The sequence below is a fragment of the Flexivirga sp. genome (genome assembly GCF_035551235.1).
Taxonomy (GTDB): Bacteria; Actinomycetota; Actinomycetes; order Actinomycetales; family Dermatophilaceae; genus Flexivirga.
The window spans coordinates 1-54,498 of the sequence record NZ_DASZNO010000036.1 but is presented as its reverse complement, the minus strand read 5'-3'; the positions used below and the strand labels follow the sequence as shown (position 1 = coordinate 54,498).

Below are 54,498 nucleotides of genomic sequence, written 5' to 3'. Positions count from 1 at the left end.
TCGCTGGACAAGCGGCTGCTGGAGAAGTACGGGAAGGCGACGCCGGAGGCGCTGGTCGAGTCGGCCGTCTGGGAGGCGTCGCTGTTCGAGGAGCACGACTTCCACGACTTCAAGATCTCGGTCAAGCACAACGACCCGGTCGTGATGGTGCGCGCCTACGAGTTGCTGGCCGAGCGCGGCGACTGGCCGCTGCACCTCGGTGTGACCGAGGCGGGCCCGGCGTTCCAGGGCACGATCAAGTCGGCCACCGCGTTCGGCGCCTTGCTGTCCAAGGGGATCGGCGACACCATTCGCGTGTCGTTGTCCGCGCCGCCGGTCGAGGAGATCAAGGTCGGCAACCAGATCCTGCAGTCGCTGAACCTCAAGCCCCGCAAGCTCGAGATCGTCTCCTGCCCCTCCTGCGGTCGCGCCCAGGTCGACGTCTACACGCTCGCCGAGCAGGTCACCGCAGGACTCGAAGGTATGACGGTGCCGCTGCGCGTCGCCGTGATGGGCTGCGTCGTCAACGGACCCGGCGAAGCGCGAGAGGCCGACCTCGGTGTCGCGTCGGGCAACGGCAAGGGCCAGATCTTCGTCAAGGGCGAGGTCATCAAGACCGTCCCGGAGGCGCAGATCGTCGAGACGCTCATCGAGGAGGCCATGCGCATCGCCGAGGAGATGGGCGAGCCGATCGACGAGGACTCGGCGGGAAGCCCGAACGTCACCGTCGGCTGACGGGGACACCCGTGCGGGCGCCCGCGCGTGTGCGGAGCCGCAGCCACAGCAACCCGTGCAGCAGCCCGCCGAGGACGAAGTAGGCGTCCATGGCCACGCCCGACCAGAGGGTGTATGCCGTCGGGTGGGCGTCACCGGTGACCTGCCGATCGCTCAGGCCGGTGAGGCCGTGCGCCGCCAGGCCGGTCTCGCGCAGCGCGTCGTCGAACAACCCTGCCGTGCCGCGTAGCAGCAGCAGCACACTGCCGGCGCCGATGCACATGACGACTAGTGAGCTGGGCAGCCCCGGGTGCCGGCCGGTGACGATCGCGGCCGGTAGCCAGATGCCCACCAGGAACATCGCGGCGACGACGATCGCGAATGCCGCATCCCCCGCCGACTCGATCTTCGGCAGTGGTTGGGTCGCGTCCCCGAAGCCGAAGCGGCCGCCGCAGAACCAGTAGATATGGAACGCGGTGAAGACCAGTGTCCACGTCAATGCGTAGGCAGCTGCCCGAATACTGCTGTCACGACTCATGATTGCCGCTCGTGAACCGTGCTCATGCCGGGCCGCTCTCTTCGAGCGCCTGCCACGAGCGCTCGACCTTGCGCAGCAGCGCCGGGTAGATCAACGCGTAGCGGAACGGTTGGATGCCGGTCAGGTAGAGACGCCCCGTGGTCCCGTTGGGCTTCGCGAGAACCGTCAATTGCGCTGTGTAGCAACCGGACTCGATCTCGACCCACCCCAGGTGGAGCACTCCGTGGCAGGTCGAGTTCGCCAGTTCGGCGGCGAATTCGTCACGCAGCAGGTAGAGCGACGTGAAGGGCAGTCGCGCGAAGTCGGGACCGATCGGTGCGTCCAGCAGGTCTTCCGGAAGTCGGGCACTGAGTGACGGCACCCGGATGCCGACGCCGTTCTGCGGGTCGTCCCAGTTCAGCAGGCTGCCGAGTCCCCAGCGCACCGCCCACACGAGACGGACGATCGGGGAGTTGTCATCCTCCATCGCTCCCGCGGCGACGACTTCCGCCAGCCGCGCGAGATCGTCCGGTCCGCCCGGCGTCGGCAACTGCCAGACGTCGACGAGCTCGAAATCGGCTGCGATCTCATGGATTCGCCACGGGCGGTCGCGGAACTCGCTGTTCGGCAGCCGACGTCCCGTGAGTTTGGGTGCGCGAAGTGTGTTCATGCCGACCACGATTCAGCGGCAGCCGCGAGCACGATTCCCCTGTGCGGGTATTCGCCGTCCCTCGCGCGAGGGAGTCGCCGCGGCGTCGTCTCGTGACAGCATGGGCGGGTGCGGAGAGGGACACGTGGCGCGGCATACCTCGTGCTGGGCGCTGCCGGCGCAGCCCTGCTGGGGTGGCTCATCTACGCCTTCACCATCTCCGTTCAAGGGTCGTCCGGACGGGACCGGGTCTTCGTCATCGCGCTCGCCGGCGTCGCCGTCGTCGTCGCTGCGATCGTGCTGCTGAGTCCGCCGGTGCGTGATGCCGAGGTGGCGATGGCCCGCCCGCTCCTCGGTGTGAGCCTGCCTGCTGTCCGGGACCGGCATTCCTGGGCGAGCCGCTGGCGGGGCGCCGCATGGGCCGGTTGGGTGCTGGTCGTCGGCGCGGTGGCGGCGATCACCCTGCTCGCCGGTGTGCCGGGCGGTGTGGGCCTGATCGTCACGGGCGCGGGAAGTGCAGGACAGCTGCTCTGGCGCGTGCCGGCGGGAATTGCGCTGGTCCTCGGATCCTTCGCGATCCAAGCGGTTTTCGGCTGGTTGCTCGCCGTATCCGCGCCGAAGATCCTGGGCCCCACACTCGCCGACCGACTCGCGCTGGCCGCTGACCGGGAGCGTGAGCTCGCGCGCAGCAACGAACTCGCTCGGGAACTGCACGACACGATCGGACACTCGTTGACCGCGATCAGTGTCCAGGCCGAAGCCGGGCGCGCTGTGGGCCTGTCCGATCCCCAGGTGGCGCACCGCGCTTTCGAGCGCATCAGCGCGACGGCCGCGGCTGCACTGGAGGAGTTGGACACGGTGCTCGGCGCGTTGCGGGGTGGGCCACGGGGCAGGTCGGCAGCCGAGCTGGCGGGTCTCGTGCATGCCGCCGCCACCCCTGAACCTTCGGTCCTGGAGATGATCGGTGACTGGGACGCCATACCCGAGTCACTCAGCGGTGAGGTTTTCCGAATCGTCCAGGAGGGACTGACGAATGCCGTCAAGCACGGTGTGGGAGCAGCGCGCGTGCGGGTGGTGATCGGGTCGTCGGCAACCGTAACGATCACCAATCCGATTTCGGGCGAACCTGATTCGTCCACTCGCAAGGGCAGGGGACTGGTCGGTCTTCAGGAGCGCGCGACACTGGCAGGCGGCACGGTCGAAGCCGGCCCCACCTCCAACGGGAAGGAATGGAAACTGTGTGCCCGTCTACCGATCTGCTGATCCGGGTGCTCGTCGCGGATGACGACGAGATGGTCCGTGACGGATTCGCCGCGATCCTCGGTGCCCAACCGGACATCGAGATCGTCGGCTCGGCCGACGACGGCGTCACGGCGCTGCAGGCCGTCCGCGAACATCGTCCCGACGTCGTCGTCATGGATGTGCGTATGCCGCGGATGGACGGCATCGAGTCGACGCGACGGCTGCTGGCCGCACCCGACGCCCCGAAGATCCTGGTGGTCACGACGTTCGAGCACGACTCCTACGTCTATGACGCGCTCGTCGCCGGTGCGCACGGCTTCCTGCTCAAGCGTTCCGGTGCCGCGCAGCTGGTGTCGGCCGTGCGCGCGCTGGCGCGACTGGACGTCGTGCTCTTCCCGGAGTCGATCCGTGAACTCGTCGACTCCCGGCCGACGCGCGGGCGCACCCTGCCGCGACTCACCGAACGCGAGCAGGAGGTGCTGCGACTGCTCGCCCGCGGTATGACGAACGCCGAGATCGCCGCTGATCTCTTCGTCGGCGTGGAGACGGTCAAGTCGCATGTCGCGACGCTGCTCGCCAAACTGTCGGCACGGGACCGGACACAGGCCGTGATCGCGGCATACGAGAGCGGGTTCGTGGACTGACCGCAGCGCTCCCGCGTCATACCTGCTGGATACGCTGCGAGGGTGACGACCCGCGAAGAACCCCAGTCGGTCGCCATCGCTGACATCTCCGAGGACCGTGACGGTCCCGAACTCGAAACGGCCGACGAGCCAAGCGCGTTCGTGCGGTTCCTGATGCGACGGTCGGTCGCCGGACTGGTGGTCGGTTGGCTCGCTCTGCTCGTCAGTTTCGCACCCAGTCTGTTGCCGAGGCCGTGGGCTGTGCAGGCGGTGGCCTCCGCACTCTCGGCGGTCACCGGGTATGCCGCCGGGGCCCTCCTCGGCTCGGTCGCATCGGTGGTCTTCGGCTGGCTCGGCGTGCGGGTGCTTGTCGCCGACCACGCCCACCGGACCCGGCTGCACATCGTGCTCTGGACGCTCGCGATCGCCGTCACGATCACGGTCTGGTTCGCGGGCTACCGCGGTCGCCGGCACAGCGCGCGTCTCGTGGACCTGCCCGAGCCGTCGTTGTGGACCGACGCGCTGTCGCTGGTCGCGGCGGTCGCGCTGACCGCCATACTCATGGCGATCATCTGGACCGTGCGCGGTGCCTTCCGCGCCTCGCGTTTCGTCCTCGGCTTCGCACTGCCCAAGCCGCTGGCCGGCCTGCTCGCGGTGTGCCTGGTGGCGGGATCGGTGACCTGGCTGACGCGCAGCGTCATCGCCGTCAAAGGCTTGGAAGCACTCTCCGCATCGGCGTCGAAGGTCAACGACGATCCGCCCGAAGGATTGCACGCGCCGGCGTCACCGCTGGTCTCCGGGAGCAAGGGGTCGACCCAGCCGTGGTCGGCGCTGGGCCGCGAGGGCCAGATCTACACCGCGCACGCCCCGGACCCGGCAGCGATCTCGGCGATCACCGGGCGGGCGGCGAAGCAACCGATCCGGCTGTATGCCGCACCCGAGACCGGTGACGTCGATCCGCACGAACTGGTGCAGACCATCGTCAAGGAGATACAGCGCACGGGGGCGCTTGATCGCAAGTACGTCAACGTGGTCGGCACCACGGGCAGCGGCTGGGTCGACGAATACAACGTGCGCACCCTCGAGGTGCTGACCGGCGGCGACGTCGCGACCGTGGCCGTCCAGTACTCCTTCCTACCGAGCGTCGTCCAGTTCCTGACCAACCGGACCCTGCCCGCCGAGGTCGGGTCCGCGCTGGTCCGTGAGGTCACCAGGCTCATCGAGCAGCGACCGGCCGGCTCGCGACCGCGCCTGCTGCTGTCCGGTGAGTCGCTCGGCGCCCTCAGCACCGAAGCCGCATTCAGCCGGGGCGACCAGCTGCTCCGGGCGGTCGACGGCGCGCTCTGGAGCGGGACGCCGAACTCCACACCTCTCTGGCGCTCGCTCACCAAGAGCAGGCAGCGGGGGAGTCCGCAGGTGGCGCCGCTCATCGACAACGGGCGGCACATCCGCTTCGCCGGCAACCCGCGCCAGATCGACCACGACGCCTACGGGCGTCCGCTGCCGAGGGAATGGGACTCGCCCCGGGTGCTGTTCATGCAGCACCCGTCCGACCCGATCGTGTGGTGGGACCCGTCACTGATCTACCAACAGCCCGCGTGGACCCGCGAACGCGCCGGGCACGACGTCGACAAGGACCTCACCTGGTACCCCTTGATCACGTTCTGGCTGACGACGGTCGACCTGATCTCGGCGAACTCCTCGGTCGGCGGCCACGGCCATCGCTACCGTTCCGAACTCATCGACGGATGGGCGGGCGTGCTCGGTATGACGGTGAGTCCGCGCGAGAAGGCCGCGATCACGGCGTCGGTCGAAGCATTCGACAAGGAGTGACGGGGAACAAGGAACGCCACAACGCGGCTTCTACTTCCACACCGGGCCCGAGACGCTCTTCGCCGATTTCGGTTTCGAGCGCGACCGCAGGATCGCCAAGTGGCGGTGGGTCATGCGCCTTGTGCTCGACTGAGCGTTTCGGCCAGCCGGCGCATCCATCGCCACCCCGTGTCGTCGAACGGCGGACGGCCGTCGCGCAGCGCCCCGAAAACGGCGCGGGTGTCGTCCTCGGCTCGGCGTATGACGTCGGCCGGGTAGCCGAATTGCCGCTGATGCTCTGCGAATTCGTCCTCGTCGTCGACGTAGGCGAAGCCGTTCGCCCGGCGGACGACGTCCAGGTCGAGATCGATCATCGTCACTCGCCAGCCGCCGTCGTCCGTGCGTGACCAGACCGGCGGGGTGGTGGTGTCGACATACACGACGACCTGCTCGGCTCGTCCGGTCGACTCATTGAAAGCCGGCGTGTAACCCCCGCCGGGGAAGAGCGAGACCGAGTCGCACTCGATGTCGAACGCAGCGCCCGGTCGCTCGAAGTGGGTGCCCTCGGGGAAGCCGACCCAGCAGCCGTGCTCGTCGACACCCAGCAGCGTGCCCATGCTCTGCCAGTGCGGCGTCCCGTCCCATTTGCGGTAGTCGACATGAACGGCTGTGCCGGGAGGGTCGGAGGCGGTGGGAGTTGTCATCACCGGCACTGTAACGAGAGACACCAGGAATCGATCAGCGGTTTTCGATGTGCAGGGCATCTGTGGGTGCAAGGCTGGTGCCGTGTTACGGACGCTGAGCGGCGCCCGCGCCCTGGGGCCGGGCGATTTCCCGGCGGCGTTGGACCTGTGTGCTGTGGACCCGCTGGCCAACGTCTTCGTTGCCGCGCGCCTGATCGAGGGTGGGCCGTCGTATGCCGGAGCGCTGCTCGGCACCGATGACGGCAGGCGGTTGCGGTCGATGTGCTGGACTTCGGCGAACGTCGTCCCGATCGGTGCCGATGAGGCAGCCCTGGACGCGTTCGCCTCCCGGTTGCGCCGCAAGCGCCGCCGCTGCTCATCGATCTTCGGGGACGCCGATCAGGTGCTGGGGCTCTGGGCTCGGTTGGAGCGGCACTGGGGCGACGCGCGCTCGGTGCGTCCGGATCAGCCGATGATGGCGGTCTCGGCGGTGCCCGCGAAGGGATCCGGCCCGGTCGACGCACGGGTGCGCCGGGCGCGCCTCGATGAGGTCGACCAGGTGCTGCCGGCATCGGCGGCGATGTTCACCGAGGAGATCGGCTACCCGCCATACATCGGCTCGGACCGCGAATACCGGCGCATGGTCACGTCTCTGGTGAGCGCCGGTCACACCTTCGTGGTGACCGAGGGGCACGAGGTGATCTTCAAGGCGGATGTCGGCTCGTTGGCCGCCGGGGTGGCGCAGTTGCAAGGCGTCTGGGTCGCGCCGAAGCATCGCGGGAAGGGTATGGCGACACCGGCGATGCGGGCCGTGGTGCGGCAGGTCATCGAGACGATCGCACCGACCGTGACGCTCTACGTCAACGCCTACAACGAGCCGGCCCTGCGGACCTACCACTCCGCCGGCTTCCGGCAGGTCGGAAAGTTCGCGACCGTCATCCTCTGACAGGATCGGCGGATGGTTTCCTCCCTGACCCCGACGGCCAAGGTGCTCGTGGCGGCGTTCGCCACCTCCGGCGTCATCCATCTGGTCCGCCCCAAGACGTTCCTGCCGAGTATGCCGCGTCGGGTGCCGCGTCAGATCGACGTGATCCGCGCGTCAGGGGTCGCCGAACTTGCTTGTGCTGCAGGCCTTCTCGCGCCACCCACCCGGCGCCTCGCCGGCACCGCCTCCGCGGCGCTGCTGGTCGGTGTCTTCCCGGCCAACGTGCAGATGGCGGCCGACGCTGCCCGGGTCGTCACCGACCGGGGCTCGTCCCCGAAGCGCAGTGCCTACCTCGCCGGCACGCTCGCGCGGCTTCCGCTGCAGTGGCCGCTGATCCGCGCGGCCTGGGGCGCGGGGCGCTGACCGGCGGTCAGTCCTCCAGCCACCATTCGGGCGGGTCCTGCCCGTAGCGCCGTGGCGGTGACGGGAAATCCAGCGGGACATCGCCCACGAAGAGCGGCGGCCGCACGTATTCGATTGTCCCGTATGTCGATTCGCTCGTCGCCAGCCACAGCGGGCAGTCCGGACCATCGAAGGTCTCCTCGACCTGGGTGGCCGTTGCCGGATGATGCAGCAGCCACTCGGCGGTGCGCGCCAGGGCGAGCCGGGCGCTGCCGCCGCCTTCGTGCGGGCGCCGGGTGAGCAGCCGCAGCGCGGCGGCGGCCATCAGGTAACCGGTTGCGTGGTCCAGCGCCTGCACCGGCAGCGCACCGGGCGTGCCGTCCGCATCGGCATAGGTCGTCGCGATCCCGCTGACCGCCTGGACGATGCTGTCGAATCCGCGTTCGCCGCCCCACGGGCCGGAGTCGCCCCAGGCGGAGAGTTCGACGACGACCAGGTGCGGGTGGTCGGCCAGCAACGACTCCCGGTCGAGCCCGAAGCGGCGCAGTGCGCCCGGGCGGTAGCCCGTCAGCACGATGTCCGCGGTGCCGGCCAGCGACCGGGCGACCGTGTGCCCCTCTTCGTCGCCGAAATCGAGGGTGGTGGTCCGCTTGGCGAAACCGGTGTCCAGGTGTTGGTCGAGCAACTCCGGCGACGTCGGCCGGTCGATGTGCAGCACGTCGGCGCCGAGTGCCCCGAGGAAGCGGGCGGCGGTGGGGCCGGCGATCACGCGGGTGAGGTCCAGGACGCGAATGCCCTGTAACGGCAATGAGGTCGACGACGGCAGGCGTCGGGTTGCGCCGGTTGACGAGCCGATGCTCACCAGCTGGCGGTCCTCGATCGCTGCTGCGTGGTGAGGGTGTGCCCGCCATACCTCCGGGGCGCGAACTGCTCCCGCAATGCCTCCGGCCGCCCGCAGGGTCTCCTCGAGGCGGGCCGCCTCCCGCTCCTGTATGGCGCTCTGCGCGCCCGACCGGTCCGTCACGCCCAGCACCGACCGGATGACCGCGGCATGGTGGGGGTAGTTGCCGTGCAACCGGATCCAACCGTCCGCGGTGCGGAAGAAACCGGACAGCTCTCCCCACCCACTGACCGGCTCGCCCGCGACCCGTAGCCGGCCTATCGACCCGAAGGATGCGCCGACCAGGCCGCTGGGAACGAAGGCACGCCAGGGCGAATTCCGCGCAGCAGCAAGGGCATTCGCTGCCGATGCAGCCGCGGCAACACTGCCGACGGCGAGGCCCTCGACATCGAGTGGACCGTCCCACCAGCGCCTCGGTCCGCGTGCGAGCTCGTCGGTCGCCCAGGGGACGGGCAGCTTCGGCCAGGTCACGAGCACGGGTAGAGCGCTGCGGCGTAGCGGTCGTCGCGGTAATGCTCCTCGACGACGTCCGGGTCGTCCCCGGCGCGCCAGAGCGCCTTGGCGACGTCGGCATACCGCGCGACGGCCTCCGGCTGCCAGGTCTCGGGCCGCCATACCTTGGCCCGCATGAACGCCTTGGGGCAGTGGTAGAAGACCTCCTCGATGTGCACGATGAGCACCAGCGCCGGTCGGTGTCCCTGCACGACCAGGTCGTCGAAGAACGGCCCGTCGGTCACCAACTGCCCAACACCGTTGACCCGCAACGTGTCCGGGCGGCCGGGGATGACGAAGTTGAGCCCGACATGCGGGTTGGCGAGGAGATTGTGGAATCCGTCCATCCGCTTGTTGCCGTTGCGCTCGGGGATCACCAGGGTGTTGTCGTCCAGCACGTGGCCGATGCCCGCGGGGTCGCCCTTGGGCGAGACATCGCAGCGCCCGTCGGGCGTCGCGGTTCCGACGAACACCAGTGGTGAAACGGCCAGCCAGTCCCGGTCCAGCGGGTGCAGGTGGTCCCGCACCTTGTCGCGCGTGGGCGGATCGGGCCGGCCGAACGTCTCGAGCTCCTCGGGCGTGGTCACCGTGGGCAGGTCGCGATAGGGGTTGTTCTGCTCGTCATACATCAGGGTTCACCATTCGATACGGAGATGTTCGCGCCAGAAGGTGAGCACGTCGACTCCCTCCTGCTGGATCTCGTCGCCGCGGTTCCAGAGGCCGAGGTAGAGCTGTGTCGCCGTGCCGCGCAGGCGCGCGTCGGGCTCGTCCTCGGTCGCACCCTCATCGCACACCGCCGGCTCGCCGGACAACCGCAAGGTCCACGACCGCCCGATGTCGGTCGCCTCGATGACGACGCTCACGGTCTCGCCCGATGAGGTGCGCAGCTCCTCGCGTTCGCGAGTGGCGAAACCCCGCAGCACCTCGTCGATCCCGTCCGCGGCGAGATCGGCGTCGATATCGGTCCGGTCGGCGTCCGGGACGCGTCCCATCTGGGCGCTCAGGCCGTCGACGGCGTGGATCGTCGTCTCGTGGCACTGCCGGCGGGCCCAGGCGAGCCTGGCGGGCGGTGCGTCGTTGAGGAAGAAGAACCGCTCCAGGTCGATCGGTGCCTCCTCCAATGCGTCGGCGAGGTCCCCGGCGCCGGCCAGCAGCCACCCACCTGTGTCGTCGACGAGCATGCCGTCGACCTCGAAGCCGTCGGTCGCCTCGGCGGCGGTTCGCGCGTCGAGTTGTCCGCGCACGATGCCGGCGGCCCAGCGGTGGACCATGCCGGTGTGGGCCAGCAACTGCCGCACGTTCCACTCGGGACAGGTCGGAACGTCGTGGTCGTAGATGTCCAGGCTGTGCTCGCTGAGGCGTTCGGCCGCGGCGTAGAGCGCGTCGACGTAGTCCTCGAACTCAAGCGATGCGGGCATGGGTCGACCGTAACGTGACCGAGCCGCCCGATGCGTAACCTTTTGGGTATGGCGGACCCGACTGACCTCTTCGCACGAACTCCGAGCAACCAGCCACCTCTGCTGGCCGGGCACAACACCGTCACCGGCGACGCGGCGCTGCTCGATGCGGTCCGTGCCCAGGCCGGCGACGCGGCCCCGCAACTGATCGAGTCGCTCGTGCCGCTCGGTGCGGTGGCCGGTTCGGCGGAGGCCCGGGAGCACGGCCTGCTCGCCAATGCGCACGAGCCGGTCTTCCGGCCGGTCGATCGTTTCGGGACCCGGGTCGACGAGGTCGACTTCCACCCCAGCTGGCACTGGATGCTCGACAAGGGCATCGGTTTCGGGCTGACCGGCGCACCGTGGACGTCGCAGGAGCCGATGCCGCATGTGCGTCGCGCCGCGGCATACATCGCCTGGAGCGCGATCGAGCCGGGGCACGGCTGCCCGATGACGATGACGTATGCCGCGGTGCCCGCGCTGCGAGCCGACGCCGGCCTCGCTGCCGAGCTGATCCCTGGATTGTGCTCTGCCACCTACGATTCCGGGTTGCGTCCGATTGCTGACAAGCGCGGCCTGCTCGCCGGCATGGGTATGACGGAGAAGCAGGGCGGCTCCGATGTGCGCACCAACACCACGGTCGCGACACCGAGTGCCGACGGCAGCTATCGCCTGACCGGGCACAAGTGGTTCACCTCGGCACCGATGAACGACATCTTCCTGGTGCTCGCGCAGGCACCGGGCGGCCTGTCGTGCTTCGTGGTCTCGCGAGTGCTGCCCGACGGCTCGCGAAACCCACTGCAGATCGTGCGGTTGAAGGACAAGCTCGGCAACCGCTCCAACGCCTCCAGTGAGCTGGAGTTCACCGGCACCCATGCACGCCTGCTCGGCGACGAGGGCTCGGGCGTGCGCACCATCATCGAGATGGTCGCGGCCACCCGGCTGGACTGCGTGCTGGGCTCCTCGGCACTGATGCGGCGCAGTCTTGCGGAGGCGGTCTGGCACGCACAGCACCGCAGCGCGTTCGGTGGTCTGCTCGTGGACAAGCCCGCGATGCGAAACGTGCTGGCAGACCTCGCGATCGAGTCGGAGGCGGCGACCGCGATCGGGCTGCGATTGGCTCGCGCGGTGGAGTCGCCGGATGATCCGGCCCAGCGGGCACTGCGCCGGATCGGGTTGCCGCTGGCGAAGTTCTGGGTCTGCAAGCGCACCTCCTTCCACGTCGCGGAGGCGTTGGAGGTGCTCGGCGGCAACGGGTATGTCGAGGACTCCGGCCTGCCGATGCTCTTCCGGGAGTCGCCGCTGAACTCCATCTGGGAGGGCAGCGGCAACGTCAACGCGCTGGACGTGCTGCGTGTGCTGCAACGCCAGCCGGAGGGCGTCGACGCGTGGCGGGACGAGGTCGAGGCGGCCGGCGTCCCCGAGTTGCACGACGCCGTGACCGAGGTGCTGAAAACCATTGCGAATCTTGTCGATCCGTCGGATGCGGAATACGTCGCCCGCTGGCTCGCCTCGCGTATGGCGGTCCTGCTGCAGGCGAGTCTGCTGGTCCGACAGGCACCGACCGCGGTGTCCGAGGCGTTCCTGGTCTCACGGATCCTCGGCCGGCACGCGGGCGTCTTCGGCACCCTGCCACCCGGCCTCGACACAGCTTCGATCGTGAACCGCGCAGCCCCTCATCGCGAATGACGGCTTCCTCGCCGAGTGACGGCCGGAGCGGACCGTCACTCGGCGAGTGGACCGTCACTCGGTCAGGCCTTGTGCCCGCGACCCCTTGCCGGGGTGACGCTCGCGACCGAGCCGTCGTCCTTGAGCAGCACCGTCGGTGCCTTCGGTGTGCCGAAGTTCAGCAGTGACGAGAACGACTTCGCACGCGCGTCGAACGACGCGTTGCCCAACTGCGGCAGTTTCCAGTTGTGCTCGACGAACTTGATCACCGATGCCTGCTCCAGCGGCTGGTGATCCACCGAGTTCACCTTCGAGTACGGCGAGATCACCAGGAACGGCAGCCGCGGCCCGGGACCGCACCGGTCGTCCTGCGGACCCTCGCTCGTGACCGGCTCCTTGACGCTGGTGCACATCGGTTCGTTCAAGGACGCGTCCTTCGCGCCGGTCCGGATCTTGGCCACCTGGTGGTCGTACCAGCCGTCCGAATCGTCATACGTGACAACGATCGCGGTGCTCTTCCACTCCGGCGACTGCTGGATCGCGTTGATCTCCTTGACCAGGAAGTCCTGCTCATCGATCGGGTCGGAGTAGCCGGCGTGGCCGTCCTGGTAGGACGGCGCCTTCAGGAACGACACCGCAGGCATGTTGCCGTCCGTGAGCGACTTGTTGAACATGCTCAGGTCGTACTGGTGGTTGGCCTGGCCATCGTGGCCGACCTCGGCGAGCGACTTCGGCGGTAGGTGGTGCGGGTTCGACGTGGACTTGTAGTAGGCGAACGGGTTGTGGTGCGGGCTGTAGTCCACCGAGGTGCCGCCACCGATGTTGGCGTGCGAGGTCGTGCACTGCGCGTAGGTGCCGTCCCCGGCATACGGAGTGTTCGGGGTGAAGCCACCCTGGAACCAGCCCCACGAGACGCCCGCCGAGCTGAGCTCGTCGCCGATGTTCTTGCCCTCCATGGCGCCGAGGTTGTTGCTCGACGTGTGGTTCTTGCCGGAGCAGTCGTCGTATGCCGGATCCGGGTCATTGGTCATCGTCCCGACGCCATCGGCGTTCGGCGTCGACACGACATAGCTGTCCGAGGTGCGCTTGCCGGTCTTGGGATCCACCGCATGAATGCCCCAGGTGTTGCCGGAGATGAGGTTGACCGCACCCGGTGACGACGGTCCGTAGTTGGAGCCGTACATGTTGTCGCTCATGGCGTAGTGCTGGGCGTAGTTCCACATGCCCGTGACGGTGTTGCCGTCGAAGTAGCCCATCGCCAGTCCCGGCGCGCCGAACTCGCCGGTGCAGGTGTCGACGCTGGTGTTCTCGATCACCTTGTCGTTCTTGCCGCCGTTGGCCGCCTTCTGCTCCGGCAGGTAGGCGTGGTTCTGGTCGCAGGTGACCGCCTGGCTCGGGGACAGCCGGAACGGCTTGTAGAGATTGGGGTTCGAGCGGATCAGGCCGGCGTTCTGCTCCGTGTTGGCACGCGGTGTATGACGGGCCGCGGTGAACTTCGTGCCGTCGGTGTTCGCGGCGTTCGGGTACGTCCCGAAGTAGTGGTCGAACGAGACGTTCTCGTCGAAGAGCACGACGACGTGCTTGATCGGCGTCGTGGTGCTGGTGACCGATGAATGGGACTGTGGCTGCGGCGGGGTCGCGGCATGGGCGGTCGACTGCAGGGCGGCCGTGGTGCCCGCCGCAAGGATCACCGCACCCGCCGACGCAGCGGCGAGCAATGCAGGTTTCTTGTGCACGATCTCTTCCTTCCAGGGTTCTGTGGTGCGGGGCGCGACTACGTCAGCAGGGCGCTGCCGTAGAAGTCTGTGGAGTCGCGCACTCCGGGGAGTGCGAAGAAGTAGCCGCCGCCGACCGGCGTGATGTAGTCGACGAGCGGTTCGTCGGCGAGCCGCTTCTGCACCGCCACGAACTGGCGGTCGAGGTCGGCGTTGAATGCTCCGAACATCAGCCCCATGTCGAGATTGCCGACCGAGTCGACGCCCGCGTCATACGAGTAGGAGCGCCGCAGGAACTGCGACGCGGCGGTCGCCGGCGTGCGTGGGTTCGCCAGCCGGATGTGACTGTCCAGTGGCACGGCGCTGCCGTTCGGGTCGTTGCGGTAGTCCGGCAAGGAGTTCTCGGCGCCCCCGCTCAGCGGTGCACCGGAGTCCTTGCGCCGGCCGAAGATCCGCTCCTGCTCGGACGTGGCGACCCGGTCCCAGAACTCGACGAGCATCCGGATGCGGCGCATCACGTAGTAGCTGCCGCCGGCTGCCCACGCGGGCTCGCCGGCACCGGCCCAGACGTGTGCGCCCATCTGCTTGTCATCCGAGGCGTTGGGTCCGGCGATGCCGTCCTTGAAGCCGAGCAGATTGCGCGGGTGGCCGGTCGGCCGTGGTGCGGAGGTGAATCCGTCCTGTTTCCAACGGATCTGCATCGATCCGCGGGTGGCGCGACATACCTCGCGCAGCGCGTTGGTGACGACGTCACGGTCGTGACCCTGCAGGGTGAGCAGCAGGTCGCCGCCGCACCAGGCCGGATCGAGCTGGTCGTTCGCGAAGGTGTCCATCGCGCGCAGCCGCCGCGGTCGGGCCGCCGCCAGGCCGAACCGGTCCGTGAAGACGCCGGCGCCGAGGGCGACCACCGACTCCAGCGCACGGGCGGGCGCACTCGGGCCGAGGATCCCGGTGCCGGCGGTGTCGCTGATGCCGGGGGAGTGGGTGGGTCCGCCGGCTGTGAGCGACCGGATCGTGGCGGTGAGGGTCCGCAACAGGGTTCGCAACCCGGAGCGATCGGTGATCGTCAGGTCGAACGCGACGATCGTCGCGGCCGGCAGCGGGTCGCCGAGGATGCCGCTCTGGTGAGTTCCGTGGAAGGGCCGCAGGGCACGTCGCCCCGCATCGTCCGGCCGGCTCGCCTCGGCCAGTGCCGGTCCCGCAGTGGCTGCGACGACACCCGCACCACCGGTGAGGACTCCGGCGCGCAGCATGGTGCGGCGGTTGGGCTGCTTCATCGGGTGACTCTCGGCTCGAGCATGGTCGGGATCGGGGTGAGCAGTTCGGCGAGCTGCGCGATGTCCGCGTCGACCAGGCGGTGGCCGGCATCTGCGGTGCCACCGGGCGGGGTGACCCGCCAGTCGTGCTGGGCACGAATGTCCTTGCGGGCCTTGGCGATCCAGGAGTTGACCGTCGGCAGCTGCGGGTAGCGGGTCGACAGCAACGGGTGCAGCACCTTCAGCAACTCGCAGGTCCCGTCGAGTTGAGCGAGCGCATCGGACAACTCGACGTGCGCGCCGTAGTCGCTCCGCCCGGTCAGCGTCTGCTGCAACGTGTCCTCGGTGATCTCGTGCGTGCGGTTGACGACATCGAGCGGCTCGAACTGCGTGGATTCCAAGTCCTTGTCGAGCGATCCGAGGTCCTTCTGCAGCCGGTCGCCGAGCGTCGCGAGCGAGACCGGTGACTGCCCGTGCCACAGGCCGTACTCAATGCGCAGCAGCCCCGTCCAGTGCGGGTCGTGCACACCCTTGGCGAAGGGGTGGGCGTCGCCCGCGATGGCAGCGCCCCGGTCGCCGAACGCGCCATACGCCCCGCCCATGGTGTTCCAGGTGCGGTTCGCGGTCTTCCAGGCCGCTCGGGCTGTGCCGCGGTCACCGGACCGCAGTGCCGCCGACAGCGACTTCGCCTGACCCCGCAGCAGCTTCAGCCGGCCCTTGACCCAGCCCTGATAGGCGATCACGTGGGGCGCGAGATCCGCTGACGTGACCGGGCGCACCCCGCGCACGCCGGATGCGTCGCCGGTGACCGAGACCTTCGGGCCCTTGACCGGAGTGCCGTCATTCACCGAGCAGACCAAGTGGTAACTGCCGGCGGAGAGCTCCGTGCGTAGGACGGCCGTCGCTCCGGGTGCGAGGGGGTCGATCTCGCCATACAACCTCCCGGACGAGTCGGCGAGGTAGGCCTCGGCGGCGTTGACGTCGGTGTTGTGCACGCGCACCTGGACCGGGCCGGACGAGGCGTGGGTCCAGCCGGTGCCGCAATGGCTACGGGAAACCTGCGCCTCGGCCGCGGCGGGGGCGGCGGAGGTCGTGGATCCGGTCGGATCATCGGCCTGGCAGCCCGGCAGCGCGATCAGGGCGACGGTCATCGCGGCAAGCGGCCACATTCTCGGCGGCACTCTCTTCACATTAGCGCTCGTGATGTCACCGGATGAGCTTACGAACCGTTCGACTTCGAAGATGCTCTCGTTGAACGGAGTTCAGCTGCAGCGGGCCAATGTTCAAGCCCGCGTTGCCGAACACTCAGGGTGCTCCAAGGTTCCGTGGGCGGGGGAGGGCCAATGACGTTCGGCATCGCCGGGCGTGGCCGGATATCCTTCGGTGTCCACCGAAACCGTTACTCACGTCATCCCCTTGAAGGAGCCCTCGTGGCACTGCGTATGTCGACCCTGTTCCTGCGAACCCTGCGCGAGGACCCGGCCGATGCGGAGCTGCCGGGGCACAAGCTGCTGGTGCGTGCGGGCTACATCCGCCGCGTGGCGCCCGGCATCTACACCTGGCTGCCCCTCGGGATGCAGGTGCTCGGCAAGGTCGAGGCCATCATCCGCGAGGAGATGCAGCGCATCGGCAGCCAGGAAGTGAAGTTCCCTGCCCTCCTGCCGCGCGAGCCCTACGAGGCGACCAACCGCTGGACCGAGTATGGCGACAACCTCTTCCGGCTCAAGGACCGCAAGGACGCGGACATGCTCCTCGGCCCGACCCACGAGGAGATGTTCTGCCTCACCGTCAAGGACATGTACTCGTCCTACAAGGATTTGCCGCTCGCGCTGTTCCAGGTCCAGAACAAGTACCGCGACGAGGCTCGCCCGCGGGCCGGCATCCTGCGCGGTCGCGAGTTCATCATGAAGGACTCCTACTCCTTCGACGTCGACCAGGCCGGGCTGCAGAAGGCGTATGACGCACACCGCGAGGCCTACATCCGCATCTTCGAGCGGTTCGGTTTCGAATACGTCATCGTCAAGGCCGACTCCGGCGCGATGGGCGGCTCCGCCTCCGAGGAGTTCCTCGCGGTCAGCCCGTACGGCGAGGACACCTTCGTGCGCGATGACAGCGGGTATGCCGCCAACGTCGAGGCCGTCGAGGTGCCGCAGGCGCCCGAGGTCGAGGTGACCGCCGGTCCCGCGCACGTCGAGCCGACGCCCGATACACCCACCATCGCGACGCTGGTGACGGCGCTCAACAAGGACCACCCGCGCACCGACGGCCGCGAGTGGACCGCCGCCGACTCGCTGAAGAACGTCCTCGTCATGCTCGTGCACCCCGACGGCACCCGCGAGCCGCTCGCCATCGGTCTGCCCGGCGACCGCGAGGTCGACGCCAAGCGTCTCGAGGTCAAGGTCGCCCCCGCCGAGGTCGAGGCCTTCGAGGAGAAGGACTTCGCGGCATACCCGATGCTCGCCAAGGGCTACATCGGTCCGGGCGTTCTCGGCGAGGAGAAGGCCAGCAAGATTCGCTACCTCCTCGACCCCTCCGTGGCCATCGGCTCGGCGTGGGTGACCGGTGCGGATGAGCACGGCCACCACGTGATCGATCTGGTGCACGGCCGCGACTTCACCGCCGACGGCACCATCCAGGCCGCCGAGATCCGCGAGGGCGACGCCTCACCGACGGGCCACGGCACGCTGAAGCTGGCGCGTGGCATCGAGATGGGCCACATCTTCCAGCTCGGCACGAAGTATGCCGAGGCGCTCGGCCTGAAGGTGCTCGACGAGAACGGCAAGCTGGTGACCGTCACGATGGGCTCGTACGGCGTGGGCGTGACCCGCGCGGTCGGCGCCATCGCCGAGGACAACCTGGACGACATCGGCCTGATCTGGCCGCGCAACGTCGCTCCGGCGGACGTGCACGTCGTCGCCACCGGCAAGGACGAGGCGGTTTTCGTCAAGGCCGAGGAGATCGTTCGTGAGCTCGAGGCCGCCGGGGTCGAGGTGCTGTTCGACGACCGCCGCAAGGTCTCGCCCGGTGTGAAGTTCAAGGACTCCGAACTCATCGGCGTGCCAACGATTCTCGTCGTCGGCAAGGGCCTGGCTGACGGCAAGGTCGAGCTCAAGGACCGGCGTTCCGGGGACCGTCGAGAGATCGCCGTGGACGATGTGGTTTCCGAGGTCACCACCGAGATCGCCGAGCCCGCGCCCTCGCTGTGAGCTCCGTCGAAGCCGTCATCTTCGACTGGGGCGGCACGCTGACTCCGTGGCACGACATCGATTTCGAGGCGGAGGCGATGTCGTATGCCGCGGCGTACGGCGATCCCGACCTCTCGGCGCGACTGCGCGAGGCGACCGCGGTCGCGTGGGCGCGTGCGCGGTCCGAGCACAGCAGCGCGCGGATCGAGGAGATCCTTGTCGAGGCCGGTGCCGACGTGCACGGCGAGGCGCATCTGACGGCGCTCGCGGCGTACCGCACCTTCTGGGAGCCGCACACCGCGACCGATCCGCAGGTGCGACAGCTTTGGGAAGGCTTGCGCGACAGCGGTATTCGCGTCGGCGTGCTGTCCAACACGATCTGGGACCGCGACTATCACCGGGGGCTCTTCGAGCGCGACGGTGTGCTCGACCTGATCGACGGCGACGTCTACTCCAGCGAGATCCCGTGGGTGAAGCCGCATCACGAGGCGTTCCTCGCTGCTGCTGACGCCGTCCGGGCCGACCCGGCGAAGTGCGTCTACGTCGGAGACCGGCTCTTCGAGGACGTCCACGGCCCGCAGCAGGTCGGCATGCGGGCCATCTGGATCCCGCATTCGGTGCTCCCACAGGAGCAGATCGTGCAGACCGACGCCAGCCCGGATGCGGTCGCCCACGAGCTACTCGACGTGCTCCGCGTGGTCCGCGACTGGGTCGCCGCCTGAGCCGTCGGTCAGGACCGGCACCCGCAGGATCTGGCCGACGAGCAGGACGAAGAAGAGCACGAACGTGATGACGTGCACCCCGGTGCACCACAGGCAGATCGCGTGGATCTCCACCAGCTCCGCCCACAGCAGGTAGAACACCATCAGGAGGCCGACGCCGGCCGCGCCGACCCGGACGGTGTCCAGCGGTGCCGTCGTACGCCGCCATACAGCCGGCAGGCAGAGCACCGTCATGGCGACGAAGAAGAGCAGGCCGAGCAATGCGACCGGCACACCGGCGATCGAGGACCACTGGCTGGTGGTGACCTTGGCACAGTCGACCGCGCCGCTGTCCGAGCACGCGAGCGAGGTGGACCCGCTGTAGTGCTCGAAGGTCAGGTATGCCGAGTCCGCCAACCCGACGACGCTCAGCACCAGCGTGGCCGGCGCCAGCCAGCGCGGGTGACGCAACACCAGGCCTGTCATCCCGCCGGTCTTCGGGCCGGTCATCGCCTCAGGGCACCCGCCCGCGCAACTCCGATCGAGGTGCACACCGACGCCGGCTCGCCCTTCGTCAACTGACACAGTTGACTGGCGATGACGTTCGCCGCGCCCAGGATCCCTTGTGCCTCAGTGGATTTCGGGTCCTTCAGCTTGGCCGCGACGGAGTTGCCGGACTTGTTCGACATGAACTGCGCGCCCTGGAACGTCGCTCCGGAAGCGGTGGAGTAGTTGCCGTAGTCGACGAACGGGATCGAGCCCTGCTGGTCGTACTTGGCGATCAGGGCCTGCGCCTCCTTGCTCGGCGTCTGCAGGGCATTCCCGTCGCGGTCCTGGGTCTCGAACGACGTGAAGGTGAGGTACTTGCTCGTGTACTTCGACTTCAGGTACGACATGGTCGGGATGTTCGGTGGGTTGTCGTTCTGGGTCGACACGGCCGTCGTGAGTCCGCTGAACGTGCCGAAGCGCGACAGCGCCGCCGTCAGGGCCCAGCGCTCCATGCCGCAGAACGGGCAGAACTCCGCGCCGATGTAGAGCACCTCGGGCTTGCCGTTCTTCGTCAACGGCTTGCCGCCATTCACCGCGGTGGGTCCGGTGGTCGCCGAGCCGGCGCCGACCGCGTCATACGTCGAGGCAGGGATGTGCTGCACGGTCTTGAGGTATGCCGCGTCGGAGGCGGCCGAGACTGCCTTCTTGTTGTCCGAGTCGGCGTTGCTGCGTCCCACGAAGTAGAAGACCGCGACGATCGCGAGCACCACGACGACAGCGCCCGAGGTGAGTGCGAGCAGCTTCTTCTGGCGGGCGGCCCGTGCCTGCTGGGCTTGGAGGGCAGCGAGTTTCTCGCGGCCGGTGGATGTCGACATGGTGGTGTACGGACCTTTCCGAGGACTTGTGAGCATGCGTCGCCCCTGATGACGCAGCGCCGACAGATTAGTCGTTTACTCTGTCCCGCGTGGCAGACCAGACACAGTCGGTGTCCTCCGGCGCGACCCTGACGACCAAGTGGCACCAGCATCCCGCGATGGAGTGGATCGGTGTCGCCGCCCGGTTGATCCTCGGCGTGACCTATCTGGTCGCCGGCGTCCTCAAGGCGCGCGACCTGGAGTCGACCAGGATGGACACCCGCGCGTTCCGGATCCTGTCCTACGACCTGGCGAACATCTGGGGCACCTTCATGCCCTTCCTGGAGATCATCCTTGGCCTGCTGCTCATCGTCGGACTGATGACCCGCATGACTGCCATTCTCGGCGGGTTGCTGATGATCGCGTTCATCATCGGCATCAGCTCGGTGTGGGCGCGCGGCATCGTCATACAGTGCGGTTGCTTCGGCAGCAACGGCAAGCTGCCGACCATGGCGGCATACAAGTGGGACATCCTGCGCGACGTCGGACTGTTGCTCTGTGCCGCCTGGCTGGTGATCTGGCCGCGCACCAAGCTGAGCGTCGACCGGGCCCTGTGGGGCTGATCACTCGCCGAGATGCCTCCGGCCACATCGAACTCCTTCGCGGCGGTGCTCGTTGCCATGACGACGAAACGTCTGTCCGCGCAAATAGTTGCAATTTCAAATAAGTTAAGGTGACTCCATGCCCCGCCCTGATGCATCGCAAAAGCTTGCCGCCACCAAGCCGAAGGACGGCCCGTCCAAGGGCCTGATCGGCGGCATCATCGCGGCCATCCTCGTCGTGGCTGTGGTCGTGGCGGTGTTCGTGACCCAGGCGAACAAGAGCGATGGTTCGGTCGCCGGCGCGGCCGTTCCGACGGGCGGTACCAAGGGCGGTCATGGCCTGCGCGCCTATCCGGACGTGAAGCTGAAGGCGAATGCGCCGACGGTCGACCTCTACGAGGACTTCCAGTGCCCGATCTGCAACGACCTCGAGAAGGCCAATGGTGAGCAGATCCTGCAGGATGCGAAGTCGGGCAAGATCAAGCTCGTCTGGCACCTGATGACGTTCCTCGAGCAGAACATGCAGAACGCTCCGGCGTCGACGATCGCGGCGAACGGTCTCTACTGTGCCGCCGACGCCGGCAAGGCTGCCGAGTACCACAAGGCGAACTTCGCCGGCCAGCCCGCCAAGGAGGGCACCGGTTACACGGTCGCCAACATCAAGAAGTTCGGCAAGGAGGCCGGCATCACGGGCGCCGCGCTGACGAAGTTCAACTCGTGTGTCGACAAGGGCACCTACAAGAAGTACGTCAAGGCGACCGCCGACCAGGCGGGCAAGGACGGCGTCACCGGGACTCCCACCGTCAAGATCAACGGCAAGGAGATCAAGAACAGCTCCGCCGACTACAGCTCGCTGCTGCAGACCAAGGGCGCCTGGGACAAGGTCCTGGCCAAGATGACGAAGTAACACCGGACGCAGAACGGCGGCCGCACCCATGGGGGTGCGGCCGCCGTTCAGTCCGTCATCGTCTTCGCGGCGGCGATCCAGCGCGACAGCTCAGCCTGACCGGGTTGCGGATCCTCGGCCTCCCAGATCGCGTTGGTCACCAGGCGCACGAAGCTCCACGCCATCGCGCGCTCCTCGTCGAGGCCGGCGGCGTCGCAGACGAGTCCGAGTCGCAGCCGCAGGTGGGAGCGCAGGTTGTATGCCGCCGTCGCCTCGTCCCAGCGATTCCACAGGACCGGCGCGACCGCGAAGGCCCACTCGCCGGACAGCGGCTTCGGGTCGATGGCCAGCCATGGCTCACGGTCGGCGGCGAGGACGTTCTGGAAGTGCAGGTCCTGGTGGATCAGCCGACCGTCGCAGTCGTCCCGCAGGTCGGTCATCAGGCTTGCCGCCTGCTCGGTGAGGCGCCGTGGTACGAGTGGAGAACCGTTGCGGCACAACGGGATCCAGCGTTCGATCTCGGCACTCAGGCGGGTGAACTGCGGTGTCGCCGACCGGTCCAGGCGACGCATCAGGCCGCCGATGATCTCGCACGCTTCGAGGAGTCCGGGCTCGTCGAGGTTGCGGTCGTGCACCAGGGGCTCCAGCAGCATCGCCCACCGGGCCGGGTCGGCCGCGAGGAGACGCACCGCTCCCTGGCCGGCCCAGGCCTGCAGTGCGAGGTGTTCCAGCCGTGCCTCCTCGTGTGGCCACGTCACCTTGAGGACGACCGGTTCCTCGCCACGATGGCACGGTATGACGAGGGCGCACACGCCGTGCCAGACCGGGCCGTCGGCGACCAGCTCCCACTCGGCGGCGAGCTCGGCGATCAGCGCCGGCAGCCGGGCCAGCCAGTCGTCACCGCTGACCGACGGCTCGGCGCGGCGTCCGTGCACGATCTCCCGGAACGCGGCCGGAACAGCTGGTGCGAAGTGGGCGAGATCGGTCATGCCAGGCCGGGGAAGGGCGCCGGTGCCGCGCCCCACCGCCACAGCTGAGCGGTGCTGTCCGCCCAGAGCGTCGTCAGGCCGATGAACGCACCCTGGTCGCCGCGGGTCGCCGTGACCTGGCCCGCGCACGCGGTGATGAGATCGGTCAGCACGCGCTGAGCCAGCTTCTGCCGGGCGTCATCGGTCGTCGGGTTGACCGGCAGCGTGAAGCCGTCGGGGGAGGGCGGCACGTCCTTGCCGAGCGATGCCTCCCACGTCGCACGGGTGGCGTGCAGCATGGTGACCGTCGCCTCTGCGCGCTTGCGAGCATCCAACGGTGTCTTGGCGATGATCACCTCCAATGCGTAGGCGGCAGCGCGCAGCGACGGCAGGATCGCTTCCACGACAGCGGTTTTCGGCACCGAGCCGCCGGCGGGCTCGACATACTCACCCAGCACATGGGCCGCGGCGTTCTGCGTCACGGCGATGGCTGCCGCCATCGGGAGGTTGCGCTCGGTGACGTCGGTGAGGGAGCCGATCCGGCGGGCGTTGATGCGCTCGGCGCTCTTGTAATCGACGAGGTCGCCACTCGCGCCGGACGAGCTGTAGTGGTAGCTCGGCACTTTCATACCCTGGGTCGACATCACCGCGGTGAGTCGCTTCGCCTGGGCGAGGTGCATCGTCCCGAGCTTGCCGGCCCAGAGGTCGGCAGCGGGAGCACTTGCGGCTGCGGTGGCTGTCTTCCGCAGCGCGAAGAAGAGTTGTTCGAGCGGCTTCTGGTCCGGCGGTGGCCCCTGCTTCTTGATGCCGGGGATGTGAGGTGCATCACTTTCCAGCCGGATGCCGCAACCGCTGAGACCGGCGACCGAGCCGGCGAGAGCTGCGGCCAGGACCGCGCGGCGGCGCACCATGGCGCGCTGTTCGGCGATCGGCATGCTGGCATCCTCGCACGCACAAAGGGGCGTCGACGGCGCGCCTCGGATGTCAAGGGTTGTGCCACCCCTTGAACATCATTTGACGTTTGGTGTTCCCAAATGGAACGTTATACGACGTGGCGACCAAGACGAACGGACAGTGGGCGCTCGGTGAGCATGAACCGCTGAACCATAACGAGGAATTCAAGCGCGAGGACGACAGTCTCAACGTGCGGGCACGGATCGAGGAGACGTACTCCAAGGAGGGCTTCGCGTCGATCCCTGCTGACGACCTGCGTGGGCGCATGCGCTGGTGGGGCCTCTACACCCAGCGACGGGACGGCATCCCCGGTGGCCAGACCGCGACGCTGTCGCCGGAGGAGCTCGAGGCGCCGTACTTCATGATGCGGGTCCGCATCGACGGCGGACAGCTCACCACCGAGCAGCTGCGCGTCATCGCCGGCATCTCCCAGGAGTTCGCGCGCAACACGGCCGACATCACCGACCGCGCCAACGTGCAGTTCCACTGGATCGAGGTCGAGAACGTCCCCGAGATCTGGCGCCGCCTCGAGGCCGTCGGACTGGAGACGACCGAGGCATGCGGCGACTGCACCCGGGTGGTCATGGGTTCGCCGGTCGCCGGACTCAGCGTCGACGAGGTGCTGGACGTCTCGCCCGCCATCGCCGAGATCAACCGGCAGTATGTCGGTGACCCCGACCTGTCGAACCTGCCGCGCAAGTTCAAGACGTCGATCGCCTGGCTGCCCGACGCGGCACCGGAGATCAACGACGTGTCGTTCGTCGGTGTCGAGCACCCGGAGCTCGGGCCGGGCTTCGACCTGCACGTCGGGGGAGGGTTGTCGACCAACCCCTTCCTGGCCGAGCGCCTCGGTGTCTTCGTCACGCTCGACCAGCTGCCGGACGTCTGGGTCGCGGTCGTGAAGGTGTTCCGCGACTACGGCTACCGGCGCTCGCGGAACCGGGCGCGGATGAAGTTCCTGGTCGCCGACTGGGGCACGGCGAAGTTCCGTGAGGTTCTGGAGACCGAGTACCTCAAGTCGGCGCTGCCCGACGGCCCCGCGGCCCCGGTGCCGACGCGCACCATGGACCACGTCGGCATCCACGAGCAGCGCGGTGGCGGCAAGTATGTCGGCTTCACCGCTGTTGCCGGACGGGTCAGCGGCACGACGCTGGAGTCGGTCGCGGATGCGGCCGAAACGGCCGGTTCCCGGCGGGTGCGGCTGACGCCGTACCAGAAGCTGATCGTCGCCGACGTCCGCGACGAGTCGGTCGACGAGCTCGTCAAGACGCTGGAACCGCTTGGCCTCAATGCCAATCCGACGCCGTGGCGGCGCACGATCATGTCGTGCACCGGCGTCGAGTACTGCAAGCTCGCGATCGTCGAGACCAAGGAACGTGCGCACTCGCTGCTCCCGGAGCTCGAGAAGCGGCTGGCCGACATCGATCCCGAGCACCCGATCTCGGTGCACCTCAACGGTTGCGCCAACTCCTGCGCTCGGGTCCAGGTCGCGGACATCGGTCTCAAGGGGCAGATCGTCACCGACGCGGATGGCAACCGGGTCGAGGGCTTCCAGGTGCATCTCGGTGGTCGTCTCGGCCAGAAGGCCGACTTCGGCCGGAAGCTGCGCGGTCACAAGGTGACCTCGGCGGAGCTCGGCGACTACATCGAGCGCGTCGCCCGCAACTTCGTCGCGGGCCGTGCCGACGGTGAGAGCTTCTCGGACTGGGCGGTACGCGCCGATGAAGAGGTACTCCGATGACCTTGACCGACACGCAGTTGCGCGAGCTGGCCGCCGAAGGAGCTGCGAAGCTTGCCGATGCATCGGCAGCCGACGTGCTCCGGTGGGCGGTGGATTCGGGGCTGCGCCTGGCGGTCGCCGGGTCGATGCAGGACACCGTGCTGGTGCATCTGGCGAGCACGGTGCTGCCCGGTGTCGACGTGCTCTTCCTGGACACCGGTTACCACTTCGCGGAGACGCTGCAGACGCGCGACCGTGTCGCTGCGTCATACAGGGTGCACCTGCGGACGATCACGCCACGACAGACCGTCGCCGAGCAGGACGCCGATCACGGCGTTGCTCTGCACGAGCGCGACCCCGATCTGTGCTGCGCACTGCGCAAGACGCAGCCGCTGGACGAGGTTCTCGACGAATACGACGCGTGGGCAACGGGATTGCGTCGCGTGGAGTCCGAGTCGCGCAGCAACACAGCGGTCGTGTCGTTCGACGAGCGCCGGGACAAGATCAAGCTCGCCCCGCTGGCCGCATGGACCGACGAGGAAGTCGCCGCCTATATCGAGAAGCACGGCCTGATCAGCAATCCGCTGCTGGCACAGGGCTATCCGTCGATCGGCTGCGGACCCTGCACCCGTCGGGTGGCAGCGGGAGCCGATGCCCGGTCCGGGCGCTGGGCAGGAACCGACAAGACAGAATGCGGGATTCACCTGTGACGACACACCAACTGACCGGCCGGGGCGGCACCGTCTGGCTCACCGGACTGTCCGGCGCCGGCAAGAGCACCATCGCCGAGGCACTGGCTGCCGAGCTGACCGATCGCGGGCACCGGGTGCAGATCCTCGACGGCGACGAGTTGCGCACGAATCTGTCCGCCGGACTCGGTTTCTCCCGCGAGGATCGCAACACCCATGTGACGCGGGTGGGCTTCGTCGCGGAGTTGCTGGCCCGGCACGGCGTGGTCGCCCTCGTACCCGTGATCGCACCGTATGCCGATGCGCGTGACGCCGTGCGACGTCACCACGAGGAGCACGGAACCCCGTACCACGAGGTGTATGTCGCCACCCCGTTGCAGGAGTGCCAGCGCCGCGACGTGAAGGGGCTCTACGCGAAGGCCGCCGCGGGCGAGTTGGCCGGCATGACCGGAGTCGACGATCCCTACGAGCCGCCGCGGCAGCCCGACCTGACCATCGACACCGAGCACGTGGATCTTGCCGACGCGGTGACCGTCATCGGCACCCTGCTCACCGAGCTGAAGGAGACCGCATGAGCGAGCGAAGCGAGCGACAAGTGGGTAGCGGGTCAGATGCCGGTACCCGAGGAACGAGGGGGCCGGCATGACCACCACCACGTTGTCGGCGACCGACGTGTCGCTGCGTGAGCTGGAGGCCGAGTCGATCGAGATCATCCGTGAGGTGATCGCCGAATTCGACCGTCCCGCACTGCTGTTCAGCGGTGGCAAGGACTCCGCGGTGCTGCTGCACCTCGCTCGCAAGGCGATCCGCCCCGCGCCGCTGCCGATCACTTTGCTGCACGTCGACACCGGGCACAACCTGCCCGAGGTCCTGGAGTTCCGTGACCGGGTCGTCGCCGAAGGAGGTCACCGGCTGGTGGTCGCCGAGGTCGAGAAGTGGCTGGCCGACGGCCGACTCACCGAGCGCCCCGACGGCACCCGCAACCCACTGCAGACCGTCCCGCTGCTGGACACGATCGCCGAGCAGAAGTTCGACGCGCTGCTCGGCGGCGCGCGCCGCGACGAGGACCGTGCGCGTGCGAAGGAGCGGATCTTCTCCGTGCGCGACGCATTCGGCGGATGGGACCCGCGCAAGCAGCGTCCGGAGCTGTGGCGGATCTACAACGGCCGCCACGCGCCGGGGGAGAACACCCGCGTCTTCCCGATCTCCAACTGGACCGAGCTGGATGTCTGGCGCTACATCGAGGCCGAGAACGTCGAGTTGCCCAGCATCTACTACGCCCACCAGCGTGACGTGTTCAAGCGCGACGGCATGTGGCTCACACCCGGGCCGTGGGGTGGACCGCGAGGCGCGGAAACGTTGGAAAGCCTCAGTGTTCGTTACCGCACGGTGGGTGACGGTTCCTGCACCGGCGCAGTCGTCAGCACTGCGACGACGGTGGGTGAAGTGATCGAGGAGATCGCGGTCAGCACACTCACCGAACGGGGCGCTACCCGAGCCGACGACCGCTTGTCCGAGGCCGCCATGGAAGACCGCAAGCGGGAAGGCTACTTCTAAACATGACTCTCGAGACCACGACGACCGAGACCCCACTGACCGATCGCGACCAGCTGCGCCTGGTCATCGCCGGGTCCGTCGACGACGGGAAGTCGACCCTCGTCGGCCGGCTGCTGCACGACACCAAGTCGATCCTGGCCGACCAGTTCGAGGCGACCCTGCACGCGAGTCAGGGACGCGGGGCGACCGAGTTCGACCTGGCGCTGCTGACCGACGGCCTACGGGCCGAGCGCGAGCAGGGCATCACGATCGACGTCGCCTACCGCTACTTCGCGACGCCCCGACGGAACTTCGTGCTCGCGGACACCCCCGGGCACGTCCAGTACACGCGCAACACCGTGACCGGTGCCTCGACCGCCGAGGCGGCGGTGGTGCTGGTGGATGTCCGCAACGGCGTCTCACCCCAGACCCGGCGGCATGCCGCCGTCCTGTCGCTGCTGCGCGTCCCACAGGTCGTTTTCGCGATCAACAAGATGGACGCCGTCGACTGGTCCGAGGACCGCTTCGCGGCCGTCGCCGACGAGGTGCGTGCACTGGCCGAACGCGTCGGTCTGGAGGCCACGCACATCATCCCGGTGAGTGCGCTGACCGGCGAGAACGTCGCCGGGCCCGGACCGGACTGGTATGCCGGGCTGCCGCTGCTCGAGGTATTGGAACAGCTGCCGGCTCGCAGCACGTCCGCCAGCGAACCCTTCCGGTTGCCAGTGCAATTGGTGATCCGGCCGCGTACGCCCGAGCACCCGGACTACCGGGGCCTTGCGGGACGTGTCGCATCCGGCAGCGTGCGCGTCGGTGACACCGTCACGGCATACCCCAGCGGGCGCAGTTCGACGGTCCTCGCGATCGACGGCGCCACGGGGGAGGTGCCGCAGGCCGCTGCCGGCGATGCGGTCACGATCCGGCTCGCCGACGAACTCGATGTCGGCCGTGGCGAGGTACTGGCCACTGAACCGGTCCGGGTCACCCAGGAGCTCGACGCGGTCGTCACCTGGCTCGACGAACGCCCGGCGGCCCCGCGCCAACGGGTTCTGGTCAAGGTCGGCACCAAGACGACGCGCGCGCTGCTGGCGGCACCGCATGCCGTCTGGCACGTCGACGACCTGGAGTGGCAGGACAGCTCAGCACCACTGGAACTCAACGACATCGGTCGTCTCCGGTTCCAGCTCGCCGAACCGGTCGCGGTGGATGACTACGCACAACTGCGTGCCACGGGCGCCTTCGTGGTGATCGACCCGGACACCGGCGCGACTCTCGCAGCCGGACTCACCGGGTCCGATCTTGGCGCACTGGCAAGCTGAATCCCCTTCAATCACAAGGATTTCTGTCATGAAACCCACCCGCAAGGTGAGTGTGCTCACCGTGCCTGTCATCGCTGCGCTCGCGATCGCGTCGCTCAGCGGCTGCTCCCGAAGAGCGGACGCCGCGGACAACCCGGCTGCGAGCAGTGGCGGCGGCACTCCGGCCAGCCAGTTGCGTCTGGGCTACTTCCCGAACGTCACGCACGCGGTGCCCGTGCTGGGCGTGGCCGACGGTGAGTTCGCCAAGGAACTCGGTAAGACGAAGTTGTCGACGCAGACGTTCAACGCCGGGCCGGCAGCGACCGAAGCACTGCTCTCCGGCTCGATCGACGCGGTCTACCTCGGACCGAGTCCCGCGATCAATGCGTTCGCCAGGACGGGTGGGCAGGATGTGCGGCTCGTCGCCGGCGGCGCGTCGGGCGGCGCTGCGCTCGTGGTGAAGCCGTCGATCAAGTCGGTGTCACAGCTCGCCGGAAAGACCCTGGCGACACCGCAATTGGCCAATACTCAGGACGTTGCGCTGAAGTATTTCCTCAAGCAGGAGGGCTTCACCGCCAACGGCAAGGGCGCGAAGAACGTCAACGTCATCGCGCAGGACAACTCCCAGAGCCTGCAACTCTTCCGTGAGGGGCGCATCGATGGTGCGTGGCTGCCGGAGCCGTGGGCGACCAGGCTGGTGAAGCAGGGCGGCGGCAGGGTCCTCGTCGATGAGAAGAGCCGCTGGCCCCACGGGCAGTTCGTCACCACGAATCTCCTGGTCTCGACGAAGTTCCTCGCGGAGCACCCGCAGACCGTCCGTGCGCTGATCACCGGTCAGATCAAGACCGCACAGCGGATCACCAAGGATCCGGCCGGCTCGGCGAAGGAGATCGACGCCGCTCTCACCAAGCTCAACGGCAAGGCGTTGCCGGCCGGAGTGACCGCGGCCGCGCTGAAGAACCTCACACCCGGCTGGAACCCGTATGCCGCGTCGCTGAGCGGGTCCGCGCGCCACGCGGAGTCCATCGGACTGCTGAAGAAGACCGATCTCAAGGGCATCTACGACCTGTCGATCCTCAACAGCGTCCTGAAGTCGCAGGGTTTGAAGCAGGTTTCGGATGCGGGCCTGGGGCAGGAGTCGAAATGACCAGCACACTGATCGCCGACCGTCCGGACGTCGCCGAGTCCTCGCAGGCCCGGGTCGAGATCCGCGGGGTCCGCAAGGAGTTCCGGCAGCGGGAGACCGTGGTCACCGCGCTGGACGGTGTCGACCTGAGCGTCGCGCCCGGCGAGTTCGTGACGGTGATCGGTGCATCCGGTTGTGGCAAGTCCACCCTCCTCCAGCTCATCGCGGGCCTGGACAAGCCGACGTCCGGCACCATCCGGACCACCGAACGTCCGGCCCTGATGTTCCAGGAGTCGGCGCTGTTCCCGTGGCTGACCGCGCGCGGCAACATCGAACTCGCGCTCAAGCTGGGCAGGACCCCGGCCCGTGAGCGCGCCGACCGCACGCAGGAACTGCTCGATCTGGTGCGCCTCGGCAGTGCCGGCGACCGGCGGGTGCACGAACTGTCCGGTGGACAACGACAGCGGATCGCGTTGGCACGCAGTCTCGCTCAGGGTTCGCGCCTGCTGCTGATGGACGAGCCGTTCGCCGCGCTGGACGCGATCACCCGCGACGTGCTGCACGAAGAACTGAGTCAGCTCTGGCAGGAGACCGACTTGAGCGTCGTGTTCGTGACGCACAACGTCCGCGAGGCCGTGCGGCTCGGACAGCGGGTCGTGCTGCTGTCCTCACGACCGGGCCGGGTGCTGCGCACCTGGAACGTCGACCTGCCGAACACGCGCTCGCTCGAGGACCGCTCGGTGATGGAGCTTGCCGCCGAGATCACCTCCTCGCTTCGAACGGAGATCAGTCGACATGCCGGTGCGTGAGGACGAGCGGGCGACGGACGACTTCGCCCGGATCAGCGATGGGCTCGACGCGCTGGAGGAGAAGCGCCCGCAGCGTCGACGCGTCGACAAGGTCGCGATCATCGCCCCGATCGTCGTGGTCGTGGCATTCATCGCGATCTGGCAGGCGGTCTGGGCCTCGGCGATCAAGCCGGAGTACGTCATACCGTCGCCGTCCACGGTCGGTAGCGAACTCTGGCGGATGATCACCGACGGCAGCGCCTGGGATGCGACGTGGACGAGTCTGCGTCGTGGCGTCTTCGGGTTCGTGATCGCGTTGGTGATCGGCACCCTGCTGGGCCTCGTGGTCAGTCAGGTGTCGTTCCTGCGCAAGGGTTTCCGGCCCATCCTCGCCGCGCTGCAGTCGATGCCGTCGGTGGCGTGGGTGCCGTTCGCAGTGCTGCTGCTCGGGCTCAACCCGTCGGCGCTCTACATGGTGATCCTGCTCGGTGCCGTGCCGTCGATCGCGAACGGCCTGATCGGTGGTCTCGACCAGACGCCGCCGATCCTGCGCCGGGCGGGCACGGTCCTCGGCGCGCACGGACTCTCGCTCGTGCGTCACGTCCTGGTGCCGGCCGCCCTGCCGACCTACCTGACCGGCCTCAAGCAGGGCTGGGCCTTTTCGTGGCGCTCGCTGATGGCGGCGGAGCTGATCGTGAACAGCCCGAAGCTCGGCATCGGACTCGGTCAGGTGATGGAGAACGGGCGCGCCATCAGCGACATGCCCACCGTCATCGCCGCGATGATCCTGATCCTGATCGTCGGGATCGTGGTGGAGCTCGGTGTGTTCGCGCCCATCGAGCGGAAGGTCCTGCGCGACCGCGGGCTCGCACCCACCGGCATCTGATCACTCACCCCTTCAGCAGGGCGAGGCGGTCCAGCACGTCGCCCCAGCCCTGTCGCAGGCCGTCCCCGGAGTCACCGAGCTGGTTGACCTGGTGCGTGACGGTGACCGACGTGCCGTCCCCGTCGGGCCGCAACTCCACCTGCACCCGATCCGGGACCTCCTGCGTGTCGCCACCGATCCAGTACCAGGTCATCTCCAGGCGAAGCGGTGCGTTCACGACGGTGAACTCGCCGCGCACGCCGAAGCCCGCCGCCTTCGACTCGAAGAGATAGTGCCCGCCCACGTGCGGATCGATCTCGTATGTCGTGTCCGGCAACTGCGGCCACCACCACGTCGCGAGGCCCTCCCGGGTGGTCCAGGCACGCCATACGACATCGGGCGCGACGGCAACATGGCGGCGCAACGAGAACTCGGGCATCACTTCTCCAGACTGTTGGCCAACGAATCGAGCTGATCGGTCCAGAACGACTGCAAGCGCAGCAGATAATCCGCTGCGGCGTCCGTGGAGCCGGGGACGGCCGAACACCATACGGTGCGCCCGACCTTCGCCCGGCGCAGCAGGCCGGCATCCTCCAGCACCTGCAGGTGCTTGCGGATGCCGGTCAGTGTGATCGGACCACAGGCCGCCTGCAGCTGTGAGGTCGATCGGGGAGCCCGGCAGCACTCCGTCACCACGCGCATCCGCGTGGGGTGACCGAGCGCCGCGAAGACGGCTGCCGTTTGCTGAACCATATGGTTCACTGTTGCGGACGACTGCCGGGATGACAACCCCCTGGCGGAGACGGATTCCGGCCGGGCAAGCGCGTGTCGCACGCGGCCGGGACGCCGGTCGCCGCCCTGTAGGCTGGGCACTCCACTCGAGAACAGCAGGAGCGCGTCAGTGATGAGCGAGAACCAATCCGCCCGGACGGAACGCATCTCCGCAGACCTCGCCGAGGTGCTCGCCCCGCTGGATCTCGTTGTCGAGGACATCAGTGTCATGCCCGCCGGCAAGCGCCGGCTCGTGCGCGTGCTGGTCGATCGGGATGTCCCCGCGGACAGCGATCCGACTGCCGCCATACCTCCGCTGGATCTGGATCAGGTCGCCGCGGCAACGCGCGTGGTCAGTGACCGGCTCGATGAGACCGACGCCATGGGGGAGCAGCCCTACGTCCTCGAGGTGAGTTCGCCCGGCACCGACCGTCCGCTGGCGCTGCCGCGGCATTTCCGGCGCAACATCGGCCGGCTGATCGAGCTCAGCGTGCCCGGGCAGGAGCCCGTGACCGGCCGGATCACCCGCGCCGACGACACCGGATTCACCCTCGAAGTCACCGGCGCCAAGCAGACCAGTGAGCAGACCTATTCGTATGACGACGGCCTGCGCGGCTCCGTGCAGGTGGAGTTCAACCGCAGCAGCGACTCAGAAGGAGACGACCACTGATGGACATCGACATGGCCGCGTTGCGGGCGCTGGAGCGCGAGCGGGACATCCCGATGGACGTGATCGTCCCCGCCATCGAGCAGGCACTGCTGACGGCATACCACCGGGAGGACGGCACGTACCGCAACGCCCGCGTCGAGCTGGACCGCAAGTCCGGCCACGTCGTGGTGTGGGCACGTGAGGACGCTCCGGTCGACGACGAGGGCGTGCGCGGCGAACCGGGCCCGGAGTTCGACGACACGCCCACCGACTTCGGTCGAGTCGCAGCCGCCACCGCGCGCCAGGTCATCGTGCAACGCATGCGTGATGTCGAGGACGAGGCCATCCTCGGCGACTTCCGCGGCCGCGAGGGCGACGTCGTGGCCGGCGTCATCCAGCAGTCCAGCGACCCGCACGCAGTGCACGTCGACTTCGGCACCGTCGAGGGCCTGCTGCCGTCGGCGGAGCAGGTCCCCGGCGAGAGCTACGTCCACGGCGAGCGGTTGCGGGCGTATGTCGTGAGCGTCAAGCGCGGTCCGAAGGGCCCGCAGATCCTGCTCTCGCGCAAACACCCCAACCTGGTCCGCAAGCTGTTCGCGCTGGAGGTCCCGGAGATCGCCGACGGCACCGTCGAGATCTCCGCGCTGGCACGCGAGGCCGGCCACCGCAGCAAGATCGCGGTGCACGGCAAGCAGCCGGGGGTCAACGCCAAGGGTGCCTGCATCGGGCCGATGGGCTCGCGGGTGCGTGCGGTGATGACCGAGCTGCGCGGCGAGAAGATCGACATCGTCGACTTCTCGCAGGACCCGGCGGAGTTCATCGCGGCGGCGCTGTCGCCGTCACGTGTGGAGTCGGTCGACATCATCGACGACCGCGCACGATCGGCTCGGGTCGTGGTTCCGGACTTCCAGCTCAGCCTGGCGATCGGCAAGGAAGGGCAGAACGCCCGCCTCGCCGCCAAGCTCACCGGATGGCGGATCGACATCCGGCCGGACACCGACGTCGCCGGCGATGCCGGGACATCCGACTGACTGCGGTAGGCTGGTCATGAGCGGTCGGACGCGAGCCCGCCGCAACCCACCCATCATCCCCTCTCGGCACGCCGGGCTGCGGACTTGTGTGGGGTGCCGGACTCGCGACGAACGATCAGTATTGCTGCGGGTGGTCGCACTCGTCGGGAATGACGCGACGCAACACCGTGTTCAGCGTGATGTTGAACGTGACGTTGCGGTGCTCGTCCCTGATGAGCGGGGCCGGTTGCCGGGCCGAGGGGCCTGGCTGCACCCCCGGTTGGACTGTCTGGAGAAGGCGGTCCAACGGCGAGCTTTTCCCCGCGCGTTGCGGATCACCCAGGAGGTGGACCCGACGCAGGTCCGGGAGTGGATCGCTGGGCGATGATGCCCGTCATACAGACCGGTATGACGAGTGAACTGTGACACGCGGACGGTGACGTCCGTGCTGGCAACAACAACCGAAGGCGGGTTTTGACGCTGATGAGCACCCGATGAGTACTCAGCGATGAAGCACCCAAACTGGCGGTTCGTGCTGCCCGGCTGACTTGGCCGGCCAACCTGGACCGCCGCAATCCGACAAGGAGAAGTGTGGCTAAGGTTCGGGTTCACGAGCTCGCGAAAGAGCTCGGAATGCCAAGCAAGGATCTGCTGTCCTACCTGAAGGAGCAGGGAGAGTTCGTCAAGACGGCGAGTTCGACCATCGAGGCCCCGGTAGTTCGCAAGATCAAGGAAAATCCTCCCGCCGGCGCCAGCGCCGGCAATGGAGCGAAGGCGGCTCCGGCGAAGAAGGCGACCCCCAAGCCGCCGACGACCGAGAAGTCGACTTCCACGACCACGACTGCGGCCCCGTCGGCGCCCGCGCCCAAGGCTGCGCCGCAGCCTGGCCCGAAGCCCGGCCCCAAGGCCGCACCCCAGCCGACCCCGGCAGCAGAAGCACCGAAGGCACCGGCACCGGCTCCGGCCGCACCGAAGCCGGCGGCTGAGAAGCCCGCTGCTGCTGCGCCGAAGTCGGCACCGGCAACTCCCGCTGCCCCGGCGGCCCGCAACGCGGCTCCGCGTCCGGCGGCCCCCGGCCCGCGCCCCGAGCGCCAGCAGGGTTCGCCGCGTTCCGGCGGCGGTCGTGGCGGTGCACCGCGCCCGGGTGCTCCGCGTCCGGGCAACAACCCGTTCTCGTCGAACCAGGGCATGCGCTCCGGTGGCAGCGGCGGCGGTCCGACACGCCCCGGTAACAACCCCTTCGCGCCCAGCCAGGGTATGCCGCGGCCGGCCTCCGGCCGTGGTGGTGCCGGCGGCGCGGGTGGCGCGGGCGGTCCCCGTCCGGGTGCTGCCCCTCGTCCGGGTGCACCGCGTCCGGCCGGTGCCGGCGCGGGTGCAGGTGGCCCGCGTCCGAACCCCGGCATGATGCCCGACCGCGCAGCGGTCCGGCCCGGTGAACGCCCGGCACGTGGCCGGGGTGGTCCCGGTGGTGGTGGCGGCGGTCCCGCCCGTGGTGGATTCGGCGGTCGCCCCGGCGGTCGCGGTCCGGCCCGCGGCGGCACTGCTGGTGCGTTCGGACGAGGCGGCGGAAAGGTCCGCGGCCGCAAGTCCAAGCGCGCGAAGCGCCAGGAGTTCGAGCAGATGCAGGCGCCGTCCGTCGGCGGTGTGACTGTTCCCCGCGGTGACGGCTCGACCGTCGTGCGGATGCGTCGCGGTGCGTCGCTGACGGACTTCGCCGATCGCATCGACGCCAACCCCGGCTCGCTGGTGACCGTGCTCATCCACCTCGGCGAGATGGCCACGGCCACTCAGTCGCTGGACGAGGACACGTTCGCGCTGCTCGGCTCGGAGTTGGGCTACGACATCCAGATCGTGTCGCCGGAGGAGGAGGAGAAGGAGCTCTTCGACTCCTTCAACATCGACCTCGAGGCCGTGGAGGACGAGGAGAACCTCAAGCCGCGTCCGCCGGTCGTGACCGTGATGGGTCACGTCGACCACGGTAAGACCCGCCTGCTGGACGCCGTCCGTCACGCGGATGTGCAGTCCGGTGAGGCAGGTGGCATCACCCAGCACATCGGTGCCTACCAGGTGCACGTCGAGCACGAGGGCCAGGACCGCGCGATCACCTTCATCGACACCCCCGGTCACGAGGCGTTCACCGCCATGCGTGCCCGTGGTGCGAAGGTCACCGACATCGCGATCCTGGTCGTCGCAGCCGACGACGGCGTCATGCCGCAGACGGTGGAGGCGCTCAACCACGCGCAGGCCGCCGACCTGCCGATCGTCGTCGCGGTCAACAAGATCGACGTCGACGGTGCCAACCCGGACAAGGTGCGCCAGCAGCTGACCGAGTACAACCTGATCGCCGAGGAGTATGGCGGCGACACGATGTTCGTCGAGGTCTCGGCCAAGCAGGGCCAGAACATCGACGGGCTGCTCGAGGCCGTGCTGTTGACCGCGGACGCCGCGCTCGACCTGCGCGCCAACCCCGACCGTGACGCCCAGGGTGTTGCGATCGAAGCCAACCTGGACCGCGGTCGCGGTTCGGTGGCGACGGTTCTGGTGCAGCAGGGCACGCTGCGGGTCGGTGACGGCATCGTCGCCGGCACGGCGCACGGACGTGTTCGCGCCATGCTCGACGAGCACGGCAACAACGTCTCCGAGGCAACGCCGTCCCGTCCGGTGCAGGTCACCGGTCTGGCATCGGTGCCGCGTGCGGGTGACACCTTCGTGGTGGCCCCGGACGACCGCACCGCCCGGCAGATCGCCGAGAAGCGTGAGGCTGCCGACCGGCAGGCCGCGCTGGCGAAGGTCCGCAAGCGGATCAGCCTGGAGGACCTCAACGAGCAGCTCGAGGCCGGCAAGATCGAGACCCTCAACCTCATCCTCAAGGGTGACGTGTCCGGTTCGGTCGAGGCGTTGGAAGACGCTTTGCTGCAGATCGACGTCGGCGACGGCGTGGACCTGCGGATCATCGACCGCGGCGTCGGTGCGATCACGATGAACAACATCAACCTTGCGGTCGCCTCGGAAGCGGTGATCATCGGCTTCAACGTTCGGGCCGAGGGTCAGAACGCCGAGTACGCCGACAAGGAAGGTGTCGAGATCCGCTACTACCCGGTGATCTACCAGGCCATCGAGGAGATCGAGCAGGCGCTGAAGGGCATGCTCAAGCCGGAGTACGAAGAGGTCGAGCTCGGCACCGCCGAGATCCGCGAGATCTTCCGCTCCAGCAAGTTCGGCAACATCGCCGGTTCGATCGTTCGGTCCGGCGAGATCAAGCGCGGCTCGAAGGCGCGGATCACCCGTAACGGCACGGTCGTGTCCGAGAATGTCGAGGTCGCCGGTCTGCGGCGCTTCAAGGATGACGTCACCGAGGTCCGTGAGGGCTTCGAGTGCGGTATCAACCTCGGCTCGTACAACGACCTGCAGTTGGGTGACCTCATCGCGACGTACGAGATGCGCGAGAAGCCGAGGGACTAACCACCTGGCCGAATGACGGCTTCTTCGACGAGTGACGGTGCAATCTGACCGTCACTCGGCGAAGGAGCCGTCATTCGCGTTGGGCCGCGTGCTGCGCACCTGGGAAGCTGAGGCATGAGATTCGGACTGGTCGGCACCGGCTACTGGGCACGCGAGACACACGGGCCCGGCATACAGGCTTCGGGCAACGAGCTGGTCGGTGTGTGGGGCCGCGACGCGGCGAAGCGGGCGGAGCTTGCGGAAGCCCTTGGCGTGGAAGCATTTTCGAGCCATGATGCGCTGCTCGAGGCCGTCGATGCCGTGTCGTATGCCGTGCCGCCCGACGTACAGGCGCCGCTCGCGCTCGACGCGGCACGCGCCGGGAGGCACCTGCTCCTGGACAAGCCGGTCGCGCTCGACTCGGGCACTGCTCGTGAACTGTGCGATGCCGCGCGGGACTCCGGATCACGGTCGGTGGTCTTCTTCACCGCGCGGTACACACCCGAAATGCGTTCCTGGCTCGATGAACTCGCGGAGGCCGAGGGCTGGCACGGGTCCTGGACCGAGTGGATAGCGTCCAACCAGCGACCGGAGAGCCCCTACAAGGACTCACCGTGGCGGCAGCGCGAGGGCGCGCTCTGGGACATCGGACCGCACCTGTTGGGGACGTTGATCCCGGCCCTCGGACCGGTGAGTTCCGTTGCAGCAGTGGCGGGCCGGGGCGACACCGTACATCTGTCACTCACGCACGAGTCGGGTGCGGTCAGCACGGCGACGATCGCACTCTGGGGACCGGAGTCGGCATACACCTGGGGTATGCGGGTCTGGGGCGACACCGGCATCAGCCCGGCGCCGACGCCAACGACGTCGGCCGTCACGGCGCTCGCGACCGCAGCCGACGAACTCGCGGCAGCGGTATCGAACGACACCGAGCACCCACTCGGCCTCGACTTCGGAGTCCAGGTCGTGGAGCTACTCGCCGAAGCGGCAACGCAATTGGGTCGCCGCCGCACTCAGTGAGCCTGGTCGCCCTCACCCATGGTCAGCACGATCTTGCCGAAACTGTCGCCGGCGGCCAGGCGTGTGAACGCGTCCCGTGCCTGCGCCAGTGGGACGGCCTGATCGACGACCGGTGAAATGCCTTCACGGGCAACGAATTCGACGAGTCGTCGCAACTCGCCGATCGAGCCCATCGTGGAGCCGATCACCCGCAGCTGCTTGAAGAAGATCTTCGTCAGCTCGGCCTTCTCGGGTGCGTCCCCGGACGTCGCGCCGCAGATGACGATGGTGCCGCCGGGGTTCAGCGAGTTGACCGAGTGGCTCCACGTGGCTGCGCCGACGGACTCCATGACGGCGGTGACCCGCTCGGGTAGTCGCTCCCCGCTGGCGAACGCACGGTCCGCGCCGAGTTCGACCGCCTGGGCTCCGCGCTCCTCGTCCCGGGACGTGACCCACATGCGCAGTCCGGCAGCCGACCCCAGTTGCACGAGCGCCGTCGAGACACCGCCTCCGGCGCCCTGCACCAGCACGGTGTCGCCGGGGGAGACGCCGGCGTTGCTGAACAGCATCCGGTATGCCGTGAGCCATGCCGTCGACAGGCAGCCCGCGAGCTGCCACGACATCGCCTCCGGTTTGGGCACGAGGTTCGCGGTGGGCACCACCACCTGCTCGGCGAGCGTGCCGTCATACAACTCCGACAGCAGGGTCCGTCGCGGATCCAGCGTCTCGTCACCGGACCAGCCGGGGCTCGGTATGACGCTGTGCAGGATCACCTCTCGGCCGTCGTCGGTGACTCCTGCGCCGTCGCAGCCGAGGATCATCGGCAGCCTGTCCTCCGCGAGGCCGACACCCTGTAGTGACCACAGGTCGTGCCGGTTGAGCGCGGCGGCGCGTAGGTGCACGCGGGACCAGCCCTGCGGCACCTCCGGATCCGGCCGCTCGCCCACCTCGAGGGCGGAGAGCGGATCGTTGCGGTCGAGTCGGGCGGCATACGCAGCGAGCATGCTCCTCACCCTACGAGCCCAGCGACCGTCTCAGGGGCGGCCGTCGCCCGAAGTTGTGACTCCGCGCAGCAGCCACCACCGCGCGACAAGGCCGACGAGCAGTGCCCAGAAGGCTGATTCGATGCCGGAGATCGTCGTGCCCGATGCTGCGACGACCAGGGTGAGGACGGCCGGCATCATCTCGGCGGCCGGCGCGGCCCCGGTTCCCATCCCGCCGAGAGCTCCCTTCAAGGCGCCCGTGAGCGCACCGAGCAGAGCCAGTCCGGCGACGGTCTCGATGACCCCGGAGGGTGCAAGGGTCACCAACGTGGTGAGTGCGGCGGAGGCGAGCCCGAGCACCAGGTAGGTCGCACCGCTCGAGGCGGCCGCAACCCAGCGGCGGGAGGTGTCCTGTCCGGCGTCCGGGCCGGCCGCCAGCGCCGCACTGATCGCTGCCAGGTTGATGGCATGGCCACCGGCCGGGGCGGCAACGACAGTGGCGGCACCGGTGACCAGCATGCTGGGACGCCAGGGCACGGTGTAACCGAAGCCACGCATCACGGCGACGCCCGGGATGTTCTGCGAGGCCATGGTCACGATGAACAGGGGGAGTGCGATGCCGAGCACTGCTTGCACGGACAGGTGCGGCACGACCGGGGCCAGGGTCGGCACCATCCGGTGAGCGGTGAAAGTCGTTCCGGCCCGGGCGATCTCGACCCCGATGACGGCGCTCGCAGCGACGAAGGCTCCGGGAACGGCCCACCGTCCGGCGACCCGCACGAGCACCAGCCAGACGACGATCACCGGCAGCACGTCCCAGGGATGTATGGCGACGGCGCGCACCGGTGCCAGGCACAACGGCAGCAGCACGCCCGCGAGCATCGCCTGCGCGATGGTGGTCGGGATGCGCGCGATCAGCTCGGCGAGTCCGGACCACACGCCACTGGCGATCACCAGCACACCGGTGAGTGCGAAGGCTCCGGTCGCCGCGGCCCAGCCGCCGTCTACGGTGCCGGACCCGGCGAGCAGCGCGGCTCCGGGCGTCGACCAGGCGAGCGTGATCGGGATCCGGTACCGCGTCGCGAGGACGATCGCGCTGACGCCCTGCAACATCGTGATCGCCAACAGCCCCGATCCGGCCTGCACCGGGCTGGCTCCCACCGCGCGCAGGCCGGTGAGCACGACCACGAACGAACTGGTGAATCCCACCAGCGCGCAGACGATCCCGGCGATCAGCGGAGTCGTGTTGTCGGCGCGCTGGGCGGGTAGGGTGTCGAGCATGTGGTGTTCCGTTCACGAAACGTTCTGTTTACGGAACACTAACGCCGAGCATCGTATGGCGCGAGAGGAGTCCACGACGTGACCGCGCGGGAGACCTCTGCGGCCGTGGGTGCCCGCATCCGGGAGGCCCGCGAGAGCCGTGGCATCAGCCTGTCCGCGCTCGCTCGGGACGCCGGCATCGGCAAGGCCACCCTGTCGCAACTTGAAGCAGGAGAACGCAATCCGACGATCGAGACGCTCTATGCGATCTGCGGTCCGTTGGGTGTGCCGCTGTCGGCCCTGGTCGGTGAGACCGGTGGCTCGGAGGCGGCCGCAGCGGGCGGCATGCGCACCGTGCTGCTCGACCTGCGCCGTCGGCCCGACGGCACCACGGTCGAGGTGTTCCGCCTCGAGTTCCCTGCGGGTGCGCGGCATACCTCCGCCGCCCATGGCCGGAGCGTCACCGAGCACCTCGTCGTGACCAGCGGCGCGATCCGGGTGCGTATGGCGCGATCGGAGCTCATCTCCGTGGGGGAGTCGACCACCTGGACCAGCGACCGGCGGCATTCCTACGCCGCGGTGGGAGGGGCGGCCGAGGCCGTGCTGGTGATCACGACCCCGGCGGCCCAATGAGCGGGAACCGCTGCGATCAGCCCCAGTTGGCGAGCTTCGTCATACAGAAGGGATGGCCCGCCGGGTCGAGCAGCACGGTCCAGGTCTCGCCGGGCTGCTGCTCCGGCTTGGTGGCCCCGAGCTCGACGCAGCGCGCCACAGCGGCGTCGACGTCCTCGGCTGCGAGGTCGAGGTGGAACTGCTTGTGCCCGTCGTCCGGCCAGGACGGCGCCTGGTAGTCCGGCGTCTCACCGAAACCGAGTCGCAGGTCACCGTGCTGCAACATGGCGTATCCCTCGCCCTGGGCCGTGATGTCCCAGCCCAGCGCCGCGCTGTAGAACGTCGCCATGACGCCTGCGTCGGCGCAGTCGAGGGTCACCATGCCGAGGGTTGCCGCAGGCTGGGTGGTGTCGGTCATCTGTGCCTCCTGAAGATGTCGGATGTGCTTGTCCGTCCATCCTTCTAGGCTGCGTCGTATGGCGAATAGGACATTCGCGACAACGGACGGGGTGATCCTGGATCCGCGGCGCTTCGCCGAGCACGCGACGCTGGCGCGGCCGGCGTGCCATCCAGCGCTGGACGCGTGGGTCGAGCACTACTGGACCGTCCGGTGGCAGCTGCCCGCGGGCGCGTCATACCGCTCCTCACTGCTGCCGGTCGCCCAGGCCAACCTGACGATCGAGCCGGCCACGTCGCGTCGTGCCGGTGCCACCACCCCCGGCGTATTCGTCACCGGAGTCGTCAGCAGGACCCGTTTCGACGTCACTCTCACCGGGTCGGGCAGCGTGGTCGGCGTGAAGTTCCGGCCGGGTGCGCTCACTGCGTTGACCGGCGTCCCGGCGACCGGGCTGCGCGACCGCGTGCTGCCGGCTGCGGACCTCTTCGCCGGAGCGGACGCACTGGCCGGCCTCTCCGCGGACGACCCGGACGTCGACGAGGCCCTGGATGCCTTCCTGCTGGCCCTGCCCCGGGCCGAGAGCACCGCGCAGACCACCGAGCTGGAGAAGCTCGCGGTCGTCATCGCCGTGCTCGAGGACTCCACGCCCGCGATGTCCGCGGCGCAGCTCGCCGACCGGTGCGGCTTGGGGCTGCGGTCACTGCAACGCCTGTGCCGCCACTACATCGGAGTCGGTCCGCAGTGGCTGGTCGCCCGTGCCCGGGTGCACACGGCCGTCGCGCGGCTGCATGCCGGCGACTACGACACGCTCGCCGACCTCGCGGTCGAGCTCGGGTGGTTCGACCAGGCACACTTCGGCCGCGACTTCACGGCGCTGGTCGGGGAGTCGCCCGGTGCCTACCGGGATCGCGTATTCGCCACCTCGGGTTAGATTTGCCTGCGTGCCCGAACACCTGATCCTGCTCGCACCGTCCGTCAACCGGGTGTATGCCGCAGACGCGCCTCGCCTGGCCGAGGCCGAACTCCGCACGATGGCAACGGGATTCGATCTGCCCGACCCGGAGGTCAGTGCGACCCGACTTGCCGGCGTCGACTATCTGGCCCTGCGTACCAGTGGCGTCCTGGACGACCACGCGGTCCGCGTGCTCTCGGCGCTGTCCGCCACCCACGCGATCTTCCGGCGCGAGGGTGAGCTCCTCGCCCCGATCCCGGTGCAGCGACCGGAGCCGTACCCGAGCGATCTGGTCACGATCCAGAAGTACCAGGGCAAGACCAACGAGCAGTGGACCCGCCTGCTGCTCAACGTGACTGCCGCCGCCACCCGCGAGCCGGGCCGACTGCTGGACGGCACCCTGCACGTGCTTGATCCCATGTGCGGCCGTGGCACGACCCTCAACATCGCACTGTCGCTCGGGCTGGATGTCACCGGCATCGACCTGGACAGCAAGGATTTCCAGGCCTATTCGGCATTCATCAAGACCTGGATGCGACAGCACCGCCTGAAGCACTCGGCCGACGACTCCGCGCTGCGCACCAGCGGACGCGCCCGTGGCAAGCAGTTGCAGGTCGAGGTCGCCCCCTCGAAGGATGCGTTCAAGGGTGGCAACACCCAGCACGTCACCTATCTGTCGACCGACACCACCGACATCGACGGGCTGCTCAAGGCGCGCAGCGTCGACGTGATCGTGACCGACACGCCATACGGCGTGCAGCACGGCTCGCACGGGGACCGGCTCGCGCGCAGTCCGCTCGACCTGCTGGGCAGGGCGCTGCCGCAGTGGCAGCGGTTGCTGCGCACCGGCGGCGCGATCGGGCTGTCCTACAACCGGCACGTGGCCCCGCGCGACGAGCTCGCCGGGCTGCTGACCGCCAACGGGCTGAACCCGGTGGAGGGCGAGCCCGACGAATTCCGGCATCGCGTCGACGCCTCGATCGACCGAGACCTGATCGTCGCCCGTAAGAACGGGTGAACGTAGGGTTGGCTGTTGGCAAGTTCGTTGCCCGAACCCGAACGATTCCCCTGGAGGCTGAGATGGCTGACCCGGCACGCGCCCGCAAGATCGCCGAGCGCACCAAGACCCTTGTCGCCGATTTCGTCGAGCGTCGGGTCAAGGACGAGCGGCTCGGTTTCGTGACCATCACCGATGTGCGTGTCACTGGTGACCTGCAGCACGCCTCGATCTTCTACACCGTCTTCGGATCCGACGAGGAGCGCGCGAACACCGCTGAAGCCCTTGAGGATTGGCGCGGGCGCATCCGCTCGCACGTCGGCAAGGGGCTCGGCATACGGCTCACGCCGTCGCTGGAGTTCATCCCCGATGCGATCCCCGAGGGCGCCGCGAACATCGAGGAAGCGCTCAAGGCGGCACGTGAGCGCGACGAGGAGCTGGCCAGGAGCAAGGCCGCCGCGTCATACGCCGGCGACGCGGATCCCTACAAGAAGCCCGCCGACGCAGCCGACGAAGAATGACGGCAGACGGCCTGCTGCTGGTCGACAAGCCGGCCGGCTGGACCAGCCACGACGTCGTCGCCCGCGGCCGGCGGCTGGCGCACACCCGGCGGGTGGGTCATGCCGGCACGCTCGACCCGATGGCGACCGGGGTACTGGTGCTCGGCGTCAACAAGGCGACCAAGCTGCTGACCTTCCTGGTCGGCTGTGACAAGACCTACACCGCGACCATCCGGCTCGGGCAGGCCACGATCACCGACGACGCCGAGGGCGACGTCACCGCGTCGTATGACGCGTCGGGCGTGACCAGCGACGCGGTCGCCACCGCCGTCGAGGCGCTGCGCGGCGACATCGAGCAGGTGCCCAGTGCGGTCAGCGCGATCAAGGTCGACGGTGTGCGGTCCTACGCCAGAGTGCGTGGGGGAGACGAGGTCAAGCTCCAGCCGCGCCGGGTGCGGGTCAGCAGGTTCGACATCCTCGCCGAACGCGAAATCGCTTCCGCCACAGGCACATTGCGGGACATCGACGTCGAGGTCGAGGTGTCGTCCGGCACTTACGTCCGGGCCCTTGCGCGTGATCTCGGTGCTGCATTGGGTGTCGGCGGCCACCTCACCGGGCTGCGCCGGACACGCGTCGGCCGCTTCGGCATCGACGACTGCACACCGCTGGACGAGCTCGCCGCCATGGCCGACCGGGACGAGCCGCTGCCGATCATCGGTATGGGTGAGGCGGCGGCCGCGCAGTTCCCGATCCGCCGGATCAGCGACCAGGAGGCGCTCGACCTGCGGCACGGCAAGCGACTCTCCCGGCGACCGGAGCCGGTCGAATTGTCCGCCGCGATCACCGAGGCCGGTGAACTCGTCGCGATGCTGGACGAGAGCAGGCCGGTGCCTGTGTCGCGGGTGGTCTTCCCGGCCTGAGGCACGCACCGATCGGGCAGGGCGCCTGGTCGTTCGGACAGTCTTCGGCCTCCACATGCGACGTCGTCGCGCTTTGTGGATATGCTCAGCGGACCATGGCTACCGTCACCGCACAGCGGACCTCCAAGGTCGACCGAGTTCGCGCATTCCTCGCCGATTTCACTCCGGCAGAACGCCGCTCGGCGCTCGGTATGTCGGCCGCGGTGCTCGCGCTGCACGTGCTCGGCTGGGGCACGCTGCTGTTCGTGGTCGCGCCGCAGCACTTCGAGCTCGGGGCAGACACAGCGCACGCGCAGGCCTTCGGCATCGGGCTCGGTGTGACGGCATACACCCTCGGCATGCGGCATGCGTTCGACGCCGATCACATCGCCGCCATCGACAACACCACGCGCAAGCTGCTAGCCGACGGCAAGCGGCCGATGTCGGTGGGTTTCTGGTTCTCCCTCGGTCACTCCAGCGTGGTCTTCGGGCTGTGCTTCCTGCTCGCGCTCGGGATGAAGGCACTCGCCGGCTCGGTCGAGAACGACAGCTCCACGCTGCATGCAGTCACCGGTGTCATCGGTGTCACCGTGTCGGGCCTGTTCCTGTGGATCATCGGCATCCTCAACCTGATCGCGTTCATCGGCATCCTGCGCGTATGGCGCCGGGCCCAACAGGGCGATTTCGACGAGGAGGCGCTGGAGCACCACCTGAACTCGCGCGGCTTCGTCAACCGGATCCTCGGTGGCCTGACCAAGTCGGTGACCAAACCGTGGAACATGTATCCGATCGGTTTCCTCTTCGGTCTCGGTTTCGACACCGCGACCGAGGTCAGCCTCCTGGTCCTGGCCGGAGGCGCCGCAGTCTCGCTGCCCTGGTACGCCATACTCACGCTGCCCGTGCTCTTCGCCGCGGGGATGAGTCTGCTCGATGCGGCTGACGGCGTCTTCATGGCCAAGGCCTACCGGTGGGCGTTCGCCAAGCCGCTGCGCCGGCTCTACTACAACGCCACCGTGACCTGGCTGTCGGTCTTCGTGGCACTCGTGATCGGCACCATCGAGCTGTGTTCGGTGCTCTCGGATCGCCTGTCATGGACCGAGGGGCCGGTGGCCGCAATCGGCTCGATCGACCTGGACGGCGTCGGATTCGTCATCGTCGGAGTGTTCGTCGTGACCTGGTTGCTCGCCGTCGTCGCCTGGCGCGTGCTGGGACTGTCCGAGAAGGAATTGCCCGCGGGCTAAAGTTGCGGCGTGCTGCGCCTAACCAAGCTGACCGAGATCCCCGCCGACTTCGGTGCATGCGTGGTCACCATCGGCAACTTCGACGGCGTGCACCGCGGCCATGCGGCGCTGCTGCACCAGGTCGTCGAGCGCGCCCGCGAGCGGGGTGTCCGTTCCTGCGCGATCACCTTCGACCCGCACCCGCTGCAGGTCCTCCACCCGGAGCGCGCCCCGCAGTTGATCGCCTCGTCCGAAGCTCGCTTCGACCGGATGGCGCGGACCGGCCTCGACGCCGTCCTGGTGCTGGACTTCACCCGTGAGCTCGCCGCGATGACCCCGGAGGAGTTCGTCCGCGATGTCTTCGTCGAGGGCCTGCACGCCGAGGTGGCAGTGGTCGGCCGCGACACCCGCTTCGGTGCCAAGAACGCCGGCGACGTCACGACGCTGCGTGAGCTGGGGGAGCGCTACGGCTTCGGGGTCGAGGTGATGCCGGACATCGGGGAAGGTCGCCGCATCTCCTCCACCGAGATCCGGTCGGCGCTGGCCGAAGGCGCCGTGGACGTGGCGGCACAGGCACTCGGTCATGTGCACGACGTGCGTGGCACGGTGGTCCGCGGCCTCCAACGCGGCCGGGAGCTGGGCTTCCCCACCGCGAACCTCGGGCGTATGCCGGAGGGCCTGGTCCCGGCCGACGGTGTGTATGTCGGGTGGCTGGTGCGCGAATCGGTGGCAGCGGGCGAGCCGGAGCACCGGATGCCGGCGGCGATCTCGGTCGGCACCAACCCGACGTTCGACGACGTGCCGGAACGCACGGTCGAGGCCTACGTGCTCGATCGGGATGACCTCGAGCTCTATGACGAGGTGGTTCGGATCGAGTTCGTGCGCCGGTTGCGCGGCAACACGAAATTCGACTCGATCGACGCGTTGATCGAGCAGATGCACCGCGATGTCGACCAGGCACGGGCAATCTGTGAGACAGAGTCGGGCACAGCCTGATCCGGAGCCCAACTGGCTAGTAGGGTGCGCCCATGACCAAGTCGCTGAGCGCAGAGAAGCCCGACCTGACGGTCGTCGAAGGTCGCGCCACTTCGGTGGCGCACCTCTTCGTGGACCGTGTTGCCAAGACCCCGACCCGGGAAGCCTTCCGCTATCCCGAGGGCGAGCAATGGAAGTCCATGACATGGGCGCAGGTCGACGAGCGTGCTCGGCGGATCGGCGCCGGGCTCGTGTCGCTGGGCGTCGAGCCCGAGGACCGCGTCGCGGTGGCCTCGGCGACTCGTCTCGAGTGGGCTCTCGCCGACCTCGGCATCATGCTCTGCGCCGCTGCCACCACCACGATCTACCCCTCGACGACCGCCGATGACGTCCTCTTCATCGTGGGCGACTCCGGCAGCACGGTGGTGTTCGCCGAGAACGACGAGCAGGTCGCCAAGCTGCGGGGAGGCCGCGACGTCATACCGGCGGTCCGCAAGGTCGTGCAGATCGACGGTGACGGTGACGGCGACTGGGTGATCGGCCTCGAGGAACTCGAGCGGCTCGGCACGGCATACCTCGCCGACCACCCCGACGCACTCGAGAAGCGGATGGAGCAGCTGACCCCGGAGTCACTCGCGACCCTGATCTACACCTCCGGTACGACGGGACGCCCCAAGGGCGTGCGTCTCTCGCACGACGCGTGGAGCTACGAGGCCGCCGCCGTCGACTCGGTCGGAATCCTCGGCGAGGACGACGTGCAGTATCTCTGGCTGCCGCTCGCGCACGTCTTCGGCAAGGTGCTGCTCACCCTGCCGCTGCAGATCGGCTTCCCGACCGCGATCGACGGTCGCGTCGACAAGATCGTCGACAACCTCACCATCGTGCGACCCACCTGGATGGGTGCGGCGCCGCGCATCTTCGAGAAGGTCTACGGCCGGATCACCACGATGATGGCCGCGGAGGGCGGCGCCAAGGCCAAGCTCTTCGACTGGGCCAGCGGCAACGCCCGCAAGGTCGCCGACGCGCGAGGCGCAGGCGGCAAGGTCAGCCCGGTCCTGGGCGTCCAGCATGCCGTCGGCGACAAGATCGTGCTCGGCAAGATCCGGGAGCGTTTCGGAGGGCGCGTGCGCTTCTTCATCTCCGGCTCCGCGGCGCTCAACCAGGATGTCGCGAAGTGGTTCGACGCCATGGGTATGCCGATCCTCGAGGGCTACGGCCTCACCGAGACATCGGCTGCCTCCTGCGTCAACCGTCCGGACGCCAACATCGTCGGCACCGTCGGCTGGCCCATCCCGGGCACCGAGGTCAAGATCGCCGGCGACGGTGAGGTGCTGATCAAGGGCCCCGGCGTCATGCAGGGCTACCGCGGCCTCGACGACGTGACCGCGGAGACACTGGTCGACGGCTGGTTCCACACCGGCGACATCGGCGAAGTGCTGCCGACCGGTCACCTGCGCATCACCGACCGCAAGAAGGACCTCTTCAAGACCTCCAACGGCAAGTACGTCGCGCCGAGCCTGATCGAGGCGACGTTCAAGGGCATCTGCCCCTACGCCTCGCAGTTCGTGGTCGAGGGCGACGGTCGCAAGTTCGTCTCCGCGCTGGTCACGCTCGATGAGGAAGCGATCGCCGACTGGGCCACCGCCAACGGCATGGAGGGCAAGGACTACCGCACCGTCGTCTCCTCCGACGCCGCCCGCGAGATGGTGCAGGGGTATGTCGACGAGCTCAACCTCGGCCTGAACCGCTGGGAGCAGATCAAGAAGTTCATCATCCTGCCGCGCGACCTGACCATCGAGGAGGGCGAGATCACGCCCAGCCTGAAGCTCAAGCGCACGGTCGTCACCCGCAAGTTCAAGGGCGAGCTGGACGGGTTGTACGACTGATCCTTCCGGCTCGACTCCGCTTTCGTCGTCGTCTCGCCGGGCGTCGTCTCGCCGGGCCCGGTCGTCGTCTCGCCGGGGTCCGGTCCTCGTCTCGCCGGGGCCGCTCGTCGTGCGGTCGGGTGCCGCGTGCCCGTCACCCCACCGAGAGGACACCCAACTCCCGAGAGGACGCGAAAATACGGCCTGTGAGCGGCCCTATTTCGTGTCCTCTCGGCAAGAGGGTGTCCTCTCGGTGAGGGGCGGGACCGGCCGGTGAGTTTTCCGGGGACGCCGTCTCGCCATACTCTTGTCCGCATGGTAGGTGAGTCACTCTTCGCACAGCTCGAGCCGTTGCTGGAGCGCGTGAGCAAGCCGATCCAGTATGTCGGCGGCGAGCTCAACTCCACGGTCAAGGACTGGGACTGCGGCGGCTTCGGACCTGGCGGTGCGGAGCAGACCGTTCGGTGGGCGCTGATGTACCCCGACGCGTATGAGGTCGGGCTGCCCAACCAGGGCGTGATGATCCTCTACGAGGTGCTCAACGAGCGCCCGGACACGCTCGCGGAGCGTTCCTACTCGGTGTGGTCCGACATGGAAGCCGCGATGCGCGAGGCCGGCATCCCGCAGTTCACCGTGGACGGACACCGGGCGGTGCGTGACTTCGACGTGTTCGGCTTCTCCTTGTCGACCGAGCTCGGTTACACCAATATGCTCACGGCGATCGACCTGGCAGGGCTGCCGTTGCACGCCGCCGACCGCACCGACGACGACCCGATCGTGCTGGTGGGTGGGCACGCCGCCTTCAACCCCGAGCCGGTCGCGGACTTCATCGACGCAGCGGTACTGGGTGACGGTGAGGAAGCACTGCTCGCGATCACGGACGTCATCAAGGCGTGGAAGGCCGAGGGGCGGCCCGGTGGCCGGGACGAGTTGTTGCTGCGGCTGGCCCGCACCGGCGGCGTCTACGTGCCGGCGTTCTACGAGGTCGACTATCTGCCCGACGGACGGATCCAGCGGGTGGCTCCCGCGCCGACCGCGCACGGCGTGCCGTGGCGCGTGTCCAAGCACACGGTCATGGATCTCGACGCCTGGCCCTACCCGAAGCAGCCGCTGGTGCCGCTGGCCGAGACGGTGCACGAGCGTATGTCGGTGGAGATCTTCCGTGGCTGCACACGCGGCTGCCGCTTCTGCCAGGCCGGCATGATCACCCGGCCGGTGCGTGAGCGCTCGATCACCGGCATCGGTGACATGGTCCAAAAGGGTTTGCAGGCAACGGGTTTCGAGGAAGTCGGGCTTCTCTCACTGTCGTCCGCCGATCACTCCGAGATCGCGGACATCACCAAGGGCCTCGCGGACCGCTACGAGGGCAGCCAGACCGGCCTGTCGTTGCCGTCGACGCGTGTCGACGCCTTCAACATCGACCTGGCGAACGAACTGACCCGCGGCGGCCGACGCTCCGGTCTCACCTTCGCGCCGGAGGGCGGCTCCGAGCGGATCCGCAAAGTCATCAACAAGATGGTCAGCGAGGACGACCTGATCAACACGGTCGCCGCGGCATACTCCGCGGGTTGGCGGCAGGTGAAGCTCTACTTCATGTGCGGTCTGCCGACCGAGACCGACGAGGACGTGCTGCAGATCGCCGACCTGGCCAAGCGGGTCATCGAGACCGGGCGGAAGGTCAGCGGTCGCAAGGACATTCGCTGCACGGTGTCCATCGGTGGCTTCGTGCCCAAGCCGCACACGCCGTTCCAGTGGGCCGCCCAGCTGGGTGCGGAGGAGACAGACGCGAGGCTGGCGAAGCTGCGCGAGGCGATCAAGTCCGACCGGCGGCTGGGCTCGTCGATCGGCATGCGCTACCACGACGGCAAACCGGGCATCGTCGAAGGACTGCTCAGCCGCGGCGACCGCCGGGTGGGCGCCGTCATCGAGGCTGTATGGCGCGACGGTGGTCGCTTCGACGGGTGGAGCGAGCACTTCAGCTACGACCGCTGGATGTCATGTGCGACAACGGTTTTCGAGGACTCGCCGGTGTCCGTCGCCTGGTACACCACTCGCGAGCGGGACGAGAACGAAGTGCTGCCGTGGGACCACCTCGACTCCGGTCTGGACAAGGACTGGCTCTGGGACGACTGGCAGGACGCGATCGACGAGAACGAACTCGACGACTGCCGCTGGACCCCGTGTTACGACTGCGGGGTCTGCCCACAGATGAACACCGAGATCCAGATCGGCCCGACCGGCAAGAAGCTGCTGCCGCTCACGGTGGTGTGACCAGCAGCCGGACGACCCGGCACGCAGTCGTTGGCGTTCTCGGAGGCCATCAGCCGGGCGGCCCGACCACGACATCGAGGTCAAGACTGCAGCCGATCACGGTCGATACGGTTCCGTCCCGCTGCGGCTCGTCGAACCAGAGGCCCTGCTCGAAGCCGGTCTTGGCCAGGATGCGCAACGACGCAGCGTTCCGGTGATCCGGTGACACGAACACGGTTTTGGTGCCGGGGTATTGGGCGGGCAGGCCGGCCAGCCAGGTCCAGATGAGCCTCGTGCCGATGCCGCGACCGACCCAGGCGGGTTCACCGATGAGATAGTCCCCACCGATCGCGTTCGGATCGGGAGTCAGGACTGCGTATTCGGGATGATCCCTGACCAAGTAGTCCTGAATGAAGCCCACCGATCGACCGTTCGCCTCGATCACCGACATGCGCGTCGGTTGACGGCCATCGATCCGGGGTCCATAGCGATCGACCACGTCCTGCCAGGTCGGCGGTGGACCGAACCACCGGCGTACGTGATCGGCATGCCTCCAGCGCAGCACGTCGTGCAGGTCGCTGTGCAGCATCGGCCGGAGCCCGACACGCAGGTCCTCGTCGACGAGGAATGTCTTCGGATCGTCGGACAGGTCCGCGGCCACCGGTTCAGCAGGCACGGCCAGACGTCGCGCCGCACCCAGCCAACTCTCGCCCACACGGGTGTCGGTCTGTGACTCCCGGTCGGGGGAGCGTAGGCGGATCCGTGTCACGAACCCACGATCGCCGATAGCGCGGCGACGAGCAACGCGTTTCACCCGCCCCGCACAGGTGCTGTTCACCGAAGGGTCACGGCGAGGACACCACACGGATCGCAGCGGAACCTAGCGTGCGAGCAGTGCCGGCTTCGGGGGGAGCGTGCCGGCACAACCATTCCGTCACTGTTCCGTCTCCTCGTGAGGAAGTTGTTCTGTGTCAGTTGAACCCCGTCCACGCAGCCTGCCCATGGCCGATCACGTCGTCGGCAAGCGATCGCCGGTCACTTGTCAGCTCAAGTGCGCCAACGCCTGCCTCGCGCCGATCCCGAACACCTCGGACAACTCCACCTTCCGCGACATCGCCGGTGCCGCCCTGTCACGCCGGTCGGTCCTCGGCCTCGCCGGCGCGAGCGCGATCACCGTGGCCGCGGCAATGGCGGGTCCCGCCGCGGCCGCCACGCCTCCCGGACGTCAGGCGGGCCGGGGGCTGGCGTTCGGTCCCATCGAGCCGGTCGCCAAAACCGTTGACAGCCTGACTGTTCCGGCTGGCTGGCAGTGGGAGCCGATCATTCGCTGGGGTGACCCGGTGGTGGCGGGTGCACCGGAGTTCGATCCGGCGAACCAGAGCGCCGCCGCACAGGCGACGCAGTTCGGTTACAACAACGACTACACCGACATCATCACCACGGACCGCCGGCGCCGTGAGGGTCTGCTGGTGTGCAACCACGAGTACGTCAACCCGGCGATCATGTATCCGCCGACGATGCCCGTGGCGGAGCAGCGTGCGGTCTCCCTCGCAGCGCACGGCTTCTCGGTCGTCGAGCTCGAGCGTGACCGCGCCGGAAAGCCGTGGCGTACCAAGGATGTTCGTAAGGCGCGCCGCAACCGCCGGATCACCGGGAACACACCGTTCGACCTCGACGGGCCTGCGGCCGGCAGTGCACTGCTGCGCACCAAGGGCGACCCGACCGGCACCCGCGCGCTGGGCACCCTGGGCAACTGCTCCGGTGGCACGACGCCCTGGGGCACCGTGCTGTCCGGTGAGGAGAACTTCAACGGCTACTTCCGCGCCGACGGCACGAGCGCGGAGGAGAAGCGCTACGGGCTGGCGAGCGCGCCCTCGTCATACGGCTTCGAGACGATCGACCCGCGCTTCGATGCCCGCTCGGGCACCGGCTACGAGAACGAGCCGAACCGCTTCGGGTGGGTCGTCGAGATCGACCCGTACGACCCGCACTCCACCCCGGTGAAGCACACGGCCCTCGGCCGGTTGAAGCACGAGGGCGCCAACGTGATCCTGTCCCGCGCGGGCAAGGCGGTCACCTACATGGGTGACGACGAACGCTTCGACTATCTCTACAAGTTCGTGTCCGATGGCACCTACCGACCGGGTAACGGACGCGGCGCACGCGAGCACAACAAGACACTGCTCTCGCGGGGCGACCTCTACGTCGCCCGCTTCAGCGGCGACTCGCCCGCCTCGGAGATCGATGGCACGGGCAAGCTTCCGGCGGACGGGAAGTTCGACGGCTCGGGGGAGTGGATCGCACTGACCAGGAACGGCCGGTCCGCGGTGCCGGGCATGTCGATCGAGGAGGTGCTCGTCCACACGCGGCTGGCTGCGGACAAGGTCGGCGCCACCAAGATGGACCGCTGCGAGGACGTGCAGCCGTCCCCGCACACCGGCAAGGTGTATGTCGTCTGCACCAACAACACCGACCGCGGCAAGGCCGGCAAGGAAGGTGCGACCGAGCCGAACCCGCGCAACGCCAACAAGCACGGGCACATCGTGGAGCTGACCGAGCTCGGCGACCAGACCTCCACCCGCTTCGCGTGGAACCTGGTGCTCGTGGCCGGTGACCCGGCGGCGGCCGACACCTACTTCGCGGGCTACCCCAAGGACAAGGTTTCGCCGATCTCCTGCCCGGACAACGTCGCCTTCGACAGCAAGGGCGACCTGTGGATCGCCACCGACGGCATGCCCAGTGCGATCGGCTTCTCCGACGGCCTGTTCCGAATGCCGTTGTCCGGCAAGGAAAGAGGGCACGTCGAGCAGTTCCTCGCCGTACCCCAGGACGCCGAGACGTGTGGTCCGGTGGTCCATGACAAGGACGGCCTGGTCTTCGTCGCGGTGCAGCACCCGGGTGAGGAGGGGACCTGGGCCGAGCAGCGTTCCTACTTCCCCGACTACGTGAGCGGGCAGGCCGGAGCGGGCGAGTGGAAGGGTCCGCGCCCGTCGATCGTGCAGGCCTACAACGCCTGATCCGGCGCAGCGCAACTGAAGCGGGG

The 54,498-nt window shown here is 68.3% G+C and carries 53 protein-coding genes; 34 read left to right on the top strand and 19 right to left on the bottom strand.

All coding sequences use genetic code 11. From position 1 onward, the window contains the following. The coding region (locus VG502_RS12585; RefSeq protein WP_325550409.1) for a flavodoxin-dependent (E)-4-hydroxy-3-methylbut-2-enyl-diphosphate synthase at positions 1 to 714 on the top strand (714 nt) is incomplete at its 5' end. Here the strand turns inward: VG502_RS12585 and VG502_RS12580 are convergent. Together VG502_RS12580 and VG502_RS12575 are read right to left on the bottom strand one after the other, a co-directional pair. Next, complete coding sequence (locus VG502_RS12580; RefSeq protein ID WP_325550408.1) at positions 701 to 1,231, bottom strand: DUF3995 domain-containing protein; 531 nt, start codon at positions 1,229 to 1,231, stop codon at positions 701 to 703. The genes VG502_RS12585 and VG502_RS12580 overlap by 14 nt on opposite strands. Before the next feature lie 22 nt (positions 1,232 to 1,253). After that, a complete protein-coding gene (locus VG502_RS12575; protein ID WP_325550407.1) occupies positions 1,254 to 1,880 on the bottom strand; it encodes a DUF2867 domain-containing protein in 627 nt (208 codons plus the stop codon). A gap of 108 nt (positions 1,881 to 1,988) precedes the next feature. On the opposite strand from VG502_RS12575, the gene VG502_RS12570 reads away from it, so the two are divergent. From VG502_RS12570 to VG502_RS12560, 3 genes are read left to right on the top strand one after another with little or no spacing between them, the layout of a single operon-like run. Beyond that, entirely contained in the window at positions 1,989 to 3,122 is a 1,134-nt protein-coding gene (locus tag VG502_RS12570) for a sensor histidine kinase (protein ID WP_325550406.1), read from the top strand. After that, positions 3,098 to 3,745 (top strand): response regulator transcription factor, encoded by a 648-nt coding sequence (locus tag VG502_RS12565; RefSeq protein WP_325550405.1) that lies wholly within the window; start codon positions 3,098 to 3,100, stop codon positions 3,743 to 3,745. The genes VG502_RS12570 and VG502_RS12565 overlap by 25 nt, the downstream gene beginning before the upstream one ends. Positions 3,746 to 3,787: 42 nt before the next feature. Then, positions 3,788 to 5,557 carry an alpha/beta-hydrolase family protein gene (locus VG502_RS12560; RefSeq protein ID WP_325550404.1) on the top strand — a complete coding sequence of 590 codons (1,770 nt, stop codon included), beginning with the start codon at positions 3,788 to 3,790 and terminating at the stop codon, positions 5,555 to 5,557. 110 nt (positions 5,558 to 5,667) lie between these two features. Here the strand turns inward: VG502_RS12560 and VG502_RS12555 are convergent, their stop codons facing one another. Then, complete coding sequence (locus VG502_RS12555) at positions 5,668 to 6,240, bottom strand: DUF402 domain-containing protein (RefSeq protein WP_325550403.1); 573 nt, start codon at positions 6,238 to 6,240, stop codon at positions 5,668 to 5,670. Between the two features lie 82 nt (positions 6,241 to 6,322). On the opposite strand from VG502_RS12555, the gene VG502_RS12550 reads away from it, so the two are divergent. Then, the gene (locus VG502_RS12550; RefSeq protein ID WP_325550402.1) at positions 6,323 to 7,165 is read left to right on the top strand and encodes a GNAT family N-acetyltransferase; all 843 of its coding nucleotides are present in this window, start codon (positions 6,323 to 6,325) and stop codon (positions 7,163 to 7,165) included. Between the two features lie 12 nt (positions 7,166 to 7,177). Continuing rightward, positions 7,178 to 7,567: a DoxX family protein gene (locus VG502_RS12545; protein WP_325550401.1), complete on the top strand. Its 390-nt coding sequence runs from the start codon at positions 7,178 to 7,180 to the stop codon at positions 7,565 to 7,567. A 7-nt stretch (positions 7,568 to 7,574) separates the two neighbouring features. Here VG502_RS12545 and VG502_RS12540 read toward each other — a convergent pair whose 3' ends face one another. The 3 genes from VG502_RS12540 to VG502_RS12530 are packed head-to-tail and all read right to left on the bottom strand — an operon-like array spanning position 7,575 to position 10,357. After that, entirely contained in the window at positions 7,575 to 8,918 is a 1,344-nt protein-coding gene (locus tag VG502_RS12540) for a CoA transferase (RefSeq protein WP_325550400.1), read from the bottom strand. Beyond that, positions 8,915 to 9,568, bottom strand: a complete 654-nt coding sequence (locus tag VG502_RS12535) for an MSMEG_1061 family FMN-dependent PPOX-type flavoprotein (RefSeq protein ID WP_325550399.1) — start codon at positions 9,566 to 9,568, stop codon at positions 8,915 to 8,917. The genes VG502_RS12540 and VG502_RS12535 overlap by 4 nt, the downstream gene beginning before the upstream one ends. 6 nt (positions 9,569 to 9,574) lie before the next feature. Further along, a complete protein-coding gene (locus tag VG502_RS12530; RefSeq protein ID WP_325550398.1) occupies positions 9,575 to 10,357 on the bottom strand; it encodes a maleylpyruvate isomerase family mycothiol-dependent enzyme in 783 nt (260 codons plus the stop codon). 48 nt (positions 10,358 to 10,405) lie between these two features. Between VG502_RS12530 and VG502_RS12525 the strand changes: the two genes are divergently transcribed. Continuing rightward, positions 10,406 to 12,064, top strand: coding sequence for an acyl-CoA dehydrogenase family protein (locus VG502_RS12525; RefSeq protein ID WP_325550397.1), 1,659 nt, complete (start codon positions 10,406 to 10,408; stop codon positions 12,062 to 12,064). Between the two features lie 62 nt (positions 12,065 to 12,126). On the opposite strand, the gene VG502_RS12520 is transcribed toward VG502_RS12525, so the two are convergent. From VG502_RS12520 to VG502_RS12510, 3 genes are read right to left on the bottom strand one after another with little or no spacing between them, the layout of a single operon-like run. Further along, on the bottom strand, positions 12,127 to 13,779 hold the full coding sequence (locus VG502_RS12520) for a phospholipase C (RefSeq protein WP_325550396.1): 1,653 nt from the start codon (positions 13,777 to 13,779) through the stop codon (positions 12,127 to 12,129). A gap of 38 nt (positions 13,780 to 13,817) precedes the next feature. After that, on the bottom strand, positions 13,818 to 15,035 hold the full coding sequence (locus tag VG502_RS12515) for a Dyp-type peroxidase (RefSeq protein ID WP_325550395.1): 1,218 nt from the start codon (positions 15,033 to 15,035) through the stop codon (positions 13,818 to 13,820). Next, positions 15,032 to 16,165, bottom strand: coding sequence for an EfeM/EfeO family lipoprotein (locus tag VG502_RS12510; protein ID WP_325550394.1), 1,134 nt, complete (start codon positions 16,163 to 16,165; stop codon positions 15,032 to 15,034). The genes VG502_RS12515 and VG502_RS12510 overlap by 4 nt, the downstream gene beginning before the upstream one ends. A 279-nt stretch (positions 16,166 to 16,444) precedes the next feature. On the opposite strand from VG502_RS12510, the gene VG502_RS12505 reads away from it, so the two are divergent. Both VG502_RS12505 and VG502_RS12500 read left to right on the top strand, forming a co-directional pair. Then, entirely contained in the window at positions 16,445 to 18,220 is a 1,776-nt protein-coding gene (locus VG502_RS12505) for a proline--tRNA ligase (RefSeq protein ID WP_325550393.1), read from the top strand. Beyond that, positions 18,217 to 18,921 (top strand): HAD family hydrolase, encoded by a 705-nt coding sequence (locus VG502_RS12500; RefSeq protein WP_325550392.1) that lies wholly within the window; start codon positions 18,217 to 18,219, stop codon positions 18,919 to 18,921. Before VG502_RS12505 ends, VG502_RS12500 begins: the two co-directional genes overlap by 4 nt. Here VG502_RS12500 and VG502_RS12495 read toward each other — a convergent pair. Together VG502_RS12495 and VG502_RS12490 are read right to left on the bottom strand one after the other, a co-directional pair. After that, on the bottom strand, positions 18,877 to 19,410 hold the full coding sequence (locus VG502_RS12495) for a vitamin K epoxide reductase family protein (RefSeq protein ID WP_325550391.1): 534 nt from the start codon (positions 19,408 to 19,410) through the stop codon (positions 18,877 to 18,879). The genes VG502_RS12500 and VG502_RS12495 overlap by 45 nt on opposite strands. Then, on the bottom strand, positions 19,407 to 20,264 hold the full coding sequence (locus VG502_RS12490) for a DUF929 family protein (RefSeq protein WP_325550390.1): 858 nt from the start codon (positions 20,262 to 20,264) through the stop codon (positions 19,407 to 19,409). The genes VG502_RS12495 and VG502_RS12490 overlap by 4 nt, the downstream gene beginning before the upstream one ends. A gap of 89 nt (positions 20,265 to 20,353) precedes the next feature. Here VG502_RS12490 and VG502_RS12485 point away from each other — a divergent pair, with 89 nt between their 5' ends. Both VG502_RS12485 and VG502_RS12480 read left to right on the top strand, forming a co-directional pair. Next, positions 20,354 to 20,866: a MauE/DoxX family redox-associated membrane protein gene (locus VG502_RS12485; protein ID WP_325550389.1), complete on the top strand. Its 513-nt coding sequence runs from the start codon at positions 20,354 to 20,356 to the stop codon at positions 20,864 to 20,866. Positions 20,867 to 20,984: 118 nt separating this feature from the next. Further along, entirely contained in the window at positions 20,985 to 21,752 is a 768-nt protein-coding gene (locus tag VG502_RS12480) for a DsbA family protein (protein WP_325550388.1), read from the top strand. 47 nt (positions 21,753 to 21,799) lie between these two features. Here the strand turns inward: VG502_RS12480 and VG502_RS12475 are convergent, their stop codons facing one another. Both VG502_RS12475 and VG502_RS12470 read right to left on the bottom strand, forming a co-directional pair. Continuing rightward, on the bottom strand, positions 21,800 to 22,720 hold the full coding sequence (locus VG502_RS12475) for an aminoglycoside phosphotransferase family protein (protein WP_325550387.1): 921 nt from the start codon (positions 22,718 to 22,720) through the stop codon (positions 21,800 to 21,802). Next, entirely contained in the window at positions 22,717 to 23,634 is a 918-nt protein-coding gene (locus tag VG502_RS12470; protein WP_325550386.1) for a DUF4439 domain-containing protein, read from the bottom strand. Before VG502_RS12470 ends, VG502_RS12475 begins: the two co-directional genes overlap by 4 nt. Positions 23,635 to 23,750: 116 nt before the next feature. Here VG502_RS12470 and VG502_RS12465 point away from each other — a divergent pair, with 116 nt between their 5' ends. From VG502_RS12465 to VG502_RS12430, 8 genes are all read left to right on the top strand, one after another. Further along, positions 23,751 to 25,394, top strand: coding sequence for a nitrite/sulfite reductase (locus VG502_RS12465; protein ID WP_325550385.1), 1,644 nt, complete (start codon positions 23,751 to 23,753; stop codon positions 25,392 to 25,394). Further along, complete coding sequence (locus tag VG502_RS12460; RefSeq protein ID WP_325550384.1) at positions 25,391 to 26,083, top strand: phosphoadenylyl-sulfate reductase; 693 nt, start codon at positions 25,391 to 25,393, stop codon at positions 26,081 to 26,083. The genes VG502_RS12465 and VG502_RS12460 overlap by 4 nt, the downstream gene beginning before the upstream one ends. Further along, positions 26,080 to 26,637: an adenylyl-sulfate kinase gene (cysC, locus tag VG502_RS12455; RefSeq protein WP_325550383.1), complete on the top strand. Its 558-nt coding sequence runs from the start codon at positions 26,080 to 26,082 to the stop codon at positions 26,635 to 26,637. The genes VG502_RS12460 and cysC overlap by 4 nt, the downstream gene beginning before the upstream one ends. Before the next feature lie 67 nt (positions 26,638 to 26,704). Next, entirely contained in the window at positions 26,705 to 27,619 is a 915-nt protein-coding gene (cysD, locus tag VG502_RS12450; protein WP_325550382.1) for a sulfate adenylyltransferase subunit CysD, read from the top strand. 2 nt (positions 27,620 to 27,621) lie between these two features. Further along, positions 27,622 to 28,917: a sulfate adenylyltransferase subunit 1 gene (locus VG502_RS12445; protein WP_325550381.1), complete on the top strand. Its 1,296-nt coding sequence runs from the start codon at positions 27,622 to 27,624 to the stop codon at positions 28,915 to 28,917. A 28-nt stretch (positions 28,918 to 28,945) separates the two neighbouring features. Further along, complete coding sequence (locus VG502_RS12440; protein ID WP_325550380.1) at positions 28,946 to 30,043, top strand: ABC transporter substrate-binding protein; 1,098 nt, start codon at positions 28,946 to 28,948, stop codon at positions 30,041 to 30,043. After that, positions 30,040 to 30,831, top strand: a complete 792-nt coding sequence (locus tag VG502_RS12435) for an ABC transporter ATP-binding protein (RefSeq protein ID WP_325550379.1) — start codon at positions 30,040 to 30,042, stop codon at positions 30,829 to 30,831. The genes VG502_RS12440 and VG502_RS12435 overlap by 4 nt, the downstream gene beginning before the upstream one ends. Next, on the top strand, positions 30,818 to 31,696 hold the full coding sequence (locus VG502_RS12430) for an ABC transporter permease (RefSeq protein ID WP_325550378.1): 879 nt from the start codon (positions 30,818 to 30,820) through the stop codon (positions 31,694 to 31,696). The genes VG502_RS12435 and VG502_RS12430 overlap by 14 nt, the downstream gene beginning before the upstream one ends. A 4-nt stretch (positions 31,697 to 31,700) precedes the next feature. Here the strand turns inward: VG502_RS12430 and VG502_RS12425 are convergent, their stop codons facing one another. Continuing rightward, complete coding sequence (locus VG502_RS12425) at positions 31,701 to 32,114, bottom strand: SRPBCC family protein (RefSeq protein WP_325550377.1); 414 nt, start codon at positions 32,112 to 32,114, stop codon at positions 31,701 to 31,703. Beyond that, positions 32,114 to 32,428, bottom strand: a complete 315-nt coding sequence (locus VG502_RS12420) for an ArsR/SmtB family transcription factor (RefSeq protein WP_325550376.1) — start codon at positions 32,426 to 32,428, stop codon at positions 32,114 to 32,116. Before VG502_RS12420 ends, VG502_RS12425 begins: the two co-directional genes overlap by 1 nt. Before the next feature lie 151 nt (positions 32,429 to 32,579). On the opposite strand from VG502_RS12420, the gene rimP reads away from it, so the two are divergent. The 5 genes from rimP (at position 32,580) to VG502_RS12395 (ending at position 38,566) form a co-directional block, all read left to right on the top strand. Beyond that, a complete protein-coding gene (rimP, locus tag VG502_RS12415) occupies positions 32,580 to 33,116 on the top strand; it encodes a ribosome maturation factor RimP (RefSeq protein ID WP_325550375.1) in 537 nt (178 codons plus the stop codon). After that, on the top strand, positions 33,116 to 34,126 hold the full coding sequence (gene nusA, locus VG502_RS12410; RefSeq protein ID WP_325550374.1) for a transcription termination factor NusA: 1,011 nt from the start codon (positions 33,116 to 33,118) through the stop codon (positions 34,124 to 34,126). Before rimP ends, nusA begins: the two co-directional genes overlap by 1 nt. Further along, positions 34,107 to 34,493, top strand: coding sequence for a YlxR family protein (locus VG502_RS12405; RefSeq protein WP_325550373.1), 387 nt, complete (start codon positions 34,107 to 34,109; stop codon positions 34,491 to 34,493). Before nusA ends, VG502_RS12405 begins: the two co-directional genes overlap by 20 nt. A gap of 203 nt (positions 34,494 to 34,696) precedes the next feature. Then, positions 34,697 to 37,567, top strand: coding sequence for a translation initiation factor IF-2 (gene infB, locus VG502_RS12400; protein ID WP_325550372.1), 2,871 nt, complete (start codon positions 34,697 to 34,699; stop codon positions 37,565 to 37,567). 114 nt (positions 37,568 to 37,681) lie between these two features. Next, complete coding sequence (locus VG502_RS12395; protein ID WP_325550371.1) at positions 37,682 to 38,566, top strand: Gfo/Idh/MocA family protein; 885 nt, start codon at positions 37,682 to 37,684, stop codon at positions 38,564 to 38,566. Here VG502_RS12395 and VG502_RS12390 read toward each other — a convergent pair. After that, the gene (locus VG502_RS12390; RefSeq protein WP_325550370.1) at positions 38,560 to 39,549 is read right to left on the bottom strand and encodes a zinc-binding dehydrogenase; all 990 of its coding nucleotides are present in this window, start codon (positions 39,547 to 39,549) and stop codon (positions 38,560 to 38,562) included. The two genes, VG502_RS12395 and VG502_RS12390, sit on opposite strands and share 7 nt — an antisense overlap. 30 nt (positions 39,550 to 39,579) lie before the next feature. Further along, positions 39,580 to 40,809, bottom strand: coding sequence for a benzoate/H(+) symporter BenE family transporter (locus tag VG502_RS12385; protein WP_325550369.1), 1,230 nt, complete (start codon positions 40,807 to 40,809; stop codon positions 39,580 to 39,582). Positions 40,810 to 40,887: 78 nt separating this feature from the next. On the opposite strand from VG502_RS12385, the gene VG502_RS12380 reads away from it, so the two are divergent. Then, the gene (locus VG502_RS12380) at positions 40,888 to 41,421 is read left to right on the top strand and encodes a helix-turn-helix transcriptional regulator (protein ID WP_325550368.1); all 534 of its coding nucleotides are present in this window, start codon (positions 40,888 to 40,890) and stop codon (positions 41,419 to 41,421) included. A gap of 16 nt (positions 41,422 to 41,437) precedes the next feature. On the opposite strand, the gene VG502_RS12375 is transcribed toward VG502_RS12380, so the two are convergent. After that, positions 41,438 to 41,818, bottom strand: a complete 381-nt coding sequence (locus VG502_RS12375; RefSeq protein ID WP_325550367.1) for a VOC family protein — start codon at positions 41,816 to 41,818, stop codon at positions 41,438 to 41,440. Positions 41,819 to 41,876: 58 nt separating this feature from the next. On the opposite strand from VG502_RS12375, the gene VG502_RS12370 reads away from it, so the two are divergent. The 8 genes from VG502_RS12370 to VG502_RS12335 all read left to right on the top strand — a co-directional run bounded on the left by VG502_RS12370 (position 41,877) and on the right by VG502_RS12335 (position 51,476). Next, complete coding sequence (locus VG502_RS12370) at positions 41,877 to 42,728, top strand: AraC family transcriptional regulator (RefSeq protein ID WP_325550366.1); 852 nt, start codon at positions 41,877 to 41,879, stop codon at positions 42,726 to 42,728. 10 nt (positions 42,729 to 42,738) lie between these two features. Beyond that, positions 42,739 to 43,767 (top strand): TRM11 family SAM-dependent methyltransferase, encoded by a 1,029-nt coding sequence (locus VG502_RS12365; protein WP_325550365.1) that lies wholly within the window; start codon positions 42,739 to 42,741, stop codon positions 43,765 to 43,767. 62 nt (positions 43,768 to 43,829) lie between these two features. Continuing rightward, positions 43,830 to 44,267, top strand: a complete 438-nt coding sequence (gene rbfA / locus VG502_RS12360) for a 30S ribosome-binding factor RbfA (RefSeq protein ID WP_325550364.1) — start codon at positions 43,830 to 43,832, stop codon at positions 44,265 to 44,267. Beyond that, positions 44,264 to 45,166, top strand: a complete 903-nt coding sequence (gene truB, locus VG502_RS12355; protein WP_325550363.1) for a tRNA pseudouridine(55) synthase TruB — start codon at positions 44,264 to 44,266, stop codon at positions 45,164 to 45,166. Before rbfA ends, truB begins: the two co-directional genes overlap by 4 nt. Before the next feature lie 95 nt (positions 45,167 to 45,261). Beyond that, positions 45,262 to 46,386, top strand: a complete 1,125-nt coding sequence (nicT, locus tag VG502_RS12350) for a Nickel transporter NicT (protein WP_325550362.1) — start codon at positions 45,262 to 45,264, stop codon at positions 46,384 to 46,386. A 9-nt stretch (positions 46,387 to 46,395) separates the two neighbouring features. Beyond that, a complete protein-coding gene (locus VG502_RS12345; protein ID WP_325550361.1) occupies positions 46,396 to 47,361 on the top strand; it encodes a bifunctional riboflavin kinase/FAD synthetase in 966 nt (321 codons plus the stop codon). A 32-nt stretch (positions 47,362 to 47,393) separates the two neighbouring features. Then, positions 47,394 to 49,226 carry an AMP-dependent synthetase/ligase gene (locus VG502_RS12340; protein ID WP_325550360.1) on the top strand — a complete coding sequence of 611 codons (1,833 nt, stop codon included), beginning with the start codon at positions 47,394 to 47,396 and terminating at the stop codon, positions 49,224 to 49,226. Between the two features lie 294 nt (positions 49,227 to 49,520). Continuing rightward, the gene (locus tag VG502_RS12335; protein WP_325550359.1) at positions 49,521 to 51,476 is read left to right on the top strand and encodes a TIGR03960 family B12-binding radical SAM protein; all 1,956 of its coding nucleotides are present in this window, start codon (positions 49,521 to 49,523) and stop codon (positions 51,474 to 51,476) included. A 49-nt stretch (positions 51,477 to 51,525) separates the two neighbouring features. On the opposite strand, the gene VG502_RS12330 is transcribed toward VG502_RS12335, so the two are convergent. Beyond that, positions 51,526 to 52,224: a GNAT family N-acetyltransferase gene (locus tag VG502_RS12330; protein WP_325550358.1), complete on the bottom strand. Its 699-nt coding sequence runs from the start codon at positions 52,222 to 52,224 to the stop codon at positions 51,526 to 51,528. A 232-nt stretch (positions 52,225 to 52,456) separates the two neighbouring features. On the opposite strand from VG502_RS12330, the gene VG502_RS12325 reads away from it, so the two are divergent. Beyond that, positions 52,457 to 54,472, top strand: a complete 2,016-nt coding sequence (locus tag VG502_RS12325) for a PhoX family protein (protein ID WP_325550357.1) — start codon at positions 52,457 to 52,459, stop codon at positions 54,470 to 54,472. The last annotated feature ends 26 nt before the right edge of the window (positions 54,473 to 54,498 follow it).

Bases quoted from the DNA above. Each gene is read 5' to 3' on its own strand.
- VG502_RS12515 (WP_325550395.1), bottom strand. From the start codon at position 15,035: ATGAAGCAGCCCAACCGCCGCACCATGCTGCGCGCCGGAGTCCTCACC.
- VG502_RS12495 (WP_325550391.1), bottom strand. From the start codon at position 19,410: ATGACCGGCCCGAAGACCGGCGGGATGACAGGCCTGGTGTTGCGTCAC.
- VG502_RS12420 (WP_325550376.1), bottom strand. From the start codon at position 32,428: ATGGTTCAGCAAACGGCAGCCGTCTTCGCGGCGCTCGGTCACCCCACG.
- VG502_RS12425 (WP_325550377.1), bottom strand. From the start codon at position 32,114: ATGCCCGAGTTCTCGTTGCGCCGCCATGTTGCCGTCGCGCCCGATGTC.
- rbfA (WP_325550364.1), top strand. From the start codon at position 43,830: ATGGCTGACCCGGCACGCGCCCGCAAGATCGCCGAGCGCACCAAGACC.
- VG502_RS12530 (WP_325550398.1), bottom strand. From the start codon at position 10,357: ATGCCCGCATCGCTTGAGTTCGAGGACTACGTCGACGCGCTCTACGCC.
- VG502_RS12575 (WP_325550407.1), bottom strand. From the start codon at position 1,880: ATGAACACACTTCGCGCACCCAAACTCACGGGACGTCGGCTGCCGAAC.
- VG502_RS12340 (WP_325550360.1), top strand. From the start codon at position 47,394: ATGACCAAGTCGCTGAGCGCAGAGAAGCCCGACCTGACGGTCGTCGAA.
- VG502_RS12555 (WP_325550403.1), bottom strand. From the start codon at position 6,240: ATGACAACTCCCACCGCCTCCGACCCTCCCGGCACAGCCGTTCATGTC.
- VG502_RS12385 (WP_325550369.1), bottom strand. From the start codon at position 40,809: ATGCTCGACACCCTACCCGCCCAGCGCGCCGACAACACGACTCCGCTG.
- nicT (WP_325550362.1), top strand. From the start codon at position 45,262: ATGGCTACCGTCACCGCACAGCGGACCTCCAAGGTCGACCGAGTTCGC.
- rimP (WP_325550375.1), top strand. From the start codon at position 32,580: ATGAGCGAGAACCAATCCGCCCGGACGGAACGCATCTCCGCAGACCTC.
- VG502_RS12440 (WP_325550380.1), top strand. From the start codon at position 28,946: ATGAAACCCACCCGCAAGGTGAGTGTGCTCACCGTGCCTGTCATCGCT.
- VG502_RS12545 (WP_325550401.1), top strand. From the start codon at position 7,178: ATGGTTTCCTCCCTGACCCCGACGGCCAAGGTGCTCGTGGCGGCGTTC.
- VG502_RS12375 (WP_325550367.1), bottom strand. From the start codon at position 41,818: ATGACCGACACCACCCAGCCTGCGGCAACCCTCGGCATGGTGACCCTC.
- VG502_RS12430 (WP_325550378.1), top strand. From the start codon at position 30,818: ATGCCGGTGCGTGAGGACGAGCGGGCGACGGACGACTTCGCCCGGATC.
- cysD (WP_325550382.1), top strand. From the start codon at position 26,705: ATGACCACCACCACGTTGTCGGCGACCGACGTGTCGCTGCGTGAGCTG.
- VG502_RS12335 (WP_325550359.1), top strand. From the start codon at position 49,521: ATGGTAGGTGAGTCACTCTTCGCACAGCTCGAGCCGTTGCTGGAGCGC.
- VG502_RS12510 (WP_325550394.1), bottom strand. From the start codon at position 16,165: ATGACCGTCGCCCTGATCGCGCTGCCGGGCTGCCAGGCCGATGATCCG.
- VG502_RS12370 (WP_325550366.1), top strand. From the start codon at position 41,877: ATGGCGAATAGGACATTCGCGACAACGGACGGGGTGATCCTGGATCCG.
- VG502_RS12390 (WP_325550370.1), bottom strand. From the start codon at position 39,549: ATGCTCGCTGCGTATGCCGCCCGACTCGACCGCAACGATCCGCTCTCC.
- VG502_RS12460 (WP_325550384.1), top strand. From the start codon at position 25,391: ATGACCTTGACCGACACGCAGTTGCGCGAGCTGGCCGCCGAAGGAGCT.
- VG502_RS12480 (WP_325550388.1), top strand. From the start codon at position 20,985: ATGCCCCGCCCTGATGCATCGCAAAAGCTTGCCGCCACCAAGCCGAAG.
- VG502_RS12470 (WP_325550386.1), bottom strand. From the start codon at position 23,634: ATGCCGATCGCCGAACAGCGCGCCATGGTGCGCCGCCGCGCGGTCCTG.
- VG502_RS12525 (WP_325550397.1), top strand. From the start codon at position 10,406: ATGGCGGACCCGACTGACCTCTTCGCACGAACTCCGAGCAACCAGCCA.
- VG502_RS12435 (WP_325550379.1), top strand. From the start codon at position 30,040: ATGACCAGCACACTGATCGCCGACCGTCCGGACGTCGCCGAGTCCTCG.
- VG502_RS12405 (WP_325550373.1), top strand. From the start codon at position 34,107: ATGCCGGGACATCCGACTGACTGCGGTAGGCTGGTCATGAGCGGTCGG.
- VG502_RS12475 (WP_325550387.1), bottom strand. From the start codon at position 22,720: ATGACCGATCTCGCCCACTTCGCACCAGCTGTTCCGGCCGCGTTCCGG.
- VG502_RS12535 (WP_325550399.1), bottom strand. From the start codon at position 9,568: ATGTATGACGAGCAGAACAACCCCTATCGCGACCTGCCCACGGTGACC.
- VG502_RS12325 (WP_325550357.1), top strand. From the start codon at position 52,457: ATGGCCGATCACGTCGTCGGCAAGCGATCGCCGGTCACTTGTCAGCTC.
- VG502_RS12490 (WP_325550390.1), bottom strand. From the start codon at position 20,264: ATGTCGACATCCACCGGCCGCGAGAAACTCGCTGCCCTCCAAGCCCAG.
- VG502_RS12395 (WP_325550371.1), top strand. From the start codon at position 37,682: ATGAGATTCGGACTGGTCGGCACCGGCTACTGGGCACGCGAGACACAC.
- nusA (WP_325550374.1), top strand. From the start codon at position 33,116: ATGGACATCGACATGGCCGCGTTGCGGGCGCTGGAGCGCGAGCGGGAC.
- VG502_RS12580 (WP_325550408.1), bottom strand. From the start codon at position 1,231: ATGAGTCGTGACAGCAGTATTCGGGCAGCTGCCTACGCATTGACGTGG.
- VG502_RS12445 (WP_325550381.1), top strand. From the start codon at position 27,622: ATGACTCTCGAGACCACGACGACCGAGACCCCACTGACCGATCGCGAC.
- truB (WP_325550363.1), top strand. From the start codon at position 44,264: ATGACGGCAGACGGCCTGCTGCTGGTCGACAAGCCGGCCGGCTGGACC.